Below are 57,671 nucleotides of genomic sequence, written 5' to 3' on the forward strand. Positions count from 1 at the left end.
GGTATTGGTTGTTTTTCCTAAGCACATTCAGAAACTTGCCGTCAGAAAGATTAAGATAAAATAACAGAAGGCAGAAGAACATATTATATAAAAACTGGAAAGCATATTCTCCAATATCGAACTGCCAGTACCGGGCAATAATCCCATCACTGTTTAAAGCCATCAGTTTTGCAGAATTAACTATCAGAGTGATCAAAAAGGCACTATAAAAATATATTTTTCTCTCCTTCTTATTCATGGGTACAAAGAAAGTAAAATATTACAACCAATGCTATAATAAATGGTTGAAACGGCAAAACCTGGCGGTGAAATGTTTGTTAGGAATCATACCATTACTATATTACATGAAAATTAAGATAATCAAAATACAGAAGCCATTCCATCGATTCATACATTTCACTAAGAATTTATTAATGTTCACAAGAGGTCCCTTCCTTCTCCAGTTGCTTATTGCCCCAATGATGCAGATGCTTGATAAAGGGAATCAGCTCCATCCCGGTTTCGCTTAAAGCATATTCTACTTTTGGTGGTACTTCGTGGTACACTTTCCGGGTAATCAAACGGTCATCTTCAAGTTCTCTTAAAGTCTGTGTTAACATTTTGGTGGTAATATCAGGCAATGTTCTTCTCAGTTCCCCATAACGCAACACTTCCTTAGAATTAAGATGCCACAATATTCTCCCCTTATATTTACCTCCAATTCTTTTAAACGCGTAATCTACCCCGCATTGCTGATCGGTTTCAGCAGTTGTCATTTTATTTTTCATCTTTTTATAAATTTAATGTATTGATTTTCAATAATACATACTTTTTAGTATATAGATTACCAAAAAGTACATACTTGTGACAAAGATACCATTAAATTAATTTTGTGCCATCATTTTAAAAAAATTAAAGATGCAACAATCAAATAAAAACAAAAGCAATTTTGAAAAAAATAAAACAATGAAAGCCGTACGTCAGCATGAGTTTGGAGGTCCTGAAGTATTGGTATATGAAGATGCTCCTATTCCGGAATTACACAAAGGCGAGGTAAGAGTGAAAGTGCATGCGATAGGCCTAAATCCACCCGACTGGTATCTTCGGGACGGATACAAAATGTTACCTCCGGAATGGCAGCCGAAAGGCCCTTTCCCGATCATTCTGGGTACCGACATTTCGGGAGTCATTGAATCGGTTGCCGATGATGTGGAGGAATTCTCTGTGGGTGATGAAGTGTATTCGATGGTGAGATTTCCAAGCTATGGCCCAAGTCAGGCTTACGCAGAATACGTTAATGTACCCGTGTCGGAACTTGCTCTAAAACCAGCCGGTATTGACCACGTCCATACTGCCGGCGCTCCGATGTCGCTCCTTACCGCTTGGCAGTTTATGGTTGAGGTTGGCCACGATGAGCAGAATCCTCTTCAACCGAATAAGCACATCCCGGTTTCTCTCGAAGGTAAAACCGTACTGATCAATGGAGCAGGGGGTGGAGTAGGTCATTTCGCAGTGCAGCTTGCCAAATGGAAAGGCGCCCGGGTTATTGCCGTAGCTTCCGGCCGACAGGAAGAATTGGTAAGAGAACTTGGGGCCAATGAATTTATTGATTATACCAAAACAAATGCTGATGAAGTCTTAAAAAATATCGACCTGGTTATTGATGCGGTAGGAGGACCCAGGACAGGTAGATTTTTAAAGACCTTAAAACCGGGCGGATCATTATTTCCGATCTTCCCTTTAGGGTTTTCCGATCATGATGAAGCAGAAAGATTAGGGGTCACTGTATCAGCAACCCAGGTACGCGCCAATGGCAAGCAGCTTTCAGAACTTGCAGCCTTACTTGATCAGGGAGTTATCCGTGTTGTGATCGACAGTACATTTCCATTAGCTCAGGCCCGTCAATCTCATGAAAGAGCGGCCAGAGGTCATATACAGGGAAAGATCGTCCTGACTGTAGATTGGTAATTATTAAACAAACATTAAAAGAGTGGCTTTCTGAGTTCAAAAAAAGCCTTGGCTTATATTATACTCTAATAATAACTCAATGAAAAAGACATTAACAGAAGACAAAATACTGCTGAAAGAACTCGTGGACAAGATTTCTATTTTAGGAGACCAAAAAGATTTCAACAATCAGGTGAAGCTTTTACAGAGAATGCCCTATCAAAAACCAGAGCTGAGGGCAAAGTTATTATGGAATTGAAAGGTCGCGACATCATGGCTAAGGTTTTTGCAGAATTTCTTAAAGATGTAGAGATCATTTACCATTTTAACGGACAATCCTTTTTTACCGTCAAAGGAAATGAGGCCACAGGCATCTGTTATTGCACGATTACATTGATTAGTGATCGAGAAGGTAAGAAGATTAGGACTATCATTGGAGCGGTTTACAATGATCAGTATGTCCGACAGGGGAGTCAATGGTTTATTGACAAGCGTGTGGGGGATTTTTTATGGCAAGAAAAATGCGAAATTCATTCTTCCGAATTACAGTAATCGTTTAACTCGCCTTCTCCTACATATTCATTATTGAAGACGACAATTAATACTATGAGTATACAAGATTTGATTTCTTGTAATGTTATAGTAATTAATTAATCTTTAATACCATAAAAAAATTCCGGCAATTGCCGGAATTTTTACTTTTTTAGGAAATTGCTTCCTTAAACAACGTTACGTTAATCCCCTTTTTTATGATGATGAGGTTTAAGCGTGGTTTTGTTCTTCGGCGTTTCCTTATTATCTCTCTGGCGCTGATCTAACTTACCTGTAGATTCGGCAACTTTTTTTGGACCTGGTTTAATTCCCATAATAAATATATTTAAAAATTAATGTAAACAGGTATCTTCACGAAGCGTCCCTGCCGTTTCCAATGATTTAAAAAAATCAAATAGGTCACGATGTATATGTCCTGTTTGTGATTGTTTTGAAAATTTCAAATTAAAATCCTGATAAACCCGACTAACAAAGTCAATTTTAGAACCGGATCAATCGTTTTCCTTCTTTTTTGACGATATTACGCTTATGGCAACAGCAGTCACTGCAGCTGCTAAAGCCACTTTCACCAGAAAGCCCTTTCTGTTGTATTTCCATTCGGCGCCCCAGCCACGTTCGGCGAAGATATTGGGCATATGACCGTTTTTTAAATCGCTGATAATTCCTTCAAAGGCTCCTACACGGTCTGCCAGTACAAGCGGAAGCCATCTTCCATAGCTGGATTCACTGTAACGGAAGGCCATCTTTCTTATTGCTCCGTTGACACCTTCCGGTGGCGATGCAGTACCGAAAACAGCAGTTAAATTAGGCCGTTCCACGGACTTTAAAATTTCAACGTCTTCAGCTTGTTGTTGAGGCCTATCCCATGCGTAACCGTCATGTTCTTCATTAGTCCGTTTTTTCATAGGATATACAGGATCATTTTCAGGGTCGGCATCTATTCCCCAGCCTTTTATATGAGTATAATCTGCCTGCTCGCTTTTCTTAAAATCGGAAGGCTTTGTTTCATCTGTAAGCATGTCGTAATATTTTTTGTGGTTAAAACTTGTTATGCGGTTGGCGGAATAAGTACTGTTTTTATACAGCCATCCAGCTTGCGTGAAAATATGTGATAGGCATCAGCTACCTCTTCCATCGGAATTCTGTGAGTAATAATCTGTTTGGGATCAAGAATGCCGTTTTTTACATGCTCAATAAGCTTGGGCAGGTTACGTTTCACAGCAGCCTGGTTGGCCCTGATCGTAATTCCTTTGTTTACCACGTTACCTATCGGCACCAAAGCATCGGTAGGTCCGTATACACCTACGATAGAAACAATTCCTCCTTTCTTCACAGAATTAATGGCCCAATGAAGCGCTGTTGTAGAACCACCCTGTAAAAGTAACTTTGTCCCCAGAACCGTATTCATTAAATTGCCTTTCGCTTCGCAGCCAACAGCATCTATACATACATCTGCGCCAAGCGAATCGGTTTGTGTTTTTATAAAAACTACAGGGTCTCCAATACTATTAAAATTATAAGCTTCACATTGGGCATATTGTGCTACAAAATCAAGTCTGTATTCCAGATGGTCGATGACGATTACTCTTCCTGCGCCAAAAAGCCATGCAGATTTGGCCGCCATAATACCGATAGGTCCTGCGCCAAAAACCACTACCGTATCGCCTTTTTGAATACTTGCCATTTCTGCTGCCTGATATCCTGTAGGCACTACATCGGTAAGCAGAACTGCATCGTCAGGGTCCATCCAGTCAGGAATAACGGTTGGTCCTACATCTGCATAAGGAACGCGGGCATATTCCGCCTGTCCACCCTGAAAGCCGCCTGCCGTATGGGAATAACCAAAAATACCTCCAACCGCAGTTGCCATTGGATTTGATTCATGGCAATTGCCGTAAAGTTCCTGTTTGCAGAATGCGCATTTTCCACAGGCTATATTAAAAGGCACCATTACTTTATCGCCCACTTTAAGCTTTTGTAAGGAAGGGCCTATTTCAACCACTTCACCGATGAATTCATGGCCAAATGTAGTACCCACCCGTGTATCGGGAACAAGGCCATGATAAAGATGGAGATCTGAGCCGCAGATGCAGGATCTTAAAACCCGCACGATGGCGTCTTCCGGATGTTCTATTTGTGGCTCAGGCATATTGCGGTCTGCGCGCACGCGAAAAGGTCCGCGAAAATTCATTGCTAACATATTGTATATTTTTGATTGGTGATAGAATAGTAAGAGCAAAATAGAGACCACCATAACCTGCTCGTCCATAATTTATAGTTTTTTGAAGGAATGTGGTATCGAGAGATTTTAAGAATATGGAATTGTTAGAAGATAAAAAGGAAAATTTATATAAAAGATTAATCGGGTCCGTTAATAACATATGTACTAATGGTTATGCGGGCTCGATAAGAAATCATGCTATGAATATTAAAGCATTCAAAGATTCAAAGGAGAATATTCCTGCATTTTAGTCTAAACAGAAATTATCTTCGTTGATATCAGGCATAGTTACAAACATTGGAAGCTTCAGCTAAATAATTTTCATATTTTTGCGTATGATGACTTCAAAATTAGCACATTACCGACGTAGTAAGGGATTAAGCCAGCAACAGCTTGCAGATATTTCCGGTGTGAGTGCAAGAACAATACAGCGCATCGAAAGTGGAAAAGTAGAAGCACATCCAGCGACGTTAAAAATGCTTGCGGACACACTCGAAATAGACACTCAGGAACTGTCAGTGCAAAAACAGTTATCAGAGGCCCCGGAAAAGGGAAATGGAGATATGGTTAAGCCACTATTTCACATGTTAGCATTAATCGGGCTTTTTTTTCCTGTTTTCAATATTGTTCTTCCCGGACTTTTTTGGTTTTTTAAGAAAGATGAATCCCGGATTTACGACCTTGAAGGGAAGTTGGTTATTAATTTTCAGATTACTATGTCGCTTCTGCTGATACCATCAGTTTTATTGATGATATTTGTGTTTTCCGTTGGGTTTCCGCTGACTGTGATCATCTATTTTTATAACCTGATCATGTGTCTTTTCAATATTTTCAGGAGTATCAACAAAAGAGCATGCTTTTATCCTCTGACCTATCAATTTCTGAAATAAACTCTCAAAATACGCCTTCCAGGGCTAAATGGCGTATATATGTCGTGAAGGAGTCCTGGTATAATATATCTATTTGCCGCTACATTTGTCGTAAAATATTTCTTCATGAAAAAACTCTTTACACTCATGTTCTTAATATGGATATTGCCTTTAGCTGCCCAAAAAAATATTAGGATCAGACATCTCGATGGAAAAACAATTGATGTACAAATTCTTCATCAGCGACTGTCTCGTTTGGTCGATAGCGCAAAAATTGCCGGCCTGCAGGTTGCCATTATCAACCAAAATAAAATAATCTATTCATCAAGTTTTGGTTACAAGGACCTTGAAAGCAAGAAAAAATTGAATGACAGTACAGTGATGTATGCAGCTTCACTTACCAAGCCGGTCAGTGCATATATCTTTATGCGTCTGGTAGAGAAAGGTATATTCGATCTTGACCAGCCGGTGTATAAGTACCTGAAAAAGCCGATAGGAGAATATGCAAAATGGAAAGATCTGGCAGACAATCCTGAATCCTTCAACCAGATTACCCCTAGAATGCTCCTAAGCCATAGTTCGGGACTGCCGGTTCTTCGACAGCTGTATGGTAACAAAGTCAATCTTATTGCGAAGCCCGGTGAAAAGTTCTATTATTCTAACGAGGGCATCAACCTTTTGGGATTCATGATAGAGGAATACACCGGAAAGAAATTGGAAGATATTGCCAGTGAGGAGGTTTTCGGGCCTCTGAAGATGAGACATACAGATATGATCTGGCAAAGTAGATTTGAAAGTAATTTCTCGAATGCCTATTTCAAAGACGGAAAGAAATACGGTTCGGAAAGAAGGGAGAGCAGCAGAGCAGCCGGATCCATGTCTACCACAGCGAATGATTATGCGGGTTTCATTATTAAGCTGATGAAAAAACAAGGCCTGTCCCGTAAAGGTTATGCTGAGATATTTAAGCCACAAATCGCAGTAAAAAGTAAGAGGGGATTCGGGCCTTTGAAAGACAGTTTGACCGATGAAAATGATGCCATTAACCTCGCTTGGGGATTGGGAGTGGGATTATTCGACTCGCCTTTCGGCAAAGCCTTCTTTCATACAGGACATGGTGATGCTAATCAGAATTATGCTGTGGCATTCCCTGAAAAGGAAACAGCCGTTATCATACTCAGCAACAGTGAGAATTTTGAAAAGAATAACGCACAGATTTTAAAGCTTTGTATAGGGGATTCATACTCACCATTAAAATGGCTGGGACATCTGGATAAGATTCCGGATTAGATCTTATATTTTCATAACTATTAATGAGTTACGTGATTTTATATTGATTTTAAAATGACTTTTAGTGTATTATTATCTATATCAGCAGAAAAATATATTTACTGGATAAACAAAATTCTGAATGATATTTTTAATGTTAATATAGCTATATGTGGTGGTCTATCTGTTTATTCCAGTCATGCTCTTCGGACGCAAGTTTAAGCTTTTAGGCTTTTACGAGATGAAAAAATATTTTCAACTTAATGTCGGTGCTTTCCCAAATTTCTTTTTGAAGGCATGGGAAAAATGGGAGAGGCTTTCAAACCCCAGCTCAAGATAGATGGCTGAAGGTTTTTTGTTTTTACTTTCAATTAAGTGTCTAGCCTCATTCAGTCTTTTATCCTGCAGCCATTTTCGTGGTGGCATCCCGAAGGTCTTCTGAAAGTCCCTTTTGAATCCGGAAAGACTTCGCCCTGTAAGCTGGGAAAATTTTTCGACCGGAACATTGAAGCAATAATTATTAAGCATAAATCTTTCAAGATCGATCTTATAAGGCTCAGAGAAATCGAACAAAAAATTGTGGAGCGCCGGAACGGCAAGCAAAATTAATTTGATGCCTTCCTTCACTTTTAAAAATCCCAACTCATCGGTCATTTCTGCACCGGAGCTCCTGGCATAGGGAACAATGGATTGAAAGTACCCTTTAAGAAAATCATTATTCGGGAGAATTAGATTTGGAGAGCCCGTGTATTTAGCATTAGGTTCCATCTTTTCTTCGAGAGCGATCCTGCGCATCAGATCTTCCTGGAGGGATATGACGACCGTTTCGTAATATCCACCCGGTTCAGGAGTCTTGGTAAGGATTCCCAACTGATTTTTGTGGATCAGTAAAACTTCTCCGGCACTAATGATGAGATTCTGCTCTGAGGTCTCCAGAACCATCTGACCCGATACCTGCATGACCAGAGTGTGATGATTCCAGATACAGGCCTTCTCTTTCCGTTCTGACGAAAGGTAAGAGTAGAATATAACGCCGGGAAGAATTTCTGTTGGACTTTCCATCTATCTTTGAAGATAAGTACCGCCTTTAATGGCTCCTCTTGCAAATGTAGTGTTTAAAATGTTCATCTCCTCAGGAGTAAATGTAATTTTCATAGCAGCAATATTCTCAGGAAGTCTTGATCTGCGGCTCATGCTGACCAATGGCATGATATTGTTGCCCTGGTTCTTTACCCATGCTATTGAAAGCTGAGTTGGTGTACACCCTTTACTCTTAGCCATTTGTTTCAGAACCTCAACCTTTGTAAGATTATGAATGAGATTGTCACCCTGAAAACGGGAGAAGTGATTTCGGTAGTCCTGTGCAGGAAGTGGTGCCTGCAAATCACCGGTTAAAAGCCCCTCTGCCGTATTGGCAAAAGCTACGACAGCAATTCCCAACTCGTCTGCTGCAGGCAATACATCTTTTTCAATCTGACGGTCTGACAGAGAATATCCGATCTCCAAAGCACTGATTGGATAGATGCTGTTGGCGGTACGAAGTTGTTCAGCAGTAATTTCCGATACTCCGATATGTCGAACTTTGCCCTCCTCAACCAAACCGGCAATCGTTCCGATGATATCTTCTATCGGAACACTGCCATCCATTCTGCTGGGCTGATAAAGATCAATTGTATCAATTCCCAAACGGGTAAGAGAGTAGTTGACAAAGTTTTTGATCGCTACAGGACGGAGATCCATACCTATCCATTGCCCATTATGAAAAATAGCTCCGAATTTCACACTGATGAACGCATCATTACGCCTTCCCTTGATAGCTTTCCCAATAAGCATTTCATTATGACCTGCGCCGTAGAAATCTCCGGTATTCAGGAAATTGATTCCATTGTCCAAAGCCTGATGTATAGTGGCGATACTTTCTGCCTCGTCCGGTGTCGGGCCGCCCCAGATCGATGACATCCGCATACATCCTAAACCAAGTTCTGAAACCAGGGGGCCATTTTGACCCAACTTAATTTTTGCAATTTCTGACATGTATATATTTAATTTTATATGGCAAAGTTCAGTTTTTAGAAGATACATGACTTTGGTGTATGGTTCAAATTGCTTGCTTGTATGGTTCAAAATTGATTTTTATTAAATATTTTAATAGTTGTAAATTGCATAGAAGTAATAATATAATGAATGATCTTCTAAAGAAACTGACAGCAGTGGAGCATGGCTTTAAATTATTTGAAGTGGAGGCAAAAAAAATAGTTGACCATACAGATGTATCAGAATCAAAAGCGTTAGCTGTGGATATGCTTCGGAATGAGTTTTATCAGGTCCGCTGCTGTGCCGTTTTTATTTTGGGATTTATTGCAGCCAGAGATTATACGGTGCTTCTGTTGCTGAAAGATGCTGCGCGTTCGGATGGAAGCTGGCAGGTACAGGAAATAGTTGCAAAAGCATTTGATCAATACTGTAAAGATAACGGCTATGAAAAGTCACTCCCCGAAATCACTGCATGGCTCAGTGATAAGCATCCCAATGTTTGTCGTGCAGTTACCGAAGGACTACGGATCTGGACAGGACGTCCTTATTTTAAAACGCATCCTAAAGTGGCTGTTGATCTCATAAGCCGCCATAAAGCCAGTGATAGTGAATACCTCCGGAAATCGGTTGGCAATTCCTTAAGAGATATCAGCAAAAAGTACGGTGAACTGGTCAGAATGGAAATATCAAACTGGGATCTTCAGGATCAGCGGATAGCCTTTACCTACGACTATGCGCTTAAAAGACACTGATGAAATTTACTATCAGAGAATTTATTTTAAATAAATTGTACCATAAAAATTAATACCATAGAGAACTGCAGTCGGATAGATAGAGGTATCTTATCGACGTGAATATAATTTTAAAAACTGAATGCTAAATCCTCGTTCACTCTTATAGCTGATATAAAATAATCCGTTATCCTTCCAAAGTTTGCAAATCAAAAAAAATGACGATTGGTGATTTTGGACTACAAAATATACCAATCTGGCTACTTTTTAGAACCCGGTATTCAGGAATTTTGTATTGGTAATTGAAACCGGTTTATAAATAAAAAATCATGCAAAAAAGAAAATTAGGAAAGAGCGGATTAGAAGTTTCCGCGCTCGGCTTTGGCTGTATGGGGTTAAATTTTCTGGACGGAAAAGGACTCGACAAAAAAGAAGCTGTCATGCTGTTGCAAAGTGCTGTTGACAGAGGAATTACATTTTTTGATACTGCCGAAGCATACGGACCTTACACCAATGAAGAAATTGTTGGCGAGGCTTTACAACCTTTCAGAAAAGATGTGGTTATTGCTACAAAATTTGGCTGCAAAAATGCGAGACCGTCGGAAGGGTTAGACAGCAGGCCTTCAACGATAAGAGCAGTTACAGAGGCATCTCTGAAAAGACTGAAAACAGATTACATCGATCTTTTGTATCAGCACAGGGTAGATCCCGACGTCCCGATAGAAGAGGTCGCCGGAACAGTCAAAGATCTGATACAGGAAGGCAAGGTAAAATATTTCGGATTATCGGAAGCCGGTGCAAAAACGATAAAAAGAGCACATGCCATTCAGCCTGTTTCAGCTTTGCAAAGTGAATATTCTTTATTCTGGCGTGAGCCTGAACAGGAAATCATTCCTCTATTGGAAGAGTTAAAGATAGGCTTTGTTCCCTTCAGTCCGTTGGGAAAAGGTTTTCTTACAGGTATCATTAATACCAAATTAGAGGACGCCGACCGCCGGAATATTCTGCCTCGTTTCACTGAAGAAAATATAAAAGCTAACCTGGTTTTGGTGAAGGCACTTTCTGAAATTGCCGAAGATAAGGGAATTACCACCGGACAGCTCGCTTTAGCATGGCTTTTAGCTCAAAAGCCGTGGATAGCACCCATCCCGGGAACGACAAAATTACATCGTTTAGAAGAGAACATCGCCAGCACGGATATCGTATTGACAGCCGATGAATTAGAAAGAATCGACACCACAGTCAGTGGAATTACACTGGCCGGCGACCGTTATCCTGAGTTTTTACAAAAGCAGATTGATAAATAAAAAGCATCATGAAAAATATTGAAGGTAAAGTAGTGGCGATTACCGGCGCAAGCAGCGGAATGGGCAAAGCCATTGCTATAGATTTAGCAGAAAAAGGAGCTAAAGTTGTTTTAGGAGCAAGACGTACAGAACGATTGCAAGAGCTGGTAGAAGAGATAAAAAATAAAGGTGGGGAAGCTACCTTTATGACCATCGATGTAAAGAATAAAGCCGATTTGGTTCAGTTGGTCAATAAAGCTGTTGAACAATACGGAAAATTAGATGTAATCGTAAACAATGCAGGTATCAGTCAGTTAAGCCGTATTGACGACCAGGATATAGAAGGCTGGGAAGAGATGATCGATATCAACCTAAAAGGCGTTCTGTATGGGATGGCTGCCGCAATTTCTGTTTTCAGACAACAGCAGGCGGGGCATATCATCAATATCATTTCAACGGCAGGACTTAAGATCAGCCCCATGATGGGTGTATATGCCGGAACAAAAAATGCCATCCGTACCATCTCGGAGGCATTTCGTCAGGAATCGGACGGAAAAATACGGATTACGGGAATCTCACCGGGATTTGTGAAAACAGATTTTGCCGGCAATATCAAAAACGAAGAGATGAGGGCGGTCATTCAGGAAGATATGGATCAGATGGCTTTAGATCCTATAGCTATTGCCAACGCGGTGATGTATGCAGTTAGTCAGCCGGACGATGTTGAAGTTGGTGAAATTGTAATTCGTCCGTCAAAACAAAATTGAGTACATTCGTAAAAGAAATGCATCCACCATCTGACATCCACCATATCAGCAGTATCTCGCAATTGATGCGGCTACTGGATTTGCCTGCACCGCTGCATCCAATGATTGCACTGGTAGACTACCGGAATGTACCCATCGAAACATTTCCTAAAGAACAGAAAATAAGTCTTGATTTTTATAAAATTTCATTTAAAACAAAATTTAAGGGACAGATAAAGTATGGTCAGGGATTTTATGATTTTGAAGAAGGCGGACTGGCTTTTTTAAAGCCAAAACAGATTGTTTTTCCGCCCGTGGACAGAGAAAGCTATGAAGGAATTGCCCTTTATTTTCATCCGGACTTTATCCGTAATTATACATTAGGTAAAACAATCCACCAGTATGGCTTTTTCTCTTATGATGTTTCGGAAGCGCTGTTTCTATCGGCAAAAGAAAAGAAAATTATGGCCGGTCTGTTTGCTTCAATAGCGGATGAGCTCAAAAACAATATCGACCTTTTCAGCCAGGATGTTCTGGTATCACAATTAGAGTTACTTCTCAATTACAGTAATCGTTTTTACAATCGTCAATTTATTACAAGAAAGTCCATCAATCACGAGGTTATAAGTTCTTTAGATCAGCTTCTAAATGCCTATTTTGATGGAGGAGACAGTCTGAAAAATGGCTTGCCTACAGTTAAGTATATAAGTTCGGAATTAAAACTTTCGCAGCGTTATTTGAGTGATATGCTGCGTTTCTTGACGGGACTCAATACACAACAGTATATTCAGAATGCTGTCATAGAAAAGGCTAAAGAAAAATTATCAGCAACCGATCTTTCTGTTTCGGAGATTGCGTATGAATTGGGCTTTGAGCACTCGCAATCATTCAGCAAGCTTTTTAAAGTAAAGACCAATGTATCACCTTTGGAATTCAGAAACTCGTTTAACTAGTAATTTTAAGAGGGAATGGAGATATTTATAGCTCCATTCTCTTTTTCTTAATACTACATAAAAGCAGGATCATTTAAATAACAGATAACCAGATTAGGGATAAGATATTTATACAATTTGAGCACTTTTTTTATTTTTCTTCTCGTCACCTGTCTTTGAGCAGCATCCATGATCTTTTTTAAACAGATCTCCTTTGAGGTGCCATATAAATTGGCGTATTCTGCGGCGATGATTTTAATAATCTCGGGATCATTAGTAATTCTGGCAAAATTATTCAGTCTCTTATTCAGGTCAATTGAACTGTAGAAGTTCATTCTGTTGAGATCTACCAGGTAAATTGAATAACTATCGTCCTCCTTACGGATCAGGAAATTATTTGGAGAATTATCGAGAAACTGAATTCCGTCATTATGCAGGCGGAACATAAGCAATGTATATTCTTTTATAATCTTTTCACGGTCGGCAAAAGAGTGGTCACCGAAAACACTGTCCAGGGTCCGTACATCTTCCATCTGTTCGCTGATGTAGTAGCTGGACGTAAGTCCTATGAAATCGTGGTTTTCTATATAAGCAACGGGTCGGGGAGTATGATAATTCTTTTCAATAAGCATGTGTGCGTATTCAAATGAACGCCGTGCTTTAGATTTCCGGTAAAATTTATAGACATGCCTGTTTATTATATTATGTTGTTTGAAAGATTTAAAATTGAGATGAATCCCTTCAAACCTGAAAAACTTAATCACATTTCGGGAGCCGTTACCAATTAATGTCCCTTCGTTTTTAAACTTTTTCAAAGTCGATAGGATGTCATCTTTATATAGTGATAAACCTTCAGCAAAAATCAATTTCATATCATATTTTTTAAATTATATAATTCTATCCTATGGTTGTACGCAGTAAATTCATGATGTCTTCGTTCGTTGTCTGTTGCGTATTTACCGAGAAGCTCTTTGGATTATAAGGCTTGTAGAGATTTTCATCGGTTACCATAAACAAGCCGACCGTCGGTGTTCCGCTTGCACTGGCAAGATGCATGACTCCGTTATCCGCCGCAATAAATACTGCAGTATTGGCTATAAAGCCTCCCATTTCCCTGATATCCTTGCTGTAGAAATGAGGGATGGCAAAATTTAGTTTGGATATATTTTCAACAGGCAAAAGCTCTACGATATTATAATCAGGAAATGTTTCTTTCAATATATTGTAGAAATCAGACCACCATTGTTCGGAGTAGCATTTATCTCCGGTAGCATTGGTAAACAGGCAAATCGTAGGCTTGTCATTTTGTGTGATGGAAAAAAGTTTCTTTTTCCCGGCTTCTGTTTCTTTGGCATCCAGTTTAATATCCAGATTGGGAATAGTTTCATTATTTTCCGAAACTCCCAGTTCCGACAAAAATTGCCTTAAATTATAAATGCTCTGTTTTGCAGAATGCTGATAATCCTGAATCTTTTCCACATATTTTTCATCAAATTCCCCAAACATCTTGTACCTGGAATTGGCCACCAGAGTTGATATTCTTCCTGATGACGAACCGAAATTGGCATTGATAACCAGATCATATTTTCTTGTACGCAGCGAGATCCAGCCTTTCAGATATTTAAAAATATTGCTGAACGGCTTTTTGGGAAGCTGGATGATCTTATCAATATGAGTGTAATTTTTATAGATGATAGGAGTAATCTGGCCCTTAACGAAGAGGTCGATTTTACTTTCGGGAAATGTATTGCTCACTTCCTGTACCAGAGGACTGAGGAGAAGTAAGTTACCCAGACGGTGATTGGGCCTGGAAATGAGGATTTTTTTTATTTTAACATCATTTTTTTCAGATTTTTTTAAAGCGGACTTTCCAATATTTTTGGTCAGTCCTCTCATTATTGACCTCCTGAAAAGGTTAATTCCTTTTGGTATTTTCATGAAAAAAGCAGTATTTAAAACAATCCACAAGGTAATGATAAATACCGATATGATTTCCGGTCTCAACCTGGATCACGATAGTAATTACCTATAGTTAAAATAGGCATTGCAATTTTAGGACCATAAAAACAATTATTAATAATCTTCTGCTGTAACCACGGCTTTTTCCGATTCCAGAACATGGGAGAGGTTAAATCTGAATTGATTAAGTGCCAACAGGCTTTCAAGATGTATTTCACGGTAAAGATTATCCGGGTTTGGGATATCCCATAATCCGCTGTGATGCCATGTTTCAGGGAAATCCCAGTCGGGCCGGTCGATGATCGGATAAATACAGCATCCGTATAAAGGAATACCGCTTTTGATGATGGTAATACATTCTTCACCGATCATTTTAAGCCACGAATATCTTTTATGTTCCGGAATGCTGGTTTCTGAAATTACAACAGGTTTTTCATATCGCAGGTACACCTCTTTTACAAGAGAGTTCAGGCTTCTCCAGAGCGGATTTGGAGGATCACAATCCCAGTCAATACACTGTTGATCATGAATTGTCCACTGGTTGTTAAAATAAAAATTAACACCAATCAGATCCAGATATTCTTCTTTTCCCCGGAGTTCAGGGCATATTTTCCCGCTTAATATATCAAGTACCTGAAACTGTTCCTGATGTCTTTTCCAGGCTTCCGAACATAAATCTGTATCCGTCTGATCCGGTGCTGAAATATGAATAAGCGGTTCTGTAACCATAATTCTTACCGACTGATCTATTTCCTTCATCATTTCGATACCTTCTATATAAGCTTTCATCAGCATATATTTCACTTCCCATCCCTGATTGATACAATATGGACTGGTTCCTTTCACTTCACCGCCCAGCCAGGACAAAAAACTGACTTCATTGATTGGGGTAATAATAAGTTCTCCATACGGAACAAGACTTCTGTATTTTTTTACAAATGCTCTGCACAGATGGGCAAAACGGCGCGCAAACATAGGGTGTAAAGGCGTGAGATCATCAGGAAAACCAAAATGACAGATATCCCAGACCACCTGAATATCATGTTTATGAGCATGAATGATAATTTCTTCTACCTGGCTCCAGTCGTACACAAAAGGCTTTTTTTCTACATGGCTCCACCGGATTCCTTCCCGCACGGTGGTAATGGATATTTCGCGGAGTCTGGCATAATCTTCATTAATAAACCGGTCATGTCCCGTTAATGAAATAAGATCAATTCTTTCCCCGAAGGCATTTTGATGGTCTGCACATTCAAAACCTCCCATAATAAAAGAACGGAAGGGATTTTCGGACATTGATCTATTGATTATCATTCTCGTTTTCTTTTGAAATTTTACGAAACAGCGCTAACGACTGAGCAACCACCTGATCCATATTGTAATATTTATAAGTTCCCAGACGTCCGGTAAAATATACATCCGGCGTTTCATCCGCAAGTTTTTTATATTGGTTATACACCTCCTGATTTTCCTTTCTCGGAATAGGATAATAAGGATCTCCCTCACCCGTAGGATATTCATAAACAATGGCTGTTTTCAAATGCTGCTGACCGGTAAGATGTTTAAATTCAGTAATTCTGGTGTATAGATTCGAGGTAGGATAATTAATCGTACCGCTTGTCTGATACTTATGCTGATCAAGTGTTTCAAACCGGAAATCAATGGAGCGGTAGGGCAGTTTACCAAAACGGAAATCAAAATAGCTGTCAATAGGTCCTGTAAAGATCAGCTTCTTATGCGGAATCATATCAACGATATCTTTATAATTCGTATTCAGCATAATATGAATATTGGGATGTGACAGCATTTTTCTGAACATCTCGGTATAACTGTTTTTAGGCATTGCCTGGAAGATATCCGTAAAATAACGGTCATCACTGTTGGTTCTTGTGGGAACCCTTGCCGTAACCGAAGCATCAAGATCCGAAGGGTCAAGGTCCCATTGTTTTTTGGTATATCCCCTGAAGAACTTTTCGTACAACTCTTTTCCCACCGCATTGATCACGACATCTTCCGAGGTCAGAACCGGTTTTCTGGCTTCAGCTTTAGATGCCAGAAACTCTTTTACTTCAGAGGAAGAAAGATTGCTTCCATAAAGTTTATTAATGGTTGTAAGATTAATGGGAATGGGAACAAGCTGTCCGTCTACGCTTGCTAAAACACGATGCTCATAAGGCCGCCACTCGGTAAACCGGGAGAGGTATTTAAAAACCTCTTCAGAATTTGTGTGGAAAATGTGAGGTCCGTATTTATGAATCATAATTCCTTCCTCATTATAATAATCATAAGCATTGCCCCCTATATGATCTCTTTTGTCTACAATAAGGATTTTTTTCCCCTGGTCCGCAAGGCGTTCGGCAAGCACAGATCCGGCAAACCCGCAGCCAATAATCAGAAAATCATACATGAATCCCGTTTTTTTCTTTAACTTTATTTATCAATAACCTCATTTTATCATAGGTGTTGTCCCATGAATCATCGGCAAGAAATTCATCTACTTTCAACAGCCATTCTGTGCGCGAGTCCTTTTGAAGTTCCTCTTCTCCGGAAGCTATAAAAGCCTCTGCATTTTTGGCAATGTAAACAAGGTTCTCTTCACCGTAAGTTCTTACAATATCTTTAATAGGGCTGGAAATCACGGGAAGACCTGCCGAAAGATATTCAGGAGTTTTTGTAGGGCTGATAAATTCTGTGGATTCATTAATGGCAAATAAAACCAACGCGATATCCCAATGGCTGATATAGCCGGGAAGCTCTTCATATTTTTTAGGGCCTAAATAATGGATATTTTCTGCCTGTGGAAGTTCTGCAGGATCAATTTTTACCACCGGTCCTATGATAACGAAATGCCAGTCTGGCTTTTTTTGAGAAACTTCCCTCAGTAAAGCCGTATCAAACCTTTCATCAATTACCCCAAAGAAACCGAACCTTGGATGCGGAATATGTTTTTGATCCGGATGGTCCGTTACATGATAGCGTGCCTGCTCGAAATGTTTTTTATCAATGCTGCTCGGAAAAGGATGAATGTTGTGATGACGGTCTTTTTTGGCTTCATAAAGCGAAACACCGCCGGTAAAAACAATGTCGGCTTTACGGAAGAGCTCTTCCTCATATTCCAGTAACTGAGGCGGAGCAAACCGGAATGCCGACAGCTCGTCCATAGAATCATAGATTGTAATTTTAGGAGTCAGATGCGAAGTATATTCCAAAGCCATAGGCGTATAATACCAGCACAGATATTCCCGGATGTTATGATCTCTGAGGAAGTTATTGATCTGTTTAGCCATACGTCTTTTAAAATCAGCTTGATGATCTTCCAAATAAATAACAACAACTGAAACGCCGTTTTGTTGGGTCAATTCATAAGAATCGGGACCAATCTTGGGTTCTTCAAAATAAAAAACGTTATACTGTTTTGCGAAACGGGTAAGCAGATGTTGCGGTCGCTGAAATACGAAATTCCACCGGAGGTGGCTGAAGCATAGAATATTTTGCATTAGGTGTGATATTAAGTAATCATAAAACTACAGTTTAAATAATAGCAGATTCATGACCCGGGTCATAAATAAAGTAGTTTCTTTTCTAATTTTATACGGCCGAGAAAGCTTTTGACTAAACTCAGTTTTAAATAAAAATATCTTTAAATCTAATTAAAATGATACCCGTTAATATATTACCATTTTTCACACTCTTTAATTCGGAATGGCAAAAAGGTAATGAGGATATACTGATAAAGGGACTGGCGAATACCAAGTCCCCTGATCATACTGCCGATTATTTTGTCAGCTTCAGTAATGTTAAATTCGGAATGTAAATTACTTCACTTTATCAGCTCAAAAGTCTGCATTTAATTTAGCAGCTACCATAATGTGCGGACTGAAACACAGCAATTCCCGGTCTTTTTCGGTAATCTGAATCAATCTGAGAAGCTGGCTGCGTTTCACCGGATCTGCCCAGCTTTCAAAAAAACTGCCATCAAGCCAGGCCAGGCCCTCTACGGGAACCATCTCAATCGTCTCAAAACCGGCAAGGCTAAATTCTGTAAGTAATTCTGAAGGACGGTGGTAAAATCCTGCTGGCAGCATAAACGGAAATTCGGACGGAGGTTCATGAATACCCGAAGATAGTTCTTCAGTGCACATTGCCAAAATATCATGGTGATAAATAAGACCACTGTGAAGAGCAGCAACCGCAGATGCTGAATGGGTAATGGCAAAACCCAAAATTATCCCGTCTTTTTTCAGTTTACGCCCAGCTTCACGAAGTGCAGCGATCCGTTCATCCTCATGTTGTAAATGATACAGAGGACCGTGCATAATGATCAGATCCTGGCTTGCATCATCCAGGGCAAGATGGCGTGCTTCTCCCTGAATACATCTGAAAAAGTTTTTTCCGGAACGCTTTTTAGCCTGATTGATATGCTTTTTTACCGGATCAATTAGCGTAACATCATGGCCTAAACCGGCCAGCCACTGAGCATAATGTCCCGGGCCACCGCCGATATCGGCAATTTTAGCTGATGGAGTAAGATATCGGCTGATTAATATTTTATTGCGTTCGAATTCAAGAGGTCCCAAACCTGTGGAAAGTCTCAATTCTTCCTGACTTTGTGTATAGAATTGATCTATAGATGAATCTATAAATTTCATAATTGTTTCATTAAAATTAATAATAAGAGTAATGAGCCGGCTTAGAATAAGCTGGCTGAAACGCAAGGATGCGCCTGTACGATATTTATGAAACAATTTTAATGAACCAAAGATAAAAAATTATTGCCGATTATAATTATTGGTCATAAAATGAATAAAATTGACTGACAGGTAAGGACAGGATGCTCCGGATGCTCAAAAACTATATTTTTATTTTCGTTTATTAGCAAAACAAAACCGGTTATGACATTTCAAAACATATCAAAGCTTCTATTTTCTCTTTATTTTCTCTTTTTCTTTTCCGGATTAAAAAGTCAGGACAAATTTCCGGACGGAACTCCTATCCCAAAATGGTTTAAAGAAAATAAACCCACCGACATCAACAAATTGGGTAAGAAATACATCATTACCGATAACGGATTAAAAAATGACAGCACCATCCTTCAGACAAAAGAATTTCAGGCTCTTATTGATGATGCAGCCAATAATGGAGGCGGTGTCATTATCGTTCCCAAAGGAACTTTTTTGATCAGCTCGGTTTTCTTTAAACAGGGAACGCATCTATATCTGGAAAGTGGGGCAAAGCTAAAAGGCAGTGACGATATCAACGATTTTCCTGTGGTTACAACAAGAATGGAAGGGCAGACGGTAAAGTATTTTCCGGCTCTTATTAATGCAGATGGGCTGGATGGGTTTACCATTTCAGGAAAAGGAACTCTTGACGGAAACGGACTGAGATTCTGGAAATCCTTCTGGAAAAGACGCGAATGGAATCCCAAATGCACCAATATGGATGAAATGAGACCAAGAATTATCTACGTTTCCAATTCAAAAAATATTCAGATTGAAGGAATTACCGTAAAAAATTCACCTTTCTGGAGTACGCACTACTATAAATCTCATTTTGTTAAATTATTAAATCTTACCATTTTAGCGCCAAAAGAACCGGTAAAAGCACCCAGTTCAGATGCGGTTGATATTGATGCCTGTACCAATTTCTTAATTAAAAACTGTTACATGTCAGTGAATGACGATGCTATTGCTCTAAAAGGAGGAAAAGGCCCAAAAGCTGATTTAGACCCAAACAACGGTGAAAACAGAAATATTTTAATTGAAGACAATACGTTCGGATTCTGCCATTCGGTTTTAACCTGCGGAAGTGAATCGATTCATAATTACAACGTGCTTCTGCGTAACTCTGTGGTGAAAGATCCTTCAAGATTACTGCATTTGAAAATGCGTCCCGACACGCCTCAACATTATGAATACATTACTTTGGATAATATCAAAGGAAATGTAAAAACATTCTTATATGTAAAAGGCTGGAGCCAGTTTTTTGATCTTAAAGGTGAAGAAAAACCGAGAAAAGGATTAGCCAATAATATTACATTAAAAAATATTGACATCACCTGCGAAACCGCTTTTTCTGTTGAAAAATCAGATTTATTTGAGCTGAAGGATTTCACTTTTGAAAACCTGAAAATTAAAGCGCTGAAGCCTGAAGAGCAGAATTTAGTTAATATTAAAAATTTGAAGCAAACCAAAGTAAGTGTTACCAAAATTACTTCTCTGAACCAGACTTACGATAAAAAAGACGATTCCGATATTTCCGCAAAATGACAGTTTTCTCCAAAATATTCTTTCTTTTATGTGCTTGTTCACAACTCCTGTATTCCCAATCTAAGGAAGTCCGATTCCTGAGCGGAACAGATGCGGAACACACCAAAGAATGGGATTTTTGGGTAAATTCAGGAAGAAAATCAGGGAACTGGAACAAAATTCAGGTGCCGTCACATTGGGAACAGCAAGGCTTCGGATCGTATAATTACGGTCGGGATTATGTAACGTACAGCAGGAATTTTAAATTTCATGACGAAACAGGCTTATATAAGCACAAATTCACTATTCCCAATTCATGGAAGGGGAAAGATATCAACATTGTTTTTGAAGGTTCAATGACCGATACCGAAGTAAAAATCAACGGACAGGTTGCAGGACCTGTTCATCAGGGCGCTTTTTATGAATTTAAATATGATATTTCAGACAAATTAAATTTCGGAAAAGAGAATGTTTTAGAAGTCAAAGTTTCCAAAATGTCGGCTGACAAATCCGTTAATAATGCAGAGCGTTTGGCAGATTACTGGATTTTGGGTGGGATTTTCCGACCGGTTTATTTGGAAGCAAATCCTAAAGAACATATTTCGCGAACGGCCATTGATGCCAAAGCAGACGGGACTTTCCATTCGAATATTTATTTAAATGAAATTAATTCTGCCAACAATCTGAAGGTCGAAATTTTCGATGTTAAAAATAATTTAGTTGGTGAATCTCAGATTCAGATACAAAAAGGTGATACCTTAAAACAGATTCAGTTTTCTGTTAAAAATCCAAAACTTTGGACAGCCGAAACCCCCAATTTGTACAAAGCAAAATTCAGTTTAAATAAAAACAGAAAAAATATCTTCCATACCGAAGAAAAATTCGGTTTCCGAACGATTGAAATCCGAAAAGGTGACGGAATTTTTATCAATGGAACCAAAGTTAAAATGAAAGGCATCAACCGTCATGTTTGGTGCCCGGAAACGGGTAGGGCAGTTACGGAAAACATCGATTTAATGGACGTTCTGCTTATCAAGGAAATGAATATGAACGCCGTTCGCTGCTCTCATTATCCACCGAATAAATCATTTTTAAAGATTTGCGATTCGCTTGGTTTATATGTTTTGGATGAATTGGCAGGGTGGCAAAAAAAATACAGCACAGAAGTTGGAAAAAAACTTGTGAAAGAAATGGTGGTGAGAGATGCAAACCATCCTTCCATTATTTTTTGGAGCAACGGAAACGAAGGCGGACATAATTTTGATCTCGACTCAGAATTTGCAAAATACGACTTGTCAAACCGTCCTGTAATTCACGCCCATCACAAGCCCGGAAATACTTTCAACGGTATCGACTGCAATCATTACGAAGATTATTACAGCACCCAAAAAATTCTTGAAGGTGAAAATATTTATATGCCAACTGAATTTCTTCACGCTCAGGACGATGGTGGCGGCGGAACTTCTTTAGCCGATTATTGGGAGCTTCACTGGAATTCCAAAAAAGGAGCAGGCGGATTTCTTTGGGCTTTCGTGGATGAAGGTTTGGTACGGACAGATTTTAATAACCAGATTGATGTGAACGCCATCAACGCTCCCGACGGCGTTTTAGGTCCGCATCGCGAGAAAGAAGGAAGTTTTTACGCCATCCGTGAAATTTACAGCCCTATAAAAATTGATTTGAAATCGTTGCCTAATGATTTTAACGGAATTATTCCAGTTGAAAACCGCTATCATTTTACGAATTTAAAAGACTGTCATTTTGAATGGAAATTAGTCAATTTCAAAACACCATTTTCTTCTGAATCAGGATTTGATATTGTTAAAACAGGAAAAATGCAATCGCCGGATATTCAGCCAACTGGAAAAGGAAATATCAATCTGAACTTACCTTCAGACTGGAAAGAAAGTGAAGGGTTGTTATTAACGGCAACTGATGCTTTCGGGAAAGAAATTTACACCTGGACCTGGAAAATCAAATCTAATAATGAAATTTCAAGACAGCTTTCAAATCTATTAATTAAAACAAATCCTGTTTCTATCGTTGAGAATGATTCGTTATTTATTTTAAAATCAGACGAGAAAGAATTTGCCATCGGAAAAAAAGATGGTTTACTGAAATCAGTCATTATTGATAAAAAAGGTAAAAAAATGTCTTTTAAGAACGGGCCTGTTTTCGTGAACGGAACAATGGAATTATCATCGATAAAATCCTTTGCGGAAGGTCAAAATCAACTGATTGAAGTAAAGTATAAAAACGGAAATAAAATTATCTGGAAACTGAATCCGAACGGAATTCTGGAATTGAACTATGAATATTCTTTGAACGGCAATTATCCGTTTTCGGGAGTAAGTTTCGATGAACCTGAAAACTATATTATCAGTGCAAAATGGCTCGGGAAAGGACCATATCATGTTTGGAAAAACCGGTTGCAGGGACAGACTTACAATGTTTGGCAGAATTTGAAAAACTTAACCAGAACCGGACAATCACCGTGGGTTTATCCTGAATTTAAAGGCTATTTCGATGATGTTTCGTGGTTACAATTAGATACATCGGAAGGGAAAATTACGGTTGGAACCAAGGAAGAAAAAATGTTCGTGAGACTTTTTAATTTTTACGGAATTTATGGAGCAGAAGGCTATCCGAAATTGCCAACAGGGAATATTTCATTCCTCGATGCAATCCCACCGTTGGGAACGGTTCTAGCGTTTAATATTAACGATAAAACAGAATCTTTGGGCCCGGAAAGTGAAACGAATCATCTGAACGGAACATTTAAAAGAACATTGTATTTCTATTTTGGATTGCCGGATTTAGGTGATGAAAATAAACAGTTTACCATGCCGAAAGAAAATATTTTAACAGATTAAAATGAAAAGCCCAATTCTTTTTTTTATATATTTTATCTGTTCGTTGATGTTTGCCCAACAGACAGCTTTCAAATTTGATTTTGGTGGGAAGAGGATCGAAAGCGGATTTATTCCTGTTACTTCAACTTCAAAATTTGATAAAAAAACAGGCTACGGATTTATGGATATTTCCGGTTTAAAATCTGTTGATAACGGTGGTAATGCTCTGACAGGAGACTTTATCACAAGCGACAAACCTTTCTATTTTTCTGTGGTTCTTCCTGAAGGAAATTATGATATTCAACTGAATTTAGGTGATACAAAAGGAATTTCTGAAACAACAGTTCGGGTTGAAAACCGTCGACTGATGATGAATGAAGTCAAAACAAAAGAAGGCGAAATTGTGGAAAAAACAATTACGGTTCACATAAAAGACAGCATTATCAGAAATCAAAAGGGACAAAATATAGGAATTGTAAAACTAAAACCGAGAGAAAGAAAATACCTGCATTGGGACAATTTGCTGACGATTGAATTTAATGATAACGCTCCGAAAGTTTGTTCGGTCATTATCCAGCCCAATAAAACGGCGAAAACGATTTATTTAACTGGTGATTCAACAGTTGTTGATGCGCAGTATGAACCGTGGGCGTCGTGGGGACAGATGTTGCCGTACTTTTTTATTCCGAATGAAGTGGTAATTGCCAATTATGCGGAAAGCGGAGAAACCTTAAAGGCATTTGAAGACCGTCATCGAATCGATAAAATCTGGACTCAGATAAAGCCCGGCGATTACTTGTTTATCCAGTTCGGACACAACGACCAGAAATATGGAAACAGCGAAAAATCAGGTTACAGAAAACGTTTGAAAGATTGGATTTTGAAAGCCAAAGAATTAGAAGCAACTCCTGTTTTAGTTACCTCAATGAATCGCAGAGTTTTTGATGAAAACAATAAAATAATCAACACGCTGGATGATTTTCCTGATGCGATGAGGGAAATTGCAAAAGAAGAAAAAGTAGATTTAATTGATTTGAATGCATTAAGCAAAACTTTATTTGAAGCGATGGGACCGGAAGCGGCCAAGAAAGCTTTTGTCTACTATCCGGCGAATTCTTACCCGAACCAGCCGACAGCTTTAGCCGACGACACGCATTTCAATACTTACGGAGCGTACGAACTGGCAAAATGTGTTGTAAAATCAATCGTTGAACAAAACTTACCTTTGAAGAAATATATTTCAAAAAATTATAAAAATTTTAATCCCAATAAACCCGATGATGACGAAAAATTCCACTGGCCGGAATCTGTTTTTATGGAATCTTTAAAACCTGATGGGAATTGATTGCAAAAACACTAATAAAAATCTTTGATTTTTAAACTAATGTGTTCTTCTAAGCATTGGAATCACAAACTTAAACAACTAATGTGTTTAAAAACTTTTGTGACTTTTGTGGTTAAATTAAACAAGTAAAAAGTGAATATTCGTAAAATTATAAAAATAAGCGCTCTCTGTTTTGCCTTCGGAAATCTCTCCGCGCAAAATCCGTGGCCAAAAACCAACGACACCGCAAAACCGTGGACACGCTGGTGGTGGATGGGAAGTGCTGTTGATGAAAAAGGTTTAGACAAACAATTGACAACCCTTTCCAAAGCAGGTTTCGGAGGTGTTGAAATAGTCCCAATTTATGGCGCGAAAGGTTTTGAAAACAACTACATCAATTACCTTTCCCCGGAATGGATGAAAATGCTAAAATTCACGACAAATAAAGCAAAAAGTCTGAATATGGGCGTTGATATGGCAGTCGGCACAGGCTGGCCGATCGGCGGGCCACAAGTGAATGAAGAAGATGCTGCCACAAAAATGATTGTCCAGACTTATGAAATTCAGTCCAATGAAAAATTTTCTGAAAAAATTATTCTGAAAGAAGAAAAACAGAAGAGCTTAAAAACCACAAAACTCGATATTATAACAGCTTACAATGAAAAAAATGAAGCAGTTGTTTTAACGGATAAAGTCAATGCAGACGGGACTTTAAACTGGATGCCAACTTCAGGTAAATGGACAGTTTACGCAGTTTTTACAGGTAAAACGCTGCAAAAAGTAAAGCGTGCTGCTCCGGGTGGCGATGGCTACACGTTAGACCATTTTTCGCCAACCGCGACCAAAGATTATCTGGAAACATTTGATAAAGCATTTGAAAACTCTAATTACGGAGTCCGTTCATTTTTCAATGACAGTTACGAAGTGTATAATGCCGATTGGACTGCCGATTTCAAAGAGGAATTCAGAAAAAGAAGAGGGTATGATTTAAGTCCTTATATCAAATATTTGATAAGCGATAATGAAAGTGAAATTGCAGGGAGAATAAAATCGGACTACCGCGAAACGATGAGTGAGTTAATCCTTCATAATTTTACGGAGAATTTCACCAATTGGGCGCATTCTAAAAATTCTAAAAATACCAATCAAGCACATGGCTCACCGGGAAATTTGCTGGATTTATATGCTGCAGTCGATATTCCCGAATCTGAAACCTTTGGAAGCACAAAATTCGATATTCAGGGGTTGAAGAGGAATTTGGAAGACATCAATACAAAGGAAGTTCCCGATATCAATATGCTGAAATTTGCCTCTTCAGCAGCCAATATTACAGGAAAACCTCTCATTTCAAATGAATCTTTTACCTGGCTAACAGAGCATTTCAAAACGTCCTGGTCGCAGGTAAAACCGGAAGCGGAACAGATTTTCCTTTCAGGAATCAACCATATTTTTTATCACGGAACGACTTATACGCCGGCTGATGTCCAGTTTCCGGGATGGCTGTTTTATGCTTCAACCAATTTTGTCCCGGAAAATTCTTTGTGGCCGAATATCAAAGGTTTAAATTCTTACATCGAAAGAACGCAGTCTGTTCTGCAAAGCGGAAAATCTGACAATGAAATCCTGATGTACTGGCCGGTATACGATCAGTGGTCGAACCCGAAAGGAAAAGATATGGCGTTCAAAATTCATAATATTGAAAAATGGCTGCATCCTACTGCGTTTTATGAAAATCTTGAAAAATTAGGGAAATCCGGATATTCCCTGGATATGATTTCGGATAAATTGATTGCTGAAGCACAGCTTGAAAACCATGAAATTAAGGTTTCAAAAAGTGGAGGTTCTTACAAAGTTTTAATTATTCCTCAACTGACTTATTTGCCTGAATCTACTTTAAAAAATATCTTGAATTTAGCTCGGAATGGAGCATCCGTGGTTTTTCAAAGCCAACCTAAAGATGTTCCGGGGAATGTTGAAGTGGAAAAAAGAAGAAACGAATTACAGTCTTTATGGAGACAAATTCCTTTTCAGCAAAACGGAAATGTAAAATCTGCAACCTTCGGAAAAGGAAAAATTGTGTTGAGTTCAGATATTAAAAAAGGGTTGGAATTATTAAAAATTGAAAGAGAAAAATTGACGGATACAGGACTGAAATTCGTCAGAAGACAGTTTGATGACGGAAAATATTATTACATCGTCAATCATACCTCAAAAGAAATCAGTCAAAATATTCCATTGAATTTTACAGGAAGACAGGTTGTTGTAATGAACCCTGAAAATGGTGAATTTGGAATTGCAGAAACACAAAATAATTCAGTAAGAATTCAACTGAAATCAGGAGAATCTTTAATTATAAAAATTTCGAAAAATGGGGATTCATCACTTCCAAAATGGAAATATATTGAAAAAACAGAAGAGCCGGTCGTTTTAAACCAGCCCTGGAATTTGACTTTCAAAGAAGGTGGTCCCGAGCTTCCGAAATCCAGAACTCTGGACAAACTTCAGCCTTGGACGAATTTCACGGAAGATGCTCAAACACAAAGTTTTTCAGGAACGGGAGTTTACACGACTTCATTTAAATTAAATAAAAAAGCGGATGACTTTATACTGAAGCTTGATAAATTATATGAAAGCGCAAATGTGATTGTCAATGGTCAGCACGCCGGAATTGTATGGAGCCTTCCGCTTGAAATCAACATTGGTAAATATCTGAAAAAAGGTAAAAATACTATTCAGATTGAGGTTTCTAATCTGATGGCCAACCGAATCCGCTATATGGACCAGCATAAAATCCAATGGCGAAATTACCATGAAATCAATTTCGTCAACATCGATTACAAACCGTTTGATGCGTCAGATTGGAAGGTGCAACCTTCAGGTGTGGATGGCGAAATTCAATTAATTCCTGTATATTATTCGAAATAAATTCTTGTGATGCGTCGAAATAAAATTAAACTTTGTGATCTTTGTTAAGTGAAACGCCTTGTGAACTTTAAAAAGAATAGTAGTCAAAAAAATATTTGCGGACTTTGCGTTAAAAATTACAGCAGAATAAATTGAATTTAAATATTAAATAAAGACTTATGAATAAAAATATCGTAAAAACATTAGCATTAGGAAGTCTACTCGCATTCGGATTTGCCAATGCTCAAAACAAACCGAGAGTCGTTCTGGACAACTTTTTCAACAATGAAAAAAGAGAAAATAAAGAAACCAAAGCTTTAGAATCATGGCATTACACATGGAATGACACTACTAATGGCGGGTTTTCTTTACTAGGCGAAATTTTCCAAAAACAAGGCGCAGAAATCACTACTTTGACAACGGCTCCTTCAAAAAAAGATTTGAAAAACGCTAATATCTATATCATCGTAGATCCGGATATCGACAAAGAAGCGTACGGAGGAAAAGCCAATCTCATAGACTCAAAAACCATTAAAAACGTGGTGGAATGGGTGAAGAACGGAGGAGTTTTGGTTTTGATGAGCAACGACAACGGCAATTCCGAATTTGAACATTTCAACAAATTAGCTGGCGAATTTGGTATTCATTTTAATGACGACAGCTACAACCGTGTTCAGAAAAGAGAATTTGAGCAGGGAAAAGTAATGGTTCCTGCCGGAAACGAGATTTTCTCTGAACAGAAATTATATATGAAGGAAGTCAGTTCAATAGATGTGAAAGCACCTGCAAAAGCTATATTGACAGCGGAAGGGAAAAATATCGGAGCTGTTGCAAAAGTCGGCAAAGGAACTGTTTTCGCTTTAGGAGATCCTTGGTGTTATAACGAATATATTGACGGCAAAAAGCTTCCGGCAGACTTTACCAATTATCAGGGAACTGAAGAATGGGTAAATTGGTTATTCAAGAAGAGTTATAATAAATAATAGAATCTGTGCAATCGATTGAATTTAATTTTTTGGGCAGCTTTTCCTCCTTCCACTCCCGCTTTTTTGTCTCCGCGTTGCTGCGACAAAAAGAGCTCCGTTCAAGTAGGGCTGCAAGCAATTCAAATTGCAAAACCTTATAGGTTTCAAAAACCTATAAGGTTTGTCAAAACATAATATTCAATGCAAAATCAATAGAAACGGGCTTTAGCCCGTTTAATAAAAAGAGATTTCCAATTCGGCTTTAGCCAAAACTTACTAAAAAGATTTATGAAAATCAAATATATCTTCATTACATCCGCCATTTTTCTTTCACAGACCATTTCTGCCCAGAGACAAATGGAATACCTGAAAAGAGGAATTGTCGCTATTCCTGCAGATTCCGGCATTTTTGTAAGTTGGCGCCTATTGGGAACGGAAGCTCACAATACCCATTTCGATGTATATCGTACCGAAAATAATCAGACCACAAAACTGAACGAAAAGCCGTTGCTCAACGAAACCAATTTTTTAGATAAAACAGCCGATAAAGGAAAGAATTACACGTATTTTATAAAATCAAATACGAAAAATCAGGAAGTTGACCAGGATTTTGCGAAATATACAGCCAACCAGAAACCGTATTTATCAATACCTTTAAAAACACCTGAAGGTTACACGCCGAATGATGCTTCTGTTGCCGATCTGGATGGTGATGGAGAATATGAAATTATTCTGCACCAGACAGGAAGATCGAAGGACAACAGCCAGAAAGGAGAGACAGACCCGCCGATTATTCAGGCTTATAAACTGAATGGCCAGTTTTTGTGGGAAATTAGTTTAGGCAAGAATATCAGGGAAGGTGCCCATTACACACAGTTTTTGGTGTATGATCTGGATCAGGACGGGAAGGCAGAAATTGTAATGAAAACTGCTGACGGAAGCAAAGACGGAAAAGGAAAATTTATTGGTGATCCGACTAAAAATTATGTCAACGAAAACGGAATGATCCTTTCCGGACCGGAATTTCTGACAGTTTTTGACGGCCAGACCGGAGCTGAAATTCATACGGTCAATTACCAGGTTCCGAGATTTCCGGGAAGTTTAAACCCAACCAGTGATGAGATGACTGAAACCTGGGGTGATGCCAAAGGCAACCGCATCGACCGGTTTTTAGGAGCTGTCGCTTATCTTGACGGAAAAACGCCGAGCGTGATTATGTCACGAGGATATTACACCAGAACAGCAATTGCAGCCTGGGATTTTAAAAATAAGAAACTCATTCTCCGCTGGCTTTTTGATACGGAAAGTTCGGAAGAAAATAAACAATATCGCGGACAGGGAAATCACAACCTGACCATTGCCGATGTAGATAATGACGGAAAGGATGAAATCGTTTTCGGGGCAATGACGGTTGATGATGACGGAAAAGTGTTGAACAGCACAGGCTTCGGTCACGGCGATGCTTTGCACGTTGGAGATTTAGACCCATCTAATCCGGGATTAGAAATTTTTGATATTCAGGAACGTTTTGATGATGCGGGAGTACATTTCAGAGATGGGAAAACGGGAAAGATATTGTGGAAGTTACCTTCAACCGTGTATAGCAAAGCCGGTAAATTCCAGGGACCGGGAAGAGGTTTGTCTTTAAATATAGACCCTCGTTATGAAGGTTCGGAATGCTGGGCTGCCGGAGCTGGACTGAAAGGAGTTTACACCGCCAAAGGCAAAAAAATCAGCGACAAAAACCCTTCCGTTAATATGGGAATCTATTGGGATGGCGATTTTTTGAGCGAAATTCTGGACGGAACCATTATTTCAAAGTGGGACTGGAAAAACGAAAAGTCAAACCTGATTTTTGATGCCAAAGATTATCAATGTGAATCGAATAACGGAACGAAGAAGAATCCTTCTTTAGTCGCAGATTTATTTGGGGACTGGCGCGAAGAAGTGATGTACAGAACAGCAGATAATCAGGAATTAAGAATTTTCAGTACAACCATTCCCACGAAGCACAGATTGTATACTCTAATGCACAATCCGCAGTACAGGTTAAGCATTGTCTGGCAGAATGTCGGCTACAATCAGCCGCCGCATACCGATTATTATCTGGATGAATCGGTAAAAGAAATTCCAGAACCAAATATTTATACCGTTAAACCTTAATAATTTTAATTTAAATATAAAATGAAAAGACTATTAACAACAGGCCTTTTTGCAATCATTATCACGGGAATGATTTCCTGTTCGGTTCAAAAGCAAAGTACAGCGACAAATGCGAATCCTCCGGATAAAAAGGAAGTTTTGGAAGTTGCAGAACGCGCCAATCAATATTTTATGAACAAATGGCCCGATGCAGGAAAAGAAATTGTGGGCAAAAAAGTATGGCCAAGTAATCTATGGACCAGAGCGGTTTATTATGAAGGTCTGATAGCCCTTTACAAAGTAGATCCTAAAAAAGAATACTATAATTACGCTCTAGATTGGTCTCAAAAGCATAACTGGGATATGATGCGCGGAACATACACCAGAAATGCCGACAACCAGGCATGCGGACAGACTTATCTTGATCTTTACGAGATAGACGGCAGAAAAAATCCTGAAAGAATTAAATATGTAAAAATGTCCATGGATAGCATGATCGCTTCCGGAAAATCAGACGACTGGTGGTGGATTGATGCGCTCCAGATGGGAATGCCGATCTATAGCAAACTTGGAAGAATTACCGGTGATAAAAAATATTTTGACAAGAATTACGAAATGTATGCGTTTACCAAATACAAGCATGGCGGAAACGGATTGTACAATGCAAAAGATAAACTCTGGTGGAGAGACAAAAGTTTTGTTCCGCCTTATAAAGAACCAAACGGCGAAGATTGTTATTGGAGCAGAGGAAACGGCTGGGTAGTGGCCGCGCTTGTTAGAACTTTAGAAGATACACCAAAGTCGGATGCGCATTACCAGGAATATCTGCAGGATTATAAAGACTTATTATCAGCTTTGGTCCCGATTCAGAGAGAAGATGGTTTCTGGAATGTAAGCCTTCATGATCCCACAAATTTCGGTAGTAAAGAAATGACGGGAACCGCACTTTTCGTATATGGAATGGCCTACGGAATCAATAATAACCTGATTGATAAAAAAACGTATTTACCTGTTTTAACAAAAGCCTGGAATGCCATCGTAAAAGATTCTGTTCAACCGAACGGATTTTTAGGATGGGTTCAGGGAACGGGAAAAGAACCTAAAGACGGACAACCGCTTTCTGTAAGCAAAGAACCCGATTTTGAGGATTATGGACTGGGCTGCCTGTTATTAGCAGCTAGTGAGGTTTATCAATTAAAATAACAATTGAATGGGATTCATGAAAGTGGAGTTAATTGCTTTTTTACTCAATGGTATTTAAGTGAGAAATTTTAAATTTGCTTTTTTTTTAAATTTCCCTCAATCACATGTATTGTACATGACACTACAAGATGCGCTATCGATTACATCTTGTTAATTTTCAAACTCAATCGATACGATAAAATTATGAATGCATTATTAGGAGTTATTTTTCATTTTTTAGGAGGCTTTTCTTCGGGAAGTTTTTATTTACCCTATAAAAAAGTAAAAGGCTGGGAGTGGGAAACATTTTGGCTGATAGGAGGTGTTTTTTCCTGGATTATCGTTCCACCGCTTGCTGCCTTTCTTACCATTCCTGATTTCTGGGAAATTATTCAGAATGAAAGTTCATCAATTTTGGGACTGACTTTTTTATTCGGGGCTCTCTGGGGAATCGGTGGCTTTATGTACGGTTTGGGTGTCCGGTATTTGGGCGTGGCTCTTGGAAGCAGTATTATGCTGGGACTTACGATGGTAATCGGTTCACTTGTTCCATCCATTTTTTATGAATTTTCTCCGCAGGAGGGCAAAGATAATATTGGTTTAATGTTTTCCAGCAGTTGGGGACAGTTTGTTTTATTGGGACTTCTTGTTTGTATTGTTGGGATTATCATTAGCGGAAAGGCAGGTGTTATGAAAGACAAAGAACTTCAGAAAGAATCTGCAGATCCTCACGGCGTACAGGTTAAAACCGAGTATAAATTTGGACTGGGACTTACGGTTGCCATTATTTCCGGAATTCTGAGTGCCTGTTTCAATTTCGGACTGGAAGCAGGAAAACCTATGGCGATGGTAGCCAACGAAGCATGGAAGGCTGCTAATCCCGGTCAGGGAGAATTTCTGTTCCAGAACAATGTAACGTATATTGTGGTGCTCTGGGGAGGTATGGCTTCCAATCTGATGGGCTGTCTTTATTTGTCCTTTAAAAATAAATCCTATACCGATTATACCAAAAAAAATGTTCCTGTCGCAAAAAATATCTTTTTCTGTGCATTGGCAGGAACGATGTGGTTTTTACAGTTTTTCTTCTACGGAATGGGTGAAAGTAAAATGGGGAACGGCCCGAGCTCATGGATTCTGCACATGGCATTTATCATTTTAATAGCGAATCTTTGGGGAGTAGTTATTAAAGAATGGAAAGGCGTTTCTAGGAAAACAATTTCTACCATCGTAGTCGGGATGATTGTAATGTTCATATCCATTTTAATCGTAGGTTACGGAAATTCATTAAGATAATTATTACACTTATTCATCATTTATATAGTTTCAGAGTTAGTTTTTAACTCATAAGGCACTGTTTCATGTGCCTTTTTTGCATTAATAAGTGGTGTTTCGTTTAATGAAAATTGATTTAATTCTATTTTATGTGATTAAATTATTATGGTTAATTGTTGTTTAATGAAAATTTGATATTTATTTAATGAAAATTATGAGAATTATAATGCAGGATATTGCAGGATGCCGGAATTTTTGTAACAGTGTATTTTGGTAAAGTAAAAATTAATATATGTCTATTAAAATCAAACAGAAGAATTTTAAGCCACTTATTGCACCGCTGTTTTTGCTTGCATCTGGCTTTATGTTCGGACAAAAGGCAGTACGTGACACTGTGAAAGACAAGACTAAAGATATTGAAGAAGTAGTCATTATCGGTTACGGTAAAGTTAAAAAATCAGATTTAACAGGGTCCGTATCTTCAGTTTCTGCAAAAGATCTTGCGGCAACACCGGCGATGAATGCTTTACAGGCTTTACAGGGCAGGGCTGCCGGACTGAATATTGTAACAGCCGGAGGTGCACCCGGAGCAGGAGCAAACGTTACCGTTCGTGGCGGGGCTTCCATTACCCAGGGAACGGAGCCTCTTTATATTGTAGACGGATTCCAGCTGGATAATGCACTGAATATTATTAATCCCAATGATATTGAAAGTATTGATGTACTGAAAGGTGCTTCTGCCATTGCAATCTACGGTGCCCGAGGATCCAACGGTATTATCGTTATCAAAACCAAAACCGGAAAAAAGGGCAGGGTTACCATCAACTACAATTCATTCATGTCATTTGATATGCTTTCCAAGAAACTGGATATGCTTTCCAGTTCTGAACAGTATGTAAAATATCAGTATGAAATGGCACAGCTTCAGGGAAAAACAACCCAGTGGAGTAATGTTTTTGATAATAGCCTTGGGGTAGATTCACCGGGTTTTTACACCGGAGTGTTTAGCAGAATAGCCAATCGTTACGGGTCTGCACCAGCTTTAGACTGGCAGGAAAGAATGCTTGGAGGTACTGGTGTGACTCAAAATCATAACGTGAGCGTATCGGCAGGCAGCGATAAAACACAGGCATTTATCAGTTATAACTATAATAAACAGGACGGATTATTGCAGAATTTCAATGAAACCAGAAATTCACTGCGCGCTAATATCAATTCGGAATTGTATAAGGGCATACGGTTGGATTTCAGTTCCATGTTTACTTCCAATTCTACAAATGGTGGGGGCGCTTATTCGGGAATGAAAAAAATATTGCTGCAGCCTATTACGGGAGGAACTTTATTTACACAGGATCAGCTATTCAACACCCAGACTTTTCCGGATTTCTCTGCTTTAGATTCCAGCTTTGATACGGAAAATCCCTATATCGAAACGGCTGCTTCCACTCAGAACAGAAGAGTAAGAACATTTTTGGCCAATGTAGGACTGGAATTTGACCTGCTGAAAGATTTTACATTCAGAACCGCAGGATCATATAACTGGACCAATACCAAAGCGACCGCATTTTCAGATAAAAATTCCCGTGCCTACCTCACTGATCCTATTAATACAGGGATCAACGGCAGCATTGCCAATTCTGAGGCATACCGATATCAGATTACCAATACGCTGACCTATAACAAAACATTAGGTGAAAAGCATAGAATTACCGGTTTAATCGGTAATGAGATCATTTATCAGGAAAATGAGAGCAACAGCATGAGGCTGGTAAGATTTCCCTCTATTTTAAATTACGGACTGGATGACATTTCTAATGCGACCGTTGCAGATAAAAGTACAGACAGATCATCATTTAGCCTATTATCCTATTTTGCAAGGGTAAATTATAATTATGATAACCGATACCTTCTTACCGGTACGGTGCGTCGCGACGGATCTTCGAAATTCGGCCCGGATAATAAATGGGGCGTATTTCCTTCTGTAGCTGCTGCATGGAGAGTATCCGAGGAAGGTTTCTGGAAAAACTCTAAAATTGAAAGGTACGTTAATGACCTTAAATTCAGGTTTGAATACGGGATTGTAGGTAACAACAGTATTCCTGATAATGTTTTCAGGACTAATGTTGTCGCAACCGATTACCCTATGAATAATACTATCGGAAATCTGGCCCTTGTAACAAACAGTGTTTTAGGAAACCGTATGGTGCAGTGGGAGGAAATGAGATCTACCAACATCGGAGTAGATTTGGCATTATTTAACAGCAGGATTAAATTAACTTCAGAATGGTACAACAACAATGTAACCGGAATGTTGCTGGAAACTGTACTTCCTGCATCTACAGGGTACGCAAGACAGTTTAAAAATATCGGTTCCATGAAGAACACCGGTATGGAATTCACTTTAAATTCTATCAACGTAAAATCCGGTAATTTCAGATGGTCTACAGATGCCAATATAGGTTTCAATAAATCAAAAGTTTTATCGCTCGATGAAGGAAGAACCTTCAGAAATTTCAGTGTCGGTGGTAACAGGGCAGGTATGGTAACCTATTATGCTACCGTTGGGGAAGAATTAGGAGATATGTACGGATATGTTTATCAGGGAATTTATACGACCGATGACTTTATCCAGGAATCCAACGGCTCATTAACCTTAAAGCCCGGAGTTGTAAAACCCGCATCCGGAACTCCAAAGCCCGGTGATATTAAATTTGCGGCAGATAATGAAGCAGGAGATCAGTTTACAAGAAAACTCGTAAAAATAGGAAACGGTACTCCGGATTTCATCGGGGGAATCAGTAATAATTTTTCATACAAAGGCTTTGATCTTGCAGTATTTTTGAAATTCAGCGTAGGCGGAGATGTTTACAATGCTACCAAGCACAGCATGAGCCCTTACGCCATGTTCCAGAATGTACCTTCGGAGTTTGGAGATAATTATTACCGTGTTATTGATCCTAATACAGGGCAGGCGACAACAAACCTTGCACGATTAAAAGAACTGAACCCGGATGAAGATTCCCGACTTTGGAGCTTAAGCACTACCAATTCAGGATACATCACGTACCCGTCATCATATTATGTGGAAGATGGATCTTATTTAAGAATTTCTATGGTAACGCTGGGTTACTCATTTCCGAGAGAATTTTTAAGCAATGTTAAGCTTACCAATGCACGGATCTATTTTACCGTTAATAATTTAGCAACCATCACAGGATATTCGGGATACGACCCGGAAGTTTCTGCAGCTAGCGGTGTTACCGTTACACCGGGCTACGACAGTTCTTCATTTCCTCGCTCAAGAAGTTATGTTCTGGGTATTAATTTAACCTTCTAAATACAAATGTTAACATCATGAAAAACAGATATAATAAAAACCTTATAAAAACGCTGATTATTGTTCCGGCAATTTTAGTAGCCGGTCTCAGCATCAACTCGTGCAGTGATGATTTTCTGGATCAGCCTGCCTATAATTCATCCAATACAGAATCGGTATTTGAAAATATAGAAACTGCAGATGCTTTTGTTCAGGGACTTTACAGAGGCCTTGTTCCCACCGAAATGTTCTATCAGCTGGGTGCTGGTGATACCGTGACCCATTCTGCAGAAGACGGATCTACCAACAACTCCAAATATAATATTTGTAACTATCAGTATGACGCGTATACGCCCAACACGGTTACAGGAATTTATGCTGCGATGTATGCGATTATTGAAAGAGCCAATATTGCCATCAGCAGATTGCCTACAATGCCCGCAAGTCCGAAGCGCGATGCTTTGCTGGCAGAAGCAAAAGCGATCCGTGCATTTTGTTATCACAATTTGATACGGGTTTACGGAGATGTACCTGCAATCTGGATTCCTCTTGAAGAAGCAGATCCTAACGACCCGAGTACATTATACCCGAAACGTTCTCCAAGAGACGGAATTTATGATCGTATCATTGCTGATATTCAGGAATCGGTAAATAATCTGCCAGCTTCAAACGGCACCCCGGAGAGACTCAATAAACAGTCAGCCAATGCACTGTTAGCAAGAATAGCATTGTATGCGGCGGGATATTCTCTTCGTTGGGATCTTAATACCGGAGGAGCGGGAACTATGTCCCGTCGTTCTGATAATAGCAGAGTTCAGCAGTTGTACCAGATTGCAGATGCAGCAGCAGCTTCTGTAATTAATGGCGGTACCAACAGCCTAGTACAGGCTCAGGGTGGAAAAAGCGGTTTCGAAGCATTATGGTTCAATTTTGACAGAAGAAATTTTGCAGCCGTAAACCAGGAGATGCTTTGGCATATCGCCGAATATGGTCCCAATACCAACTCTGCATTTGGAGTGTATGCACACCCCGGTTCCAGAGGTGGAACATACGGATCCAGAAAAGCCTTGCAGTTCATATTGCCAACCTATTATTTGTCTTTTAATCAGGCAGATAAACGCAGGGATGTTGCCTGTACTTCTTACAGCATTTATTTCCTGAGAACTGGTAATGCATCAGATACCTGGGTAGATGTGGGAAGTACTTATTCCTGTATTATGCCTGGTAAATTCAGAATAAGCTGGTGTGTAGAGCCACAGGCTGCCGATGCACGTAACCTGAATATCCCGATTATCCGGTATGCCGATGTTTTACTGATGTATGCTGAAACACAGAATTATCTGAACGGAGGACCTACAGCTACCGCTACAGCTGCTTTACAGCAGGTAAGAAACCGTGCCGGAATAGGTTCATTGCCAATACCAAGTGGTCAGCAGGCGTTTCAGGATGCTCTTGTTCAGGAGCGTAAGTGGGAATTTTCCGATGAGTTTATGCTTCGTACGGATTTGATCAGAATGAACCGTATCGCCAGTGAAATCAATGCTACAAAACAGGCCATGAAAAATCTTTCTGACAGAACAGGTCAGTTTGCATCGACACCGGTGTACAGGCTTTATAAATTCCACAAAGACGCACAGGTTTACGGCGATCCGTTTTTAGCAGTTACTTACATAGAACTAACAGATCCTGCGCAGATTGCGGCAGTTCAGGCAGTTCCGACCAATTCTGCAAACTATGCAGCGTATCAGACGGTTTTAAAGAATATTGCAGCAGCCAACGGACAAACTTCAACGGCTGAAGACAAATGGTATCCTGTAAACATGTTCCAGGCATATACCAGTACATTCAATGGTAATGCAAGAAAAGCAGTAGGATTTGTTGAAGGGTTTAATGGATTGCAGGTCGGGAGCATCATTTACACCAAACCTACGGGTTCTGCTGAAAATGGAGGAACATATCCGAACTGGATTGAAGGCGGAGGAGATGGTTTGTTCTACGGCTTTGTACCTAACAAAACAGAACTCTTGCCTTTCGCAGCAGCTTCCGCAGGACATCCTTTGGTTGATAATCCTAATCTCTCGCAGTTACCTGGATATTAATCATATAAAATAATATAACGTAAACATTAGGAAATGAGAGCTTTATGCTTACATTTCTTGATGTTTGCTTTTTTAACGATAATCACAAAATATTAACCAGTAAATAACTCTGACCAGATAAAATAATCCATAAAAGGTGAATTAAAAAACAAAATGTTAATTTATCTTTAAATAAAGCATCTAGCAGTATAGTACGGGATGGTGTAAAGAATGGAAGAATCTAATTTTGGGTTAGAATTTTAGAATATAAGTAAAACAATGGAAAAACTAAAAACATTCAGATACGTAAACTATTTGTGGGATGATGAAAAAGCAGCATCTTTTGGAGATGACCAGGTAGCCTTATTTTTGTACCGTTCAAATATTTTAGGAGCAGATTTAAGAATCACCAACTACGGAGGTGGAAACACAAGCTGCAAAACCATCGAAAAAGATCCTTTAACCAATGAAGAAGTTGAGGTAATGTGGGTGAAAGGTTCAGGTGGAGATATCGGAACGTTAACGAGAAAAGGAATTGCCGGCTTATATACCGAAAGATTGAGAAATCTTAAAAATGTTTACGAAGGCTTGGAAGATGAAGACAGAATGGTAGGATTGTTTGATCACTGTATCTATGATCTTGAGAGTAAAGCACCTTCCATTGATACTCCTCTTCACGGGTTACTTCCATTCAGACATATAGATCACCTTCACCCGGATGCCCTGATTGCAGTAGCTGCAGCTAAAGACAGCGAAGCCATCACCAAAGAAATATGGGGGGATTCAATGGGCTGGGTTCCATGGCAAAGGCCTGGTTTCGATCTGGGATTGCAGCTGGAAAAATGTTTAAATGAAAATCCCGGAATCAGAGGAATCGTTTTAGGCAGCCACGGATTATTCACATGGGGAGATACTTCTTACGAATGTTATATCAACAGTCTTGAAGTTATTGAGATGGCTTCAGAATATATTGCTGAAAAAATTGAAGAAAAAGGTCAGGTTTTTGGCGGACAAAAAATAGAATCTCTGCCTGCGGACGAACGCAAAAATAAAGCGGCGCAGATTATGCCGTTGTTGAGAGGTTTGGCTTCTTCCGAAAACAGAATGGTTGGCCATTTTACAGACAGCGATGCGGTTTTGGAATTCATCAACAGCAACGATCTTGAAAGGCTGGCTCCGCTTGGAACTTCATGCCCCGATCACTTCCTGAGAACGAAAATTCAGCCGTTGGTTTTAACTTTAGATAAAAATGAAGACTTAAGCGATTCAAAAGCAATTTTAGAAAAATTAAATCCGCTTTTCGAACAATACCGACAAGAATATAAAGAATATTACGGAACCTGTAAACATCCGAACAGTCCTGCCATGCGTGATCCGAATCCGGTCATCATCATTTATCCTGGAGTGGGTATGTTCAGTTTCTCAAAAGACAAGCAGACTACACGAGTGGCCAGTGAATTTTATGTGAACGCCATCAATGTAATGCGTGGTGCAGAAGCCATTTCAGAATACACCTCATTACCAAGACAGGAAGCTTTCGATATCGAATATTGGTTATTGGAAGAAGCGAAGCTTCAGAGAATGCCGAAAGAAAAACCATTATCAAGAAAAATTGCCATCGTTACCGGAGCCGGAGGTGGAATCGGGCAGGCCATTGCCGATAAAATGGTTGCTGAAGGAGCGGTTGTAGTCTATACAGATTTGAACAAGGAAGCTGTACAAACGGCGACATCAAAATACAGCAAAGACCAGGCAACTGCAGTGCAGTGTGATGTGACAAGTGAGCAGGATATTGCTAAAGCTTTCAAAGAAACTGTTTTGGCATTTGGTGGAGTAGACATCATCGTTCATTCTGCAGGATTGGCCATTTCAAAATCTTTGGAAGAAACCACTTTGAACGATTGGGACCTTTTAGAAAATGTTTTAGTGAAAGGACAGTTTTTACTTTCAAAAAATGGTGTGGAAATCATGAAGAAGCAGGCTTTAGGCGGAGACATTGTCAATATTGCCAGCAAAAACGGATTGGTTGCCGGGCCAAACAATGTGGCTTACGGAACTGCAAAAGCAGCACAACAGCACATGACGAGATTATTAGCTGCCGAATTGGCTGCGGATAAAATTAGGGTAAACGTGGTGAATCCGGACGGTGTAATTGTAGGAAGCAAAATCTGGGAAGGGAAATGGGCAGAAGGCCGCGCAAAAGCCAACGGAATCACGGTGGAAGAACTTCCGGCATTTTACGCCAAAAGAAATCTTTTAAACGAAATCATTCTTCCTGAAGACATTGCCAACGGAGTTTTTGCCTGTGTTGCCATTTTAGACAAAAGTACAGGAAACATCATCAATGTAGACGGCGGAATGGCTAATGCTTTCCCGAGATAATTTTTTACATCAATACTGAAGGAATATATTTTAAATCGTAAGTTTGATATTATTATGTTAAATGAATTTAAAAATAAATTTCTTCAACCAGAGCCACGAAGTGGCGACCAATAATAACACAGGATGCAAGTCTTGTGCATAATAAATACAATTCTGTGAAAAATAAATCAGAATATGATTATAAACAAAGAAAGTATAGAACAGTATAATAAAAGTGAAATCGCAAATTTCAATTCGGATTTCTCTTATTTATCAGATAAACTCACGAAATCAGGAGCAAACATTTCTGAAATTGTCAACAAAATTGCTGACTTTCAGGTAGCCATTCCAAGTTGGGCTTTGGGCGCCGGAGGAACGCGCTTCGGAAGATTTTCTTACGGTGGAGAGCCGGCAACATTAGAGCAAAAATTAGATGATGTTGGATTAATTCATGCTTTAACACACTCCGCAGGAGCAATTTCGCTTCATATTCCCTGGGATATTCCTAGTGATGTTAAAGCGATTAAGGAAAAAGCAGCTGCTCACGGATTAATTTTCGATGCAATGAACTCCAATACGTTTCAGGATCAGCGGGGAGCAAAACAATCCTACAAATTCGGATCTTTAAATGCTGCAAATGAAGACGCAAGAGCGTATGCTGTTGAGCATAATAAAGAAGTAATAAGAATCGGAGAAGAACTAGGTTCAAAAAGCTTAACCGTTTGGTTGGCAGACGGGGCAAGCTTTCCGGGACAGTTGAACTTTCAGACAGCTTTATCAAAAACGGAGCAAAGTTTAAAGGAAATTTATGCAGAAATGCCGGAAGATTGGAAACTGTTCATCGAATATAAACCCTACGAACCGAATTTCTATTCAACAACTATTCAGGATTGGGGTACTTCTTTCATGTTGGCCAATGCTTGTGGAGAAAGAGCCTATACTTTGGTTGATTTAGGTCATCATTTGCCCAATTCAAATATTGAGCAGATTGTGGCGACATTAATGTATAAAGGAAAACTAGGCGGCTTCCATTTCAATGACAGCAAATACGGAGATGATGATTTAACAGTGGGTTCAATAAAACCCTACGCATTATTCCTGATTTTCAATGAATTGGTGTACGGAATAGAAAATAATCCGCAGAATCCATATCCGGCTTGGATGATTGATGCAAGTCATAATATTAAAGATCCGTTGGAAGACCTTATTCAGTCGTTGGAAGCGATTTTAATCGCATATGCTCAGGCACTTTTAGTAGATCAGAAAGCATTGAAAGATGCGCAGCTGAATAACGATGTTGTTCGTGCCCAGGAAATTTTACAAAATGCGTACAGAACGGATGTTCGTCCATTATTGAAAGCTGCAAGATTACAGACAGGTGCAGCGATTGATCCTATTTCGGCTTACAGAAATCTGAAAGTCAGAGAAAATTTAATTTCCGAAAGAGGCCTGAATGTAAAAGCAACAGGATTATAACCTGTTTTTAAAATGATAATTTGAACTTTCAAGTGCAATCGAAAGTTTTCAATTATATGTATCCTTATATTTTTATCATTAAGGTTGAAAGTGTTTAGATTATTGGGGTTTAAGCAGTATTGCTTGAGAATTAGTGGATTTTTTCTTAATGATCTTAATATCTGAACACTCCTTAATGGTGTAGGGAAATATTCAAATTGAATATCCGGTACAGATGAATCAAAATTATCAATATGCTTTGCTAAGTGAAACGGACTTGCAAACTTAAAGCATTTAGTATTAAAAAACTTAGCGGGCTTTGCGTTAAAAAAGATATAAATTAAATAACACTATTGAATTTACAAAATAAACTAAGCTCTTTGTGCTCTTTGCTAAGTAGAACGCCTTTGCGAACTTAAAAACGTATAGTATTAAAAAAAGAACTTTGCGGGCTTTGCGTTTAAATAAAAGTATTTAATTAAAAAGATTGCTTCGTCGCTCCGCTCTCGCAATGACAAAATGACCTTTGTTTAAAAAGGTTTTATAAATAAAGATAACATTATGAGTTTACAGAGTATATATCCTAAATTCTTTGTGCTCTTTGCTAAGTAGAACGCCTTTGCGAACTTAAAAACGTATAGTATTAAAAAAAGAACTTTGCGGGCTTTGCGTTTAAATAAAAGAAAGTGTTTAATTAAAAAGATTGCTTCGTCGCTCCGCTCCTCACAATGACAAAATGACCTTTGTTTAAAAAGGTTTTATAAATAAAGATAACATTATGAGTTTACAGAGTATATATCCTAAATTCTTTGTGCTCTTTGCTAAGTAGAACGCCTTTGCGAACTTAAAAACGTATAGTATTAAAAAAAGAACTTTGCGGGCTTTGCGTTTAAATAAAAGAAAGTGTTTAATTAAAAAGATTGCTTCGTCGCTCCGCTCTCGCAATGAAAAAAATAATCATCCTTGAAAATGTCTAAAAAAAAGAAGGTAACCATCGTATTTGATATTGGAAAGACCAATAAAAAATTCTTTCTGTTTGATAAAAATTATAAAGAAATCGTTCGGGAATATACGGAACTTCCCCTTACGACTGATGAAGACGGTTATCCGACGGAAGATCTGGCGGCCTTACAAAACTGGATTAAAGATAATTTCAATGCCATTTTGGATGATGAAAATTTTGAAGTAAAAGCCATTAATTTCTCTACGTATGGGGCAAGCTTTGTACATTTAGATCAGAAAGGAAATGTTCTCACCCCTTTGTACAACTATACCAAGCCGATGGATGAGGAAATATTGGATCTATTCTATAAAAAACACGGAAGCAAATTAAAAATAGCCCGTGAAACAGCCTCGCCACAAGCAGGAATGCTGAATTCCGGGTTGCAGTTATTTTGGTTAAAATACAAACATCCCGAAGTTTTCAAAAAAATCCGGTACAGCCTTCATTTACCCCAATATTTATCCTACCTATTTACCGGAATCTGTGTCTCCGAATTTACATCAATTGGTTGTCACACCAATCTTTGGGATTATGATAAAGCAGATTACCACGACTGGGTGTACGAAGAAGAAATCGATGCCTTATTACCTCCAATTGTTCCTACTTCAGCAAGCATTAATACCTCATACAGAAATAAAAAAATTAAAATCGGGGTTGGGATCCACGACAGTTCTTCGGCACTTTTACCTTATATCTTAAGCAAAAAAGAGCCGTTTTTACTGCTATCAACGGGAACCTGGAGCATTTCTCTCAATCCTTTCAATGATGAAAGCTTAACCGATGTAGACATCGAAAACAATTGCTTAAATTACATGAGAATTGATGGAAAACGTGTGAAAGCATCGCGTTTTTTCATGGGAAATGAATATAAAATTCAGGTCGAAAAATTATGTGCGCATTATGGAAAAGAGTACGGTTTCCACAGGGAAGTACAGTTTGACCAGGATTTGTACCTTCGCTTAATGAAGCATAAAGCAGTTTATTTCCGTTTTGAAGGTATTATTTTAAAAAGAAAAATGATCAGCGGGACCGATTTAAATTCTTTCGCAACTTTTGAAGAAGCTTATCATCAGCTGATGATCGAATTGATGGATCTACAGATTCATACGATTACAAATGCCATCGGAAATTCTGAAATTCAGCATATTTATATCGATGGCGGATTTACCGATAATGATGTATTTATGAAACTGATGTCACATCATTTTCAGCATTATAATGTAATGTCCAGCCATTCGCCGCTGGGTTCTGCATTGGGAGCTTCCATGGTGATTTCCAATAAAAAGATAGACGAAACCTTCTTACAGCAGCATTATCAGATGAAAGTGCTTCAACCCTTAATTCTTAATTTATAAATCATGGCATTTCCCTTCGATACCCGTTACGCTTCCCTCGAATTACTGATTGAAAGAGCTAAAAAAAGAATGCCCCGTTTCGCTTTTGAATACCTGGACGGCGGCTGCAATGAAAATATAAACCGCGACAGAAATACCAGCGAATTAAGAGAAGTGCTGCTTCGCCCTCGGTATCTGAATAACAATTTTGCAGAAGCCAATATGGAAACCGAATTATTCGGGGTAACATATTCCGCGCCTTTCGGGATTTCTCCGGTAGGTTTGCAGGGATTAATGTGGCCGAATGCTCCTGAAATTCTTGCAAAAGCAGCTTTTAAACACAATATTCCGTTTATTTTAAGCACCGTTACTACCAGCAGTATTGAAAGAATCGCGGAATTAACGGAAGGAAAAGCATGGTATCAGCTGTACCATCCGAGAGAAGAATGGTTGCGCGACGATATTCTCAACCGTTGTGAAGCTTCCGGATATGATGTTCTGGTAGTTTTGGCAGACGTTCCTACATTCGGATACAGAGCAAAAGAAATAAGAAACGGGCTGGCAATGCCGCCGCAGCTGAATTTCAGAAATGTTTCCCAGGCGTTGGCAAAACCTCAATGGTGTCTGGAAATGCTGAAACATGGTGTTCCGGGCTTTAAAACCATGGAAAAATATATGGATAAAAACATGAATGTAAAACAGTTGGGACAGTTCATGAACTCCACTTTTTCAGGAAGATTAAATTCTGACAGAATCAAGGCGATCCGCGATCAGTGGAAAGGAAAACTGGTCATCAAGGGAGTCGCTTCCGATGAAGATGCTGAAGAAGCGGTACGTTTAGGTTTTGACGGAATGATTATTTCCAACCACGGAGGAAGACAGCTGGATGCCGGAGAATCTACCATTGCTGTGGTAAAAGAGATCAGTGAAAAATATAAAGATCAGATTAAAATCATGATGGATAGCGGCGTGAGAACAGGTCCGGATGTAGCCCGTGCATTGAGCTGCGGTGCCGAATTTACCTTTATGGGAAGAACGTTTATGTATGCTGTAGGTGCTTTGGGCGATCAGGGTGGTGATCACATTATTGAAATGCTCAAAATGCAGTTCAGACAGGTAATGGAACAGCTTTGCTGCGAAAAACCGGAACAGCTACATGATTTTAGGGTGAGGTAATTTGATTGGAAGATAGAAGATAAAAGTTTTTTTAAACTTTAATTTTTTTATAAATAATACACAATAATTATCAATAGAAACGGGCTTTAGCCCGTTTTTTTATTAGTGTATCTCAATCGGCTTTAGCCAAAACTTGAAACAAGTTTTAACGAAGATTTAATTATTCGTTGATTTTTAATAAGTAAGACAAATAAATTTGTTTTGTAAAGCTCGAAGGACCGCTTCATAAAAATCAATTATTGATTTCATTCTTTGCTCCTTTACATATTCAGAATAAAAAATAAATCTCTGCGTCAATAAATAACAAAAATTTTTAAAACAAAAAATTCGCAAAGAACTCCCTGCGAATTTTAAATTAATAAAGAACTATTTCTTTTTCTCAGCCTTTACCGCCTGTCTTGCCAGCAATTTCCAGTCGTTTTTCACTTTAGCCCAAACCAAAAGAATATCAAGCGTTACGTCTCCCGGAGCTTTTCCTGCATCTGCTGTCGTTGCGTAAAAATGATGTCGGATAATCGCTGTATTGCCCACAATCTGTACAGTTTGATTGGTAATATCAATAGTTAAAAAATCAGATTTTTTACTGGCCAGTTTTTCGACAAACTCTTTGGAATCATCGATGTGACCACCGGAATGTCCGTAAGTCAATTCCGGTAAAATTAATGACTCGAGTGACGACTTTTCCCCGCTAATCATAGCCAATCGAAGCTTTTCGGCGGCAGCCGCCACTGCATCTTTATCATTTGTTTTTTGTGCAGAGATGCTGACTGTCATGATGAAGCTCAAGGCAAGAATAATTTTTTTAATCATAATAAATATTTTAAAATTAATTACTTAAAATTAGTGTAATCGATTGCGCAATTTAATTAAATAACAATTTAAAGAGAATCTCTCTGGATAAATTTAAACACATTATTCACCGATTCCTTTTTATTTTTTAAGATCATATACGCTGCAGATTCGCCCATTGCTTTGAAATCTGTTGTGATTACGGTGATTCCCAGCAATTCCTTTAATGGAGTTTCATTGTAGGAAATAATTCCGATGTCTTCGCCCAGTTTCAGGTTTTTCTGACGGATCTGTTTCACCAGATTCACCAGATCACGTTCACGGATGGTAATGAAAATATCCCGGTCCTGAAGTTCCATGTCGGGGTAAATTTCATCAAGAATTTCATAATCAAGTTTAAAATCTCTGCAGAAATTCTCAAATCCTCTCACAATCCGGAAAGGGTAGGGATGAATATCTTTGTCAGGATAAACGAGAATTATTTTTCCATAGTTCTTTATTTTATCTAATCCTTCTTTCAGCGCATTGTAAATATCATGCTCAAAATCCTGAAAAATAGAGCCATATTCTCCTGAAATATTCGGCTTTGTATTATCCAGCATCAGCAATTTATTCTTGGGTATCTTTTCGATTATTTCAATCACTTCACTTGTAGAGCTCGTGTGCTTTGATTGCCCGTCCCGGAAATGAGGCATGATCACATAATAATCAAATCCCCCCAGATTCTTTTTTAAAGCATTAATGAAAAGTGTTTCGTCACAGTGGTAAATGTACATCTCTACATTGCCTTTGGAACCGATTGCATTCACAAAATAATCATAGATCATCATTTTATAAGTACTTGGCTTATTGATCAGAAAGAAAATGTTGATCGAGTCATTCTTATTGATACGTGAAATATAATAGCCTTTGCCTTTAACCGATTCTATAATCTGCCTTTTTCTAAGCTCTTTATAGGCTTTTTCAACGGTATCCCTTGAGAGAAAACACGATTCGCTCAGTTCGTTGATAGACGGGATTTTTTCACCGATTTTAATTTCTCCTGCATCAATTCCGTTAAGAATAGAATCTACGATCTGTTTGTATTTGGGAACTCTGGAGTTTTCGTTGATGTGTATTTCAAAAGTTTCAGCCATAGTGTAGGATATGAGAAATGATTTATCTTAACAAAAATGTTTAAATAAAAATAATCTGTTAAAGAAGACAAGTTACAAAAATTTATAATAACTGATAATCGTCATGTTTAATGAAATATTTAACTGTAAATCATTAATTTTAAATAGTTTAGATTTTTTTATTTATATAAGTTTAAATTATTCAAATTACCGATTTTGTAATGTAAAACGATGATAACTCCGATTTTATTGTAAACTTTAAACCATGAACCCGAACAAAAAAGCCTGCCCATTATTTGGACAGACTTCAACTATATGAATGTGAAACTTTTTAAGGCATCTTTTTAAAACCTTCTGCTTTTATTTTCCATGTGCCATCTTTCGGAAACCCCGGAAACTGTCCTGTGGAATTGTCCCAGCCTTCCAGCATCATGGCAACAGTAGTTAAAATTCCTCCGTTTCCGGGAAGATAAATCCTCAACCGATCATCTTGGAAATTATGCCCGTTTTTTAAATAAGTATTGGTCTGAATATCCATAAAAAGCGCATCCAGTGCTTTGTTCGGAAGTCCGAGCCTTGCAGCCGTCATTGCTGTCATCGGGAAATCCCAGCCCCATGTATGGCTCCAGTTCCATCTTTCCCATACGATATCCAGCGTATTTTTCATAATTTTTTTATCCAGTTTCGGAGATTCCGGAACCATTCCGAGTGCACCTAAAACAGACGGATGATCCGTCATCCATTTCGGAAAAGTAAAAGAGTCCTTTGCCGATTCTGTTGATAAATAAACACCGTCCTGAACAGGAAGCGGAGCTAATTTCGTAATCACGTCGTCCCATTTTTTATCTCTCGGTTCACCCAGTCTTTCTTTCCACTCTTGAGCTACTTTTAACGCCCAGTCCCAATACGCCACTTCATAAGTCGGGTTGAAAGTATCTTTTGCAGGAAAAACTTCCTGCGCCGGAATCACCCCTTTTCCCAGATTGTAACGGTTTTTTTCCTTGTCATAGGTGGCAAAATCAGCCATAAATTCAGCCGTTGCAAAAACCAGGTCTTTGTATTTTTCGAGAACTTTTCGGTCTTTATTGTGGCGGTATAAAAGTTCGGTCATATAAATTAAATGCGGCTGTTCCCAAATCAGAAATGCAGCAACAGAAGACGGACTTTCATTCCCGTCATTATCCGACATCTTGATCCAGCGAACGCCTTTATAACCTTGTCTTTCGGCTAATTTTTTAGCTTTTTCAAATGACCTGAAATAGTAATCCATTTGTTTTTCCAGAATTTCCGGTCTTCCCCATAAAGCATAGTGAACGCCGTGCCACCAATGCATTTCCGTGTGTGGCTTTCCGTACCAGCTGTTGAACGTAAGTCCCGTTTCCTGCGGCGGATTGCTTCCCCCACACTGAACTTTTGTTAAATATTCGGAAAGAACAATCCTGCGTTCCAGTTCATTGGCTCTTTTATCGGTACTTCCATCAAAATCTACGGCCGCACCGCTTTCCCAGAAGTTTTTCCAACCCGTACTGCTTTCTTTTTCAGCATCCGCAAATAACGTCTTAGTACTTTTCTGATTTTTAGGTGAAAATTCTACAGTCAATTCGGCGCTTTTGTTGCCTGGAGAAGGTTCATACACGAAATAATGTTTTCCTGCTTCACTTAATTTTCCGTCTGTAAAATATAATTGTGTAAAATAATCGGCAGTCTGCAGTTTATGCTCAATCAGTCCCTGATTTGAATTTGATGACATCAGTTTTGTAGAATGCTGATTTTCATTTCCATAAAAAACCGCTTCATCCAGAAACTGTCCGCTCGGATAAGGATAACGTGCAAAAATTTTCAGCCTCTTTTGCTTAATGAGATCCGATTCAATTTTAACCCCGATTTTATCTGAATTTTGAAAAGCGGCTGTCCAAACTTTTACCGGAATTCCTTCTAAAGTAAACTCACTCGTAATGATTCCCGTCCATAAATCAATTTTCTGATTGATATTCTGCAAATCTGAAATCTGTGCTTTTTTGCCGTCTTTTTTAATCAGCTCAAGGCCTATATTTCCGAGCTGCAAACGGTGCTGATTGACACGGAAATATTCCACCGCTTTTTTGTTGCGCTCCGGCTCTTTGATCTGAACGCTGTATAAGGCATTTCTTCCGTCATTATTGAAGTCATACGGTTTTAAGGTTTCTTCGAATTTATAGTTTTCTGTATTCGGAAAACTGTTCCAGCCCCATTCAGACTGCGTTCCCAAAGAAACTCCGTTTTTATAATATTCCGGGAACGACTGCATTCCGGTAATATCAACCGTATAGGCAAATTTTCCGTTTCCTACCGTTAAAGTTGATAGTGTATCGGCTGTGACGTTAACCACATTATGCCGCTGAACAACCTTCTTACGGTCGATTTTCTGAGCATTCATTGAAGAAAATCCAATGCAAAAAAGACTCAGATATATTACAATTTTTTTCATTTTCTTTTATTTCAGTGAATAAATTTGTTCAATATTTTATTTTGGCAGCTATTCCGCCTTCCACTCCCAATCTTTTGTTCGTCGTTCCTTCTCACAAAAGGATTTCCGTTCAAGTCGGGCTGCAATATCTCTCATATCAAATAGAACATTATTCATTTTGATTGTTATTTTCGGATATTTATAAATAGGAATGAGCTTCAGCCCATTTTAACAATGGTTAATTCTGTGGCTTAACCAAAATCTAAAAGTTTTGGCTAAAGCCAATAAATTATTATTCTTTCAGAACGGGCTAAAGCCCGTCCCTATTGATTTTAGATTTATTTCAAAACAGTAGCACTCATCATTCCAATCACCACATCATTACTCACTGCCGTTAATTTTACTGACTTTAATTCTTTATCCGGATTAATCGGCAAGTCCAGAATCGTTGCCGCACCACCATCAATCTGGCGGTCTGTAAATCCTTTGATGCTCGAATAGTTGCTCAATGTTCCGCCTTTGTACAATTCTCCCGTTTTCAGTTTTACCCGGTACGGGATTTTATCATCCGGAATCTCAAAAGCAAAATTGTCATCAAACAGATCCTGCTCAATCGGCCACCAGTTCGTCGGATTTTTCAACTCCAATGCTGAAGTCGAACCATCGGTATATTGAACGGTGATTTTACCATTCACAATCTGCGACTGCATCGGATTGGTAGAGCCGGCCATTAAAAAATAGATCTTTCTTCCTTTTCCGCTCAACGGAATTTCAATCGAATCTGGGTAATTATCCCACTGACTGGCAAACGCAATATTATTATCCGTTTTATCAATCAAAAAAGGAATTCCAAGGAAATCGACTTTGTTGTTTTTTCTCTTATTCATTAATCCGCTATCATCGATTTGAGCCGTAATTAGCGGATAACACCAGTTTCCGATTCCCTGCCACGGAAGCTGAAGCGTAGGGATTTTCAGTCGGGGAGAAAGGTATTTCTGATTGAAAATCTCCGTCACATTTTCATTGTATTTTGATGCCAATGAAATGTTGTTGAATTCACCGCGATTTTCAATTTCCCAGTCTGTGATTTCAATATTTTGCTTAATTCCATTGTATTCAAACTCTATCAAATTGGTTCCTTTGCTCAAATATTTCAAAGGAATTTCAATGGTTTTATTTTGATTTTTTAGAAGGCTGAAAGTTTGAGTTATACCATTAACACTAAGTTTTCCAGTAATTGGAATGGATAATTTGGATTGAATCTGAAGTTTTTGACTGATCCATTTTGTTTCCACAGGAAAACGGATATCTACATTCACGGGCTGCCACCATGTTATTCCATTTTGCTCTATCTGTACGAAAAAAGTTCCTTTTCTTTCTTGATGAATGAGACTGAATGTTGAGCTGACCACCCCGTCTTCTCCCGTTGGTCGAATCCACCCTTCCGGAGAAGGGGAATTTTTAATGAGTTCTTGTGGGTCGTAGATTTGTTTTATTTTCTTTTTTGAATCAAAATTTAACTGAAGATTTTCAGAAATATAATGGATATAATCTGTTTGTTCGTTTTTTATTTCTTTTCCGGAATATTTAATTTCAATTTTAAAATCTTTTCCTTTTGGCGTTTCAAACTGAACAACTGGCTGTAAAATAGAATTCGGTTTAATTTTCCAATCAACATTTTTACCATTTACTTTCACCCATCTGATGTTGGACTTATTAACAGGAATATGCATTTTCAACGAAACCGGATTTTGGTATTTAGATTTAAATAAATACTTAGTCTTTTTTGAAGTTCTTTTAAACTGATAATCCCAATCCGGAAGTTTGAGTTCTGCAGAGTTCCAATTCTTTGGAAATCCCGGTTTAATGCTGATTTTATTTTCCAACAAATTCGGATAAACGCCAAAAAGTCCTTCTGTCAATGTTCTTGAAGCCACGCCAATCGGATCGGCAAAATCACGGTACAATTCACCACGAAAAGCATCATAATGAGAAAGCTGCTCAAAATTGCCCGGACTGATTCCGTAATACATACTTTCTACCAAATTTCCCTTCCAAAGCTGATACGCTTCATCATTTCTTCCGGCCTGCCAATAAGCCAAAGCAGTTTGTAAATTTTCCGCTAATGCAACATTGTTGATCGACCAGTCATACGGCTGCCAATTGGTTGTTGAAAGTGTGTAATAATTTTTATTTTTTTCCCCTTTTACCGTCACCGGAATCTTCGGGGTATAATTATTAATGTATTGTAAGTTCTGATAATCTTCAAATTCATTCAGAATAAACGCATCGGAAACATGATAAATTGACCAGATTCCCGGCTTGTCATGAACGATCTGATTGCCCAATGCATCTTTGTATTCAGCAAAATAACCTTTGTCTTTTATCCAAAGCTGGTTCTTCATAGCCTTTAGAATCGCATCTGCTTCCTGTTCGTAAGGCTGCGGGTTTTCACCGATCAATTTCGCCAGTTTGGCCATTTCACGGTTGGCCCTGTAATTATATGCCGAAGTGTGAGTGACTTTTCCACCCGAATATTGCAGTGCATCGCTTGCCCAAATTGCAGCGTAGGCATCATACAGATCGCCCCGTTTAAAATTCCGTTTTTCCCAGTCCATATGACGAACCATCGCTGGCCACATTTTTTTCAGGAATTCTTTGTCTCCGGTATAATTGAAATGCGAAAAAAGCTGGTCAAAAAAGACCAGATTCATGTCGTAATGATGTGGTTTGGTATTGTCATTCGGATTTCTGGAAATATATCCGCTCGAAAAAACGGAAGTCCCCATTTTTTCCTCGTGACGGGCAAGATGGCGCACCGTATCCATTACGACAGGGGCAAAATCTGGTTTTAAAACCTGAGAATTGGCGTAGCTCTCAAAATGTTCTTTTGCTCTGTCGTGCCAGCTTAAAGCATCGGCTGTATAAGCACCACGCCACGCATTCAGCCTCATTCTCCAGGCAACGGCACCGTGAAGAAAGGTCGGACTTTCCCAGATTCCGTCAGCAGCAACAGCTAGATTGGCTCCGAAATTATTTAAATCTGAATCCGGAGTTTTTAACTGAATTCGATTCGTTAATGTTAAGCGGGATTGTTCCGCTTCATTAAAGATGTTCTTCAACTCTTCATCCGAAAAATTTTTAACTAATTTCCCTTTGGCAATTTGGACATAAACCGGATTTTTTTTCGAAGAATACGAAGCGTAAACAATCGGAGATTTATCTGTTTTATTTTGAGTAAACTCGGCCAGTTTTTCTAAAGTTGTCGCATCGGTTTGCTGTAAGGAATTTACATTTGAAAAACTTCCGCTGACAATTTGAGTTTCTTTTTTCTTATTTAAATAATTGAGCTGAAACTGATTTTTATTAACCTGAAACTGATTGTTCAGGCAATATTCCGGCAACAGGTAAAATCCGGATTCCGGATCTGCACCAATATCACCGTTTCTGCTAAACGTAGTGCCGCTTGCCCCGCCGTAAATCGCATAGATTTTTGTGGAAGAATCTACATTGAGGGTTTCCATCTTCACAACTAAACCTTCTTCTTTAGCTTGCGCCAAAACAGTCAGTTTTATGCTTCCGTTTCCAAGAATCGGATCTTTAATTTCGTACAGCATTGAACCAGGTCGATAACGGGTTTCAATTTTATCCGCCTGAATTAGTTTTTTGATTGAATTACCTTTTTGAATAACGAATTGAAGATTTCCGCCCATTCCGGGAAGGTATAATGCAAATTCCGGCAAATCTCCTGCTTCAACTCTCGATGCACGATTGTCTCCGTACAAAGCACGGTTGAAACGGTATTTCCCGTTAACCAGTAAAAAATCACCGTTGTTTTCTTTGTAATGCAGCTCACGCTCGATGTTCTGCCAATGTTTCGATTGGGCAATAGAGTGTGAGAATGATGATAAAGCAATCAGTCCGGCGACAATGGTCTTTCTGCGCATGTTATGGTTTTAACTCGGTTAAAGGCTTTCCGTTTACAGTTACATTTTTTAAGGTCACATTTTTCATATAATCTACTTTGTACGGAATCTGAACACCGACCATTTTAGCATTAATCATGGTGAAATCCGTCACGGGTGAAGATTCATAAGCATCGGAGAAAACTGCATATTTTCCGCCTTTATCTACGGTTAAATTTTCAACCCAGATATTTCTGATGGTCGGAATATGATTTCCGGGCTTTTCATAATGCATATTGAAACGAACGGCTGCTTCTTGGTAAGCGCCCACTTTTGTATTGTAGAAAAATACGTTTTCGATGATCCCTCCACGGCTTGAGCTGGTTTTGATCCTCAGCGCACGGTCAAGATTTTTACTGTCCATTACGTTTCCGATAGCGTAAATATTTTTTGCACCGCCGGCAATTTCGCTTCCGATAACGACTCCGCCGTGACCGTCTTTCATTTCACAGTTTTCAATGATGTGGTTTTCGGCAGGTTTTCCGATGTCTCTTCCGTCCTCGTCTCTTCCTGATTTTATAGCAATACAGTCGTCTCCTGTATCGAAATACGAATCCTTAATCCAGACGTTTTTACAGGCTTCAGGATCGAAACCGTCGTTATTCGGCCCGTGACTGATGACTTTTATTCTTTCAATGAGAACATTTTCACATAGAACAGGATTCAGATTCCACATTGGTGAGTTTTTAACCAGAACATCCGCCATGTAAAAGTTTTTAGATTTATAAGGCTGAACAAAATTAGGTCTTAAGTAATAACCGTCCCCGAAAACTCTTTCTCTGGCAGGTTTTCTCTGCGCCATATATTCGTGGAGCTTCGCGCGGGCAGGATTTTGTCTTCCCGGGCGGGACTCATTGTAACCATATTTTGTTGCACCACACCAAAACCACCAGTTATCGTTATCTGCATTTCCGTCTAATGTTCCTTTTCCGGTAACGGCGATATTTTCTTCTTCGTAAGCGTAAATTAACGATGAATAATTCATGCATTCCATTCCTTCCCAACGCGTGAAAACGATAGGGTAGTCGTTGCTGTCACGGCTGAATAGAATCGTAGAACCCTCGCTTAAATGAAGATTGACTTTCGATTTCAGATAAATGGCTCCGGTCAGGAAAACACCTTTCGGAACAATTACTCTTCCGCCGCCTTCTGCATTACACTTTTCAATGGCTTTTTTGAAAGCTTCCGTATTTTTTGTTTTTCCGTCTCCTACAGCGCCGAAATCAGTAATCAGGTAGTCTGCATTTCGGAACATTGGCTTCTTTATGTATTTTTTTAAAGCTTTAATCTCTTTTAAAGGCTGTTTTGCAGAAGTCCAGGGTTTGTACTGTGCAGAAATACTAACTGAAAAGACTAAAAAAAACAGAAGTGAAATATATTTTTTCATAAAAATCAGGGTGAAATTTTAGAATGGTTTCTATGTATTGCAATCTAAAATAATTATAAGAATTGATTATCCTGCACTGTCGGTTACAAAAATTATTGCGCAATGAAAAGGGTTTTAAGCCAGTCGGAACAGAGTTTTTTCCAATTATCGGTGAGCTCAGATTTATTGGTAATTCCGATTTTATGTTCACCTTCAGGAAATATAAACAGTGCGCCTTTTACTTTATTTTTCGTCATTGCCTGATAATAGAGAATACTGTTCATTACAGGAACGGTTTTGTCATTTTGTGCATGAATTAATAGTGTTGGCGGTGTTTTATCTGTAACCCGGTTCTGCATAGAATATTCGGAGACTTTTTCCTGAGATGCATTTTCCCCTAATAAACTGGTGCGGCTTCCGAGGTGCGCAAATTCTCCCAAATCAATAACCGGCGAAACTAAAATCGCAAAATTTGGAATGGTGGAAATGGATGTCCAATCATCCTTTAGTTCGGTGTAATCTGTTGTGATATTGCTGACTGATGCTGCAAGATGTCCGCCGGCTGAAGTTCCGATCACACCGATCTGCTCCGGTGAAATTCCGTATTGTTCTGCATTTTTTCTTATGTATTTTATCGCCGCCTGAATATCCTGCAACGGAGCAATTTCCCGCTGTTTTACATCAGGAGAAATCGGTAATCTGTAATTAAGGACAAAAGCAGAAATTCCTAAGGTATTAAACCACTTGGCAATCTGGTAACCGCCCAGATCATAAGTCAGTTTGTAATAACCGCCTCCGGGAATAACAATGACGGCCATTGGCTTTCTTACTTCTTTTGGAGGTAAAAAAGCAAACAGTTCCGGTTCTTTGATTTGTACAATTCTCCCGTCCTTTTCTTCGGTTTTCAGCTGTAAACCTTTTGAATTCGGCATTTTGCCTTTAGGCCACAAAATGATTTTCTCCTGTGCAAAAATTAAATTTACCAGTAGAAGACATAAAATAAGTCCGAATTTTTTCATTGTCGTTAAATTTTTAAATGATTCAGCTTTATTTTTTTTCAAATTCTATGCTGGCCAGAATAAAAGGGCCGGTTGCTTTGGCATCATTAGAACGGATTTTTTCATTAACATAATATTCGTAGGAACCGTCTCTGTAAGGCTTTCCTCCTAAACCGGCAACCGCACAGCATTTATTGAGATTTACAACGCCATTTTCGTCTATGGTAATTAAATTTTTAATGATTCCATCATATCCTTTTTTAGCATATCCTTTATACGATTGAGGAAGATAGCCTTTGTTCACAGATTTGACCATCATGTACACAAACATTGCAGATGCCGAAGCTTCGGTGTAATTTCCTTTTTCACCTGCTTTATCGAGAACCTGGTACCATAATCCGTTTTCTTTATCCTGAACTTTGATAATAGCGTCAGCGAATGATTTAATGTAAGAAATTAACCGGTCTCTTCCGGGGTGGTTTTGTGGTAAATAATCAAGAACGTCAACCATGGCCATTCCGTACCAGCCCATGCCTCTACCCCAGAAATTGGAAGACAATCCTGTTTCTTTATTGGCCCATGCTTCCTGTCTGCTTTCGTCCCAGCCATGATACAGCAGCCCTGTTTTTTTGTCTAAAAGATTTTTCTGCACCGAATCGAACTGGAAAACAATGTCATCGTAAGCTTTTGCGGCATCAGTTTCTTTTGAGAAATCTTTTGTATAATGCGTATAAAAAGGCATCCCCATATAAAGGCCATCCAGCCACACCTGGTACGGATATATTTTTTTGTGCCAGAAAGAACCTTCTTTGGTTCTTGGCTGCCCTTCAATTTGTAGTCTTAAGGTCCGGAGTG

The 57,671-nt window shown here is 38.9% G+C and carries 41 protein-coding genes and 2 pseudogenes (2 of these 43 running past the window's edge); 23 read left to right on the plus strand and 20 right to left on the minus strand.

Annotation, left to right across the window (positions count from 1 at the left end; translation table 11 throughout):
• Together HHL20_RS05710 and HHL20_RS05715 are read right to left on the minus strand one after the other, a co-directional pair.
• Positions 1-163, minus strand: partial view of a sensor histidine kinase gene (locus HHL20_RS05710; protein ID WP_228463098.1) — the beginning only. The gene continues 782 nt to the left of window position 1, outside the view; only the first 163 of its 945 coding nucleotides appear in the window; its start codon is at positions 161-163; its stop codon lies off the left edge, out of view.
• Positions 164-410: 247 nt separating this feature from the next.
• The gene (locus HHL20_RS05715) at positions 411-767 is read right to left on the minus strand and encodes a winged helix-turn-helix transcriptional regulator (RefSeq protein ID WP_228463100.1); all 357 of its coding nucleotides are present in this window, start codon (positions 765-767) and stop codon (positions 411-413) included.
• A 178-nt stretch (positions 768-945) separates the two neighbouring features.
• Here HHL20_RS05715 and HHL20_RS05720 point away from each other — a divergent pair, with 178 nt between their 5' ends.
• Entirely contained in the window at positions 946-1,947 is a 1,002-nt protein-coding gene (locus tag HHL20_RS05720; protein WP_169230204.1) for an NADP-dependent oxidoreductase, read from the plus strand.
• A gap of 90 nt (positions 1,948-2,037) precedes the next feature.
• Complete coding sequence (locus HHL20_RS05725) at positions 2,038-2,478, plus strand: nuclear transport factor 2 family protein (protein ID WP_317165984.1); 441 nt, start codon at positions 2,038-2,040, stop codon at positions 2,476-2,478.
• 182 nt (positions 2,479-2,660) lie between these two features.
• Here HHL20_RS05725 and HHL20_RS19620 read toward each other — a convergent pair whose 3' ends face one another.
• The 3 genes from HHL20_RS19620 to HHL20_RS05735 form a co-directional block, all read right to left on the minus strand.
• Positions 2,661-2,792, minus strand: a complete 132-nt coding sequence (locus HHL20_RS19620; RefSeq protein WP_262888414.1) for a hypothetical protein — start codon at positions 2,790-2,792, stop codon at positions 2,661-2,663.
• 177 nt (positions 2,793-2,969) lie between these two features.
• Positions 2,970-3,497 carry a hypothetical protein gene (locus tag HHL20_RS05730; protein WP_169230205.1) on the minus strand — a complete coding sequence of 176 codons (528 nt, stop codon included), beginning with the start codon at positions 3,495-3,497 and terminating at the stop codon, positions 2,970-2,972.
• A 29-nt stretch (positions 3,498-3,526) separates the two neighbouring features.
• Positions 3,527-4,747: a zinc-dependent alcohol dehydrogenase gene (locus HHL20_RS05735; RefSeq protein ID WP_228463102.1), complete on the minus strand. Its 1,221-nt coding sequence runs from the start codon at positions 4,745-4,747 to the stop codon at positions 3,527-3,529.
• Positions 4,748-5,034: 287 nt separating this feature from the next.
• Between HHL20_RS05735 and HHL20_RS05740 the strand changes: the two genes are divergently transcribed.
• Positions 5,035-5,589, plus strand: coding sequence for a helix-turn-helix domain-containing protein (locus tag HHL20_RS05740; RefSeq protein WP_169230206.1), 555 nt, complete (start codon positions 5,035-5,037; stop codon positions 5,587-5,589).
• Between the two features lie 105 nt (positions 5,590-5,694).
• Positions 5,695-6,858, plus strand: a complete 1,164-nt coding sequence (locus HHL20_RS05745) for a serine hydrolase domain-containing protein (RefSeq protein ID WP_169230207.1) — start codon at positions 5,695-5,697, stop codon at positions 6,856-6,858.
• A gap of 234 nt (positions 6,859-7,092) precedes the next feature.
• Here the strand turns inward: HHL20_RS05745 and HHL20_RS05750 are convergent, their stop codons facing one another.
• A complete protein-coding gene (locus HHL20_RS05750) occupies positions 7,093-7,899 on the minus strand; it encodes a helix-turn-helix domain-containing protein (RefSeq protein WP_169230208.1) in 807 nt (268 codons plus the stop codon).
• Positions 7,900-8,871, minus strand: coding sequence for an aldo/keto reductase (locus HHL20_RS05755; RefSeq protein WP_169230209.1), 972 nt, complete (start codon positions 8,869-8,871; stop codon positions 7,900-7,902).
• A gap of 146 nt (positions 8,872-9,017) precedes the next feature.
• Here HHL20_RS05755 and HHL20_RS05760 point away from each other — a divergent pair, with 146 nt between their 5' ends.
• The 4 genes from HHL20_RS05760 (at position 9,018) to HHL20_RS05775 (ending at position 12,587) form a co-directional block, all read left to right on the plus strand.
• On the plus strand, positions 9,018-9,623 hold the full coding sequence (locus tag HHL20_RS05760; RefSeq protein WP_169230210.1) for a HEAT repeat domain-containing protein: 606 nt from the start codon (positions 9,018-9,020) through the stop codon (positions 9,621-9,623).
• Positions 9,624-9,931: 308 nt separating this feature from the next.
• Positions 9,932-10,909, plus strand: a complete 978-nt coding sequence (locus tag HHL20_RS05765) for an aldo/keto reductase (protein ID WP_169230211.1) — start codon at positions 9,932-9,934, stop codon at positions 10,907-10,909.
• Between the two features lie 8 nt (positions 10,910-10,917).
• Positions 10,918-11,655, plus strand: coding sequence for an SDR family oxidoreductase (locus HHL20_RS05770; protein WP_169230212.1), 738 nt, complete (start codon positions 10,918-10,920; stop codon positions 11,653-11,655).
• Positions 11,652-12,587, plus strand: coding sequence for a helix-turn-helix domain-containing protein (locus tag HHL20_RS05775; RefSeq protein WP_317165961.1), 936 nt, complete (start codon positions 11,652-11,654; stop codon positions 12,585-12,587). Before HHL20_RS05770 ends, HHL20_RS05775 begins: the two co-directional genes overlap by 4 nt.
• Positions 12,588-12,640: 53 nt before the next feature.
• Here the strand turns inward: HHL20_RS05775 and HHL20_RS05780 are convergent, their stop codons facing one another.
• The 6 genes from HHL20_RS05780 to HHL20_RS05805 form a co-directional block, all read right to left on the minus strand.
• Positions 12,641-13,438, minus strand: coding sequence for a lipopolysaccharide kinase InaA family protein (locus HHL20_RS05780; RefSeq protein ID WP_169230213.1), 798 nt, complete (start codon positions 13,436-13,438; stop codon positions 12,641-12,643).
• A gap of 25 nt (positions 13,439-13,463) precedes the next feature.
• Positions 13,464-14,504: a glycosyltransferase family 9 protein gene (locus tag HHL20_RS05785; protein ID WP_169230214.1), complete on the minus strand. Its 1,041-nt coding sequence runs from the start codon at positions 14,502-14,504 to the stop codon at positions 13,464-13,466.
• Positions 14,505-14,639: 135 nt separating this feature from the next.
• Positions 14,640-15,839 (minus strand): hypothetical protein, encoded by a 1,200-nt coding sequence (locus tag HHL20_RS05790; RefSeq protein WP_228463104.1) that lies wholly within the window; start codon positions 15,837-15,839, stop codon positions 14,640-14,642.
• Positions 15,826-16,932 carry a UDP-galactopyranose mutase gene (glf, locus tag HHL20_RS05795; RefSeq protein WP_169230215.1) on the minus strand — a complete coding sequence of 369 codons (1,107 nt, stop codon included), beginning with the start codon at positions 16,930-16,932 and terminating at the stop codon, positions 15,826-15,828. Before glf ends, HHL20_RS05790 begins: the two co-directional genes overlap by 14 nt.
• Positions 16,925-18,022, minus strand: coding sequence for a glycosyltransferase family 1 protein (locus HHL20_RS05800; protein ID WP_169230216.1), 1,098 nt, complete (start codon positions 18,020-18,022; stop codon positions 16,925-16,927). The genes glf and HHL20_RS05800 overlap by 8 nt, the downstream gene beginning before the upstream one ends.
• A gap of 336 nt (positions 18,023-18,358) precedes the next feature.
• On the minus strand, positions 18,359-19,174 hold the full coding sequence (locus HHL20_RS05805; protein ID WP_169230217.1) for a class I SAM-dependent methyltransferase: 816 nt from the start codon (positions 19,172-19,174) through the stop codon (positions 18,359-18,361).
• A 243-nt stretch (positions 19,175-19,417) separates the two neighbouring features.
• On the opposite strand from HHL20_RS05805, the gene HHL20_RS05810 reads away from it, so the two are divergent.
• The 15 genes and pseudogenes from HHL20_RS05810 to HHL20_RS05875 all read left to right on the plus strand — a co-directional run bounded on the left by HHL20_RS05810 (position 19,418) and on the right by HHL20_RS05875 (position 46,137).
• On the plus strand, positions 19,418-20,794 hold the full coding sequence (locus tag HHL20_RS05810) for a rhamnogalacturonidase (RefSeq protein WP_169230218.1): 1,377 nt from the start codon (positions 19,418-19,420) through the stop codon (positions 20,792-20,794).
• On the plus strand, positions 20,791-23,646 hold the full coding sequence (locus HHL20_RS05815) for a glycoside hydrolase family 2 protein (RefSeq protein WP_169230219.1): 2,856 nt from the start codon (positions 20,791-20,793) through the stop codon (positions 23,644-23,646). Before HHL20_RS05810 ends, HHL20_RS05815 begins: the two co-directional genes overlap by 4 nt.
• A gap of 1 nt (position 23,647) precedes the next feature.
• Positions 23,648-24,970 carry a rhamnogalacturonan acetylesterase gene (locus HHL20_RS05820; RefSeq protein ID WP_169230220.1) on the plus strand — a complete coding sequence of 441 codons (1,323 nt, stop codon included), beginning with the start codon at positions 23,648-23,650 and terminating at the stop codon, positions 24,968-24,970.
• 132 nt (positions 24,971-25,102) lie between these two features.
• On the plus strand, positions 25,103-27,874 hold the full coding sequence (locus tag HHL20_RS05825) for a glycosyl hydrolase (RefSeq protein WP_169230221.1): 2,772 nt from the start codon (positions 25,103-25,105) through the stop codon (positions 27,872-27,874).
• A 158-nt stretch (positions 27,875-28,032) separates the two neighbouring features.
• The gene (locus HHL20_RS05830; protein ID WP_169230222.1) at positions 28,033-28,836 is read left to right on the plus strand and encodes a DUF4350 domain-containing protein; all 804 of its coding nucleotides are present in this window, start codon (positions 28,033-28,035) and stop codon (positions 28,834-28,836) included.
• Between the two features lie 270 nt (positions 28,837-29,106).
• Positions 29,107-30,981, plus strand: coding sequence for a rhamnogalacturonan lyase (locus HHL20_RS05835; protein WP_169230223.1), 1,875 nt, complete (start codon positions 29,107-29,109; stop codon positions 30,979-30,981).
• Positions 30,982-31,002: 21 nt separating this feature from the next.
• Positions 31,003-32,163: a glycoside hydrolase family 88/105 protein gene (locus tag HHL20_RS05840; RefSeq protein WP_185194794.1), complete on the plus strand. Its 1,161-nt coding sequence runs from the start codon at positions 31,003-31,005 to the stop codon at positions 32,161-32,163.
• A 183-nt stretch (positions 32,164-32,346) separates the two neighbouring features.
• The gene (rhaT, locus tag HHL20_RS05845) at positions 32,347-33,435 is read left to right on the plus strand and encodes an L-rhamnose/proton symporter RhaT (protein ID WP_169230224.1); all 1,089 of its coding nucleotides are present in this window, start codon (positions 32,347-32,349) and stop codon (positions 33,433-33,435) included.
• Positions 33,436-33,706: 271 nt separating this feature from the next.
• Positions 33,707-36,751, plus strand: coding sequence for a SusC/RagA family TonB-linked outer membrane protein (locus tag HHL20_RS05850; protein ID WP_169230225.1), 3,045 nt, complete (start codon positions 33,707-33,709; stop codon positions 36,749-36,751).
• A gap of 17 nt (positions 36,752-36,768) precedes the next feature.
• Positions 36,769-37,449 (plus strand): annotated as a pseudogene (locus HHL20_RS19740) (RagB/SusD family nutrient uptake outer membrane protein); the annotation flags it as partial.
• 462 nt (positions 37,450-37,911) lie between these two features.
• Positions 37,912-38,829: pseudogene (locus HHL20_RS19745) on the plus strand (RagB/SusD family nutrient uptake outer membrane protein); the annotation flags it as partial.
• Positions 38,830-39,087: 258 nt separating this feature from the next.
• Entirely contained in the window at positions 39,088-41,190 is a 2,103-nt protein-coding gene (locus tag HHL20_RS05860; protein WP_169230227.1) for a bifunctional aldolase/short-chain dehydrogenase, read from the plus strand.
• 174 nt (positions 41,191-41,364) lie between these two features.
• Positions 41,365-42,645 (plus strand): TIM barrel protein, encoded by a 1,281-nt coding sequence (locus HHL20_RS05865; protein WP_169230228.1) that lies wholly within the window; start codon positions 41,365-41,367, stop codon positions 42,643-42,645.
• 948 nt (positions 42,646-43,593) lie between these two features.
• Positions 43,594-44,982: an FGGY-family carbohydrate kinase gene (locus tag HHL20_RS05870; protein ID WP_169230229.1), complete on the plus strand. Its 1,389-nt coding sequence runs from the start codon at positions 43,594-43,596 to the stop codon at positions 44,980-44,982.
• Between the two features lie 3 nt (positions 44,983-44,985).
• Positions 44,986-46,137: an alpha-hydroxy acid oxidase gene (locus HHL20_RS05875; protein ID WP_169230230.1), complete on the plus strand. Its 1,152-nt coding sequence runs from the start codon at positions 44,986-44,988 to the stop codon at positions 46,135-46,137.
• Between the two features lie 366 nt (positions 46,138-46,503).
• Here the strand turns inward: HHL20_RS05875 and HHL20_RS05880 are convergent, their stop codons facing one another.
• The 7 genes from HHL20_RS05880 to HHL20_RS05910 all read right to left on the minus strand — a co-directional run.
• Entirely contained in the window at positions 46,504-46,947 is a 444-nt protein-coding gene (locus tag HHL20_RS05880; RefSeq protein ID WP_169230231.1) for a nuclear transport factor 2 family protein, read from the minus strand.
• A gap of 68 nt (positions 46,948-47,015) precedes the next feature.
• Entirely contained in the window at positions 47,016-48,062 is a 1,047-nt protein-coding gene (locus tag HHL20_RS05885) for a GntR family transcriptional regulator (RefSeq protein WP_185194795.1), read from the minus strand.
• A 310-nt stretch (positions 48,063-48,372) separates the two neighbouring features.
• Positions 48,373-50,508, minus strand: a complete 2,136-nt coding sequence (locus HHL20_RS05890; RefSeq protein ID WP_169230232.1) for a hypothetical protein — start codon at positions 50,506-50,508, stop codon at positions 48,373-48,375.
• A 317-nt stretch (positions 50,509-50,825) separates the two neighbouring features.
• Entirely contained in the window at positions 50,826-54,434 is a 3,609-nt protein-coding gene (locus HHL20_RS05895; protein WP_169230233.1) for a DUF4450 domain-containing protein, read from the minus strand.
• 1 nt (position 54,435) lies between these two features.
• Complete coding sequence (locus tag HHL20_RS05900) at positions 54,436-55,839, minus strand: glycoside hydrolase family 28 protein (protein WP_169230234.1); 1,404 nt, start codon at positions 55,837-55,839, stop codon at positions 54,436-54,438.
• A gap of 92 nt (positions 55,840-55,931) precedes the next feature.
• Complete coding sequence (locus HHL20_RS05905; RefSeq protein WP_169230235.1) at positions 55,932-56,837, minus strand: alpha/beta hydrolase; 906 nt, start codon at positions 56,835-56,837, stop codon at positions 55,932-55,934.
• A gap of 28 nt (positions 56,838-56,865) precedes the next feature.
• On the minus strand, positions 56,866-57,671 hold the 3' portion of the coding sequence (locus HHL20_RS05910) for a glycoside hydrolase family 88/105 protein (RefSeq protein ID WP_169230236.1). Its footprint extends 451 nt past the window's final position; 806 of the gene's 1,257 nt are visible here — the last part of the coding sequence; its start codon lies beyond the right edge, outside the window — the gene reads right to left on this strand; it ends in the stop codon at positions 56,866-56,868.

It is taken from the genome of Chryseobacterium cheonjiense (assembly GCF_012927265.1).
GTDB lineage: Bacteria > Bacteroidota > Bacteroidia > Flavobacteriales > Weeksellaceae > Chryseobacterium > Chryseobacterium cheonjiense.

Coding starts and splice junctions, on each gene's coding strand:
- HHL20_RS05715 (WP_228463100.1), bottom strand. CDS start 767: ATGAAAAATAAAATGACAACTGCTGAAACCGATCAGCAATGCGGGGTA.
- HHL20_RS05720 (WP_169230204.1), top strand. CDS start 946: ATGAAAGCCGTACGTCAGCATGAGTTTGGAGGTCCTGAAGTATTGGTA.
- HHL20_RS19620 (WP_262888414.1), bottom strand. CDS start 2,792: ATGGGAATTAAACCAGGTCCAAAAAAAGTTGCCGAATCTACAGGTAAG.
- HHL20_RS05730 (WP_169230205.1), bottom strand. CDS start 3,497: ATGCTTACAGATGAAACAAAGCCTTCCGATTTTAAGAAAAGCGAGCAG.
- HHL20_RS05735 (WP_228463102.1), bottom strand. CDS start 4,747: ATGGACGAGCAGGTTATGGTGGTCTCTATTTTGCTCTTACTATTCTAT.
- HHL20_RS05740 (WP_169230206.1), top strand. CDS start 5,035: ATGATGACTTCAAAATTAGCACATTACCGACGTAGTAAGGGATTAAGC.
- HHL20_RS05745 (WP_169230207.1), top strand. CDS start 5,695: ATGAAAAAACTCTTTACACTCATGTTCTTAATATGGATATTGCCTTTA.
- HHL20_RS05750 (WP_169230208.1), bottom strand. CDS start 7,899: ATGGAAAGTCCAACAGAAATTCTTCCCGGCGTTATATTCTACTCTTAC.
- HHL20_RS05755 (WP_169230209.1), bottom strand. CDS start 8,871: ATGTCAGAAATTGCAAAAATTAAGTTGGGTCAAAATGGCCCCCTGGTT.
- HHL20_RS05760 (WP_169230210.1), top strand. CDS start 9,018: ATGAATGATCTTCTAAAGAAACTGACAGCAGTGGAGCATGGCTTTAAA.
- HHL20_RS05765 (WP_169230211.1), top strand. CDS start 9,932: ATGCAAAAAAGAAAATTAGGAAAGAGCGGATTAGAAGTTTCCGCGCTC.
- HHL20_RS05770 (WP_169230212.1), top strand. CDS start 10,918: ATGAAAAATATTGAAGGTAAAGTAGTGGCGATTACCGGCGCAAGCAGC.
- HHL20_RS05780 (WP_169230213.1), bottom strand. CDS start 13,438: ATGAAATTGATTTTTGCTGAAGGTTTATCACTATATAAAGATGACATC.
- HHL20_RS05785 (WP_169230214.1), bottom strand. CDS start 14,504: ATGAAAATACCAAAAGGAATTAACCTTTTCAGGAGGTCAATAATGAGA.
- HHL20_RS05790 (WP_228463104.1), bottom strand. CDS start 15,839: ATGATAATCAATAGATCAATGTCCGAAAATCCCTTCCGTTCTTTTATT.
- glf (WP_169230215.1), bottom strand. CDS start 16,932: ATGTATGATTTTCTGATTATTGGCTGCGGGTTTGCCGGATCTGTGCTT.
- HHL20_RS05800 (WP_169230216.1), bottom strand. CDS start 18,022: ATGCAAAATATTCTATGCTTCAGCCACCTCCGGTGGAATTTCGTATTT.
- HHL20_RS05805 (WP_169230217.1), bottom strand. CDS start 19,174: ATGAAATTTATAGATTCATCTATAGATCAATTCTATACACAAAGTCAG.
- HHL20_RS05810 (WP_169230218.1), top strand. CDS start 19,418: ATGACATTTCAAAACATATCAAAGCTTCTATTTTCTCTTTATTTTCTC.
- HHL20_RS05815 (WP_169230219.1), top strand. CDS start 20,791: ATGACAGTTTTCTCCAAAATATTCTTTCTTTTATGTGCTTGTTCACAA.
- HHL20_RS05820 (WP_169230220.1), top strand. CDS start 23,648: ATGAAAAGCCCAATTCTTTTTTTTATATATTTTATCTGTTCGTTGATG.
- HHL20_RS05830 (WP_169230222.1), top strand. CDS start 28,033: ATGAATAAAAATATCGTAAAAACATTAGCATTAGGAAGTCTACTCGCA.
- HHL20_RS05835 (WP_169230223.1), top strand. CDS start 29,107: ATGAAAATCAAATATATCTTCATTACATCCGCCATTTTTCTTTCACAG.
- HHL20_RS05840 (WP_185194794.1), top strand. CDS start 31,003: ATGAAAAGACTATTAACAACAGGCCTTTTTGCAATCATTATCACGGGA.
- rhaT (WP_169230224.1), top strand. CDS start 32,347: ATGAATGCATTATTAGGAGTTATTTTTCATTTTTTAGGAGGCTTTTCT.
- HHL20_RS05850 (WP_169230225.1), top strand. CDS start 33,707: ATGTCTATTAAAATCAAACAGAAGAATTTTAAGCCACTTATTGCACCG.
- HHL20_RS05860 (WP_169230227.1), top strand. CDS start 39,088: ATGGAAAAACTAAAAACATTCAGATACGTAAACTATTTGTGGGATGAT.
- HHL20_RS05865 (WP_169230228.1), top strand. CDS start 41,365: ATGATTATAAACAAAGAAAGTATAGAACAGTATAATAAAAGTGAAATC.
- HHL20_RS05870 (WP_169230229.1), top strand. CDS start 43,594: ATGTCTAAAAAAAAGAAGGTAACCATCGTATTTGATATTGGAAAGACC.
- HHL20_RS05875 (WP_169230230.1), top strand. CDS start 44,986: ATGGCATTTCCCTTCGATACCCGTTACGCTTCCCTCGAATTACTGATT.
- HHL20_RS05880 (WP_169230231.1), bottom strand. CDS start 46,947: ATGATTAAAAAAATTATTCTTGCCTTGAGCTTCATCATGACAGTCAGC.
- HHL20_RS05885 (WP_185194795.1), bottom strand. CDS start 48,062: ATGGCTGAAACTTTTGAAATACACATCAACGAAAACTCCAGAGTTCCC.
- HHL20_RS05890 (WP_169230232.1), bottom strand. CDS start 50,508: ATGAAAAAAATTGTAATATATCTGAGTCTTTTTTGCATTGGATTTTCT.
- HHL20_RS05895 (WP_169230233.1), bottom strand. CDS start 54,434: ATGCGCAGAAAGACCATTGTCGCCGGACTGATTGCTTTATCATCATTC.
- HHL20_RS05900 (WP_169230234.1), bottom strand. CDS start 55,839: ATGAAAAAATATATTTCACTTCTGTTTTTTTTAGTCTTTTCAGTTAGT.
- HHL20_RS05905 (WP_169230235.1), bottom strand. CDS start 56,837: ATGAAAAAATTCGGACTTATTTTATGTCTTCTACTGGTAAATTTAATT.